This is a genomic window from Stutzerimonas frequens, from assembly GCF_024448335.1.
Classification (GTDB): Bacteria; Pseudomonadota; Gammaproteobacteria; order Pseudomonadales; family Pseudomonadaceae; genus Stutzerimonas; species Stutzerimonas frequens.
This window is the reverse complement of sequence record NZ_JAMOHM010000001.1, coordinates 498,235-553,907: the sequence shown is the minus strand read 5'-3', so window position 1 is coordinate 553,907 and position 55,673 is coordinate 498,235. Positions and strand designations below refer to the sequence as shown.

55 protein-coding genes and 1 tRNA gene (2 of these 56 only partly in view) are annotated in these 55,673 nt (G+C 65.3%); 37 read left to right on the top strand and 19 right to left on the bottom strand.

Annotated features, from left to right (window positions below):
- The 13 genes from fliH to NAO55_RS02665 all read left to right on the top strand — a co-directional run.
- A protein-coding gene (fliH, locus tag NAO55_RS02725) for a flagellar assembly protein FliH (RefSeq protein ID WP_102839257.1) crosses the window boundary here: on the top strand, positions 1-561 show its 3' portion. It extends 138 nt beyond the left edge of the window; only the last 561 of its 699 coding nucleotides appear in the window; its start codon lies off the left edge, out of view; the stop codon is at positions 559-561.
- A 3-nt stretch (positions 562-564) separates the two neighbouring features.
- Complete coding sequence (gene fliI / locus NAO55_RS02720) at positions 565-1,899, top strand: flagellar protein export ATPase FliI (RefSeq protein ID WP_102839258.1); 1,335 nt, start codon at positions 565-567, stop codon at positions 1,897-1,899.
- Positions 1,896-2,318 carry a flagellar FliJ family protein gene (locus NAO55_RS02715; RefSeq protein ID WP_014595426.1) on the top strand — a complete coding sequence of 141 codons (423 nt, stop codon included), beginning with the start codon at positions 1,896-1,898 and terminating at the stop codon, positions 2,316-2,318. Before fliI ends, NAO55_RS02715 begins: the two co-directional genes overlap by 4 nt.
- 146 nt (positions 2,319-2,464) lie before the next feature.
- Positions 2,465-2,740: a flagellar biosynthesis anti-sigma factor FlgM gene (gene flgM / locus NAO55_RS02710; protein WP_102839259.1), complete on the top strand. Its 276-nt coding sequence runs from the start codon at positions 2,465-2,467 to the stop codon at positions 2,738-2,740.
- Complete coding sequence (gene flgN, locus NAO55_RS02705) at positions 2,737-3,177, top strand: flagellar protein FlgN (RefSeq protein ID WP_102839260.1); 441 nt, start codon at positions 2,737-2,739, stop codon at positions 3,175-3,177. The genes flgM and flgN overlap by 4 nt, the downstream gene beginning before the upstream one ends.
- A 316-nt stretch (positions 3,178-3,493) precedes the next feature.
- Positions 3,494-4,762, top strand: coding sequence for a flagellar filament capping protein FliD (gene fliD / locus NAO55_RS02700; protein WP_102839261.1), 1,269 nt, complete (start codon positions 3,494-3,496; stop codon positions 4,760-4,762).
- Positions 4,762-5,157, top strand: coding sequence for a flagellar export chaperone FliS (fliS, locus tag NAO55_RS02695; protein ID WP_102839262.1), 396 nt, complete (start codon positions 4,762-4,764; stop codon positions 5,155-5,157). Before fliD ends, fliS begins: the two co-directional genes overlap by 1 nt.
- A complete protein-coding gene (locus tag NAO55_RS02690) occupies positions 5,141-5,464 on the top strand; it encodes a hypothetical protein (protein ID WP_102839263.1) in 324 nt (107 codons plus the stop codon). Before fliS ends, NAO55_RS02690 begins: the two co-directional genes overlap by 17 nt.
- Entirely contained in the window at positions 5,461-6,618 is a 1,158-nt protein-coding gene (locus NAO55_RS02685) for a flagellar hook-length control protein FliK (RefSeq protein WP_232244574.1), read from the top strand. Before NAO55_RS02690 ends, NAO55_RS02685 begins: the two co-directional genes overlap by 4 nt.
- Before the next feature lie 35 nt (positions 6,619-6,653).
- Positions 6,654-7,103: a flagellar basal body-associated FliL family protein gene (locus NAO55_RS02680; RefSeq protein ID WP_102839264.1), complete on the top strand. Its 450-nt coding sequence runs from the start codon at positions 6,654-6,656 to the stop codon at positions 7,101-7,103.
- A gap of 11 nt (positions 7,104-7,114) precedes the next feature.
- Entirely contained in the window at positions 7,115-7,849 is a 735-nt protein-coding gene (locus tag NAO55_RS02675; RefSeq protein WP_102839265.1) for a FliA/WhiG family RNA polymerase sigma factor, read from the top strand.
- Between the two features lie 21 nt (positions 7,850-7,870).
- The gene (gene motA, locus NAO55_RS02670) at positions 7,871-8,743 is read left to right on the top strand and encodes a flagellar motor stator protein MotA (protein WP_102839266.1); all 873 of its coding nucleotides are present in this window, start codon (positions 7,871-7,873) and stop codon (positions 8,741-8,743) included.
- The gene (locus NAO55_RS02665) at positions 8,740-9,675 is read left to right on the top strand and encodes an OmpA family protein (RefSeq protein ID WP_102839267.1); all 936 of its coding nucleotides are present in this window, start codon (positions 8,740-8,742) and stop codon (positions 9,673-9,675) included. Before motA ends, NAO55_RS02665 begins: the two co-directional genes overlap by 4 nt.
- 25 nt (positions 9,676-9,700) lie before the next feature.
- On the opposite strand, the gene NAO55_RS02660 is transcribed toward NAO55_RS02665, so the two are convergent.
- The 4 genes from NAO55_RS02660 to flgA all read right to left on the bottom strand — a co-directional run bounded on the left by NAO55_RS02660 (position 9,701) and on the right by flgA (position 13,068).
- Positions 9,701-10,180: a hypothetical protein gene (locus NAO55_RS02660; RefSeq protein WP_102839268.1), complete on the bottom strand. Its 480-nt coding sequence runs from the start codon at positions 10,178-10,180 to the stop codon at positions 9,701-9,703.
- On the bottom strand, positions 10,177-11,010 hold the full coding sequence (locus NAO55_RS02655; protein ID WP_102839269.1) for a transcriptional regulator: 834 nt from the start codon (positions 11,008-11,010) through the stop codon (positions 10,177-10,179). The genes NAO55_RS02660 and NAO55_RS02655 overlap by 4 nt, the downstream gene beginning before the upstream one ends.
- Before the next feature lie 369 nt (positions 11,011-11,379).
- Entirely contained in the window at positions 11,380-12,216 is an 837-nt protein-coding gene (gene lafA, locus NAO55_RS02650) for a lateral flagellin LafA (protein WP_102839270.1), read from the bottom strand.
- A gap of 171 nt (positions 12,217-12,387) precedes the next feature.
- On the bottom strand, positions 12,388-13,068 hold the full coding sequence (gene flgA, locus NAO55_RS02645; RefSeq protein ID WP_102839671.1) for a flagellar basal body P-ring formation chaperone FlgA: 681 nt from the start codon (positions 13,066-13,068) through the stop codon (positions 12,388-12,390).
- A gap of 205 nt (positions 13,069-13,273) precedes the next feature.
- Between flgA and flgB the strand changes: the two genes are divergently transcribed.
- From flgB to NAO55_RS02585, 12 genes are read left to right on the top strand one after another with little or no spacing between them, the layout of a single operon-like run.
- Positions 13,274-13,639 carry a flagellar basal body rod protein FlgB gene (gene flgB / locus NAO55_RS02640; RefSeq protein WP_017245908.1) on the top strand — a complete coding sequence of 122 codons (366 nt, stop codon included), beginning with the start codon at positions 13,274-13,276 and terminating at the stop codon, positions 13,637-13,639.
- The gene (gene flgC, locus NAO55_RS02635) at positions 13,639-14,067 is read left to right on the top strand and encodes a flagellar basal body rod protein FlgC (RefSeq protein WP_014595442.1); all 429 of its coding nucleotides are present in this window, start codon (positions 13,639-13,641) and stop codon (positions 14,065-14,067) included. The genes flgB and flgC overlap by 1 nt, the downstream gene beginning before the upstream one ends.
- A complete protein-coding gene (locus NAO55_RS02630) occupies positions 14,067-14,732 on the top strand; it encodes a flagellar hook capping FlgD N-terminal domain-containing protein (protein WP_102839271.1) in 666 nt (221 codons plus the stop codon). The genes flgC and NAO55_RS02630 overlap by 1 nt, the downstream gene beginning before the upstream one ends.
- 37 nt (positions 14,733-14,769) lie before the next feature.
- A complete protein-coding gene (gene flgE, locus NAO55_RS02625) occupies positions 14,770-15,960 on the top strand; it encodes a flagellar hook protein FlgE (protein WP_102839272.1) in 1,191 nt (396 codons plus the stop codon).
- A 9-nt stretch (positions 15,961-15,969) separates the two neighbouring features.
- Positions 15,970-16,698 (top strand): flagellar basal body rod protein FlgF, encoded by a 729-nt coding sequence (locus NAO55_RS02620; protein WP_102839273.1) that lies wholly within the window; start codon positions 15,970-15,972, stop codon positions 16,696-16,698.
- Between the two features lie 14 nt (positions 16,699-16,712).
- The gene (flgG, locus tag NAO55_RS02615) at positions 16,713-17,498 is read left to right on the top strand and encodes a flagellar basal-body rod protein FlgG (RefSeq protein ID WP_102839274.1); all 786 of its coding nucleotides are present in this window, start codon (positions 16,713-16,715) and stop codon (positions 17,496-17,498) included.
- A complete protein-coding gene (gene flgH / locus NAO55_RS02610) occupies positions 17,498-18,166 on the top strand; it encodes a flagellar basal body L-ring protein FlgH (protein ID WP_102839275.1) in 669 nt (222 codons plus the stop codon). Before flgG ends, flgH begins: the two co-directional genes overlap by 1 nt.
- Positions 18,167-18,181: 15 nt before the next feature.
- Complete coding sequence (locus NAO55_RS02605) at positions 18,182-19,279, top strand: flagellar basal body P-ring protein FlgI (protein ID WP_102839276.1); 1,098 nt, start codon at positions 18,182-18,184, stop codon at positions 19,277-19,279.
- Positions 19,280-19,287: 8 nt separating this feature from the next.
- A complete protein-coding gene (locus NAO55_RS02600) occupies positions 19,288-20,400 on the top strand; it encodes a lytic transglycosylase domain-containing protein (RefSeq protein ID WP_102839277.1) in 1,113 nt (370 codons plus the stop codon).
- A complete protein-coding gene (gene flgK, locus NAO55_RS02595; protein WP_102839278.1) occupies positions 20,397-21,776 on the top strand; it encodes a flagellar hook-associated protein FlgK in 1,380 nt (459 codons plus the stop codon). Before NAO55_RS02600 ends, flgK begins: the two co-directional genes overlap by 4 nt.
- 21 nt (positions 21,777-21,797) lie before the next feature.
- Positions 21,798-22,706 (top strand): flagellar hook-associated protein FlgL, encoded by a 909-nt coding sequence (flgL, locus tag NAO55_RS02590; RefSeq protein WP_102839279.1) that lies wholly within the window; start codon positions 21,798-21,800, stop codon positions 22,704-22,706.
- Positions 22,707-22,720: 14 nt separating this feature from the next.
- On the top strand, positions 22,721-23,758 hold the full coding sequence (locus NAO55_RS02585; RefSeq protein WP_102839280.1) for a hypothetical protein: 1,038 nt from the start codon (positions 22,721-22,723) through the stop codon (positions 23,756-23,758).
- A gap of 10 nt (positions 23,759-23,768) precedes the next feature.
- Here NAO55_RS02585 and NAO55_RS02580 read toward each other — a convergent pair whose 3' ends face one another.
- The gene (locus tag NAO55_RS02580) at positions 23,769-24,932 is read right to left on the bottom strand and encodes a lactonase family protein (RefSeq protein WP_102839281.1); all 1,164 of its coding nucleotides are present in this window, start codon (positions 24,930-24,932) and stop codon (positions 23,769-23,771) included.
- 152 nt (positions 24,933-25,084) lie between these two features.
- On the opposite strand from NAO55_RS02580, the gene NAO55_RS02575 reads away from it, so the two are divergent.
- Together NAO55_RS02575 and NAO55_RS02570 are read left to right on the top strand one after the other, a co-directional pair.
- On the top strand, positions 25,085-26,242 hold the full coding sequence (locus tag NAO55_RS02575) for an acyl-CoA dehydrogenase family protein (RefSeq protein WP_102839282.1): 1,158 nt from the start codon (positions 25,085-25,087) through the stop codon (positions 26,240-26,242).
- Positions 26,239-29,028: a response regulator gene (locus NAO55_RS02570; protein WP_102839283.1), complete on the top strand. Its 2,790-nt coding sequence runs from the start codon at positions 26,239-26,241 to the stop codon at positions 29,026-29,028. Before NAO55_RS02575 ends, NAO55_RS02570 begins: the two co-directional genes overlap by 4 nt.
- On the opposite strand, the gene NAO55_RS02565 is transcribed toward NAO55_RS02570, so the two are convergent.
- The 3 genes from NAO55_RS02565 to NAO55_RS02555 are packed head-to-tail and all read right to left on the bottom strand — an operon-like array spanning position 28,991 to position 32,573.
- Entirely contained in the window at positions 28,991-29,206 is a 216-nt protein-coding gene (locus tag NAO55_RS02565; protein WP_073865917.1) for a hypothetical protein, read from the bottom strand. The two genes, NAO55_RS02570 and NAO55_RS02565, sit on opposite strands and share 38 nt — an antisense overlap.
- Positions 29,203-30,333 (bottom strand): PepSY-associated TM helix domain-containing protein, encoded by a 1,131-nt coding sequence (locus tag NAO55_RS02560; protein WP_102839284.1) that lies wholly within the window; start codon positions 30,331-30,333, stop codon positions 29,203-29,205. The genes NAO55_RS02565 and NAO55_RS02560 overlap by 4 nt, the downstream gene beginning before the upstream one ends.
- Positions 30,333-32,573: a TonB-dependent receptor gene (locus NAO55_RS02555; protein ID WP_102839285.1), complete on the bottom strand. Its 2,241-nt coding sequence runs from the start codon at positions 32,571-32,573 to the stop codon at positions 30,333-30,335. Before NAO55_RS02555 ends, NAO55_RS02560 begins: the two co-directional genes overlap by 1 nt.
- Positions 32,574-32,865: 292 nt before the next feature.
- On the opposite strand from NAO55_RS02555, the gene NAO55_RS02550 reads away from it, so the two are divergent.
- From NAO55_RS02550 to NAO55_RS02540, 3 genes are all read left to right on the top strand, one after another.
- Positions 32,866-33,327 carry a YybH family protein gene (locus tag NAO55_RS02550; protein ID WP_011911394.1) on the top strand — a complete coding sequence of 154 codons (462 nt, stop codon included), beginning with the start codon at positions 32,866-32,868 and terminating at the stop codon, positions 33,325-33,327.
- Positions 33,328-33,412: 85 nt separating this feature from the next.
- A complete protein-coding gene (locus tag NAO55_RS02545; protein WP_102839286.1) occupies positions 33,413-33,769 on the top strand; it encodes a YciI family protein in 357 nt (118 codons plus the stop codon).
- A gap of 2 nt (positions 33,770-33,771) precedes the next feature.
- Positions 33,772-35,013, top strand: coding sequence for an RNA polymerase sigma factor (locus tag NAO55_RS02540; RefSeq protein WP_102839287.1), 1,242 nt, complete (start codon positions 33,772-33,774; stop codon positions 35,011-35,013).
- 213 nt (positions 35,014-35,226) lie between these two features.
- Here the strand turns inward: NAO55_RS02540 and NAO55_RS02535 are convergent, their stop codons facing one another.
- A complete protein-coding gene (locus NAO55_RS02535) occupies positions 35,227-36,570 on the bottom strand; it encodes a sigma-54-dependent transcriptional regulator (protein WP_102839288.1) in 1,344 nt (447 codons plus the stop codon).
- Between the two features lie 31 nt (positions 36,571-36,601).
- The gene (locus NAO55_RS02530) at positions 36,602-38,365 is read right to left on the bottom strand and encodes a sensor histidine kinase (protein WP_102839289.1); all 1,764 of its coding nucleotides are present in this window, start codon (positions 38,363-38,365) and stop codon (positions 36,602-36,604) included.
- Between the two features lie 203 nt (positions 38,366-38,568).
- Here NAO55_RS02530 and NAO55_RS02525 point away from each other — a divergent pair, with 203 nt between their 5' ends.
- From NAO55_RS02525 to NAO55_RS02515, 3 genes are all read left to right on the top strand, one after another.
- Positions 38,569-39,792: a cyclic di-GMP phosphodiesterase gene (locus tag NAO55_RS02525; protein WP_102839290.1), complete on the top strand. Its 1,224-nt coding sequence runs from the start codon at positions 38,569-38,571 to the stop codon at positions 39,790-39,792.
- 294 nt (positions 39,793-40,086) lie between these two features.
- Positions 40,087-41,574: a SulP family inorganic anion transporter gene (locus tag NAO55_RS02520; protein ID WP_102839291.1), complete on the top strand. Its 1,488-nt coding sequence runs from the start codon at positions 40,087-40,089 to the stop codon at positions 41,572-41,574.
- A 14-nt stretch (positions 41,575-41,588) separates the two neighbouring features.
- A complete protein-coding gene (locus NAO55_RS02515) occupies positions 41,589-42,440 on the top strand; it encodes a universal stress protein (RefSeq protein ID WP_102839292.1) in 852 nt (283 codons plus the stop codon).
- A gap of 31 nt (positions 42,441-42,471) precedes the next feature.
- Here the strand turns inward: NAO55_RS02515 and cfaB are convergent, their stop codons facing one another.
- Positions 42,472-43,653: a C17 cyclopropane fatty acid synthase CfaB gene (cfaB, locus tag NAO55_RS02510; RefSeq protein WP_011911402.1), complete on the bottom strand. Its 1,182-nt coding sequence runs from the start codon at positions 43,651-43,653 to the stop codon at positions 42,472-42,474.
- Positions 43,654-43,807: 154 nt separating this feature from the next.
- Between cfaB and NAO55_RS02505 the strand changes: the two genes are divergently transcribed.
- A complete protein-coding gene (locus tag NAO55_RS02505) occupies positions 43,808-44,182 on the top strand; it encodes a DsrE family protein (RefSeq protein ID WP_102839293.1) in 375 nt (124 codons plus the stop codon).
- Entirely contained in the window at positions 44,179-44,643 is a 465-nt protein-coding gene (locus NAO55_RS02500) for a glycine cleavage system protein H (protein ID WP_102839294.1), read from the top strand. The genes NAO55_RS02505 and NAO55_RS02500 overlap by 4 nt, the downstream gene beginning before the upstream one ends.
- 87 nt (positions 44,644-44,730) lie before the next feature.
- Here NAO55_RS02500 and NAO55_RS02495 read toward each other — a convergent pair whose 3' ends face one another.
- Together NAO55_RS02495 and NAO55_RS02490 are read right to left on the bottom strand one after the other, a co-directional pair.
- Positions 44,731-45,048, bottom strand: coding sequence for a hypothetical protein (locus NAO55_RS02495; protein WP_102839295.1), 318 nt, complete (start codon positions 45,046-45,048; stop codon positions 44,731-44,733).
- Positions 45,049-45,198: 150 nt separating this feature from the next.
- A tRNA-Sec gene (locus NAO55_RS02490) sits at positions 45,199-45,294 on the bottom strand.
- Positions 45,295-45,505: 211 nt separating this feature from the next.
- Between NAO55_RS02490 and NAO55_RS02485 the strand changes: the two genes are divergently transcribed.
- Together NAO55_RS02485 and NAO55_RS02480 are read left to right on the top strand one after the other, a co-directional pair.
- The gene (locus NAO55_RS02485) at positions 45,506-46,024 is read left to right on the top strand and encodes a hypothetical protein (protein WP_102839296.1); all 519 of its coding nucleotides are present in this window, start codon (positions 45,506-45,508) and stop codon (positions 46,022-46,024) included.
- A gap of 29 nt (positions 46,025-46,053) precedes the next feature.
- Entirely contained in the window at positions 46,054-47,436 is a 1,383-nt protein-coding gene (locus tag NAO55_RS02480) for a hypothetical protein (protein ID WP_146030719.1), read from the top strand.
- Between the two features lie 172 nt (positions 47,437-47,608).
- On the opposite strand, the gene selB is transcribed toward NAO55_RS02480, so the two are convergent.
- The 6 genes from selB to fdnG all read right to left on the bottom strand — a co-directional run.
- A complete protein-coding gene (gene selB / locus NAO55_RS02475; protein WP_102839298.1) occupies positions 47,609-49,525 on the bottom strand; it encodes a selenocysteine-specific translation elongation factor in 1,917 nt (638 codons plus the stop codon).
- Positions 49,522-50,931 (bottom strand): L-seryl-tRNA(Sec) selenium transferase, encoded by a 1,410-nt coding sequence (selA, locus tag NAO55_RS02470; RefSeq protein WP_102839299.1) that lies wholly within the window; start codon positions 50,929-50,931, stop codon positions 49,522-49,524. Before selA ends, selB begins: the two co-directional genes overlap by 4 nt.
- A complete protein-coding gene (fdhE, locus tag NAO55_RS02465) occupies positions 50,928-51,845 on the bottom strand; it encodes a formate dehydrogenase accessory protein FdhE (protein ID WP_102839672.1) in 918 nt (305 codons plus the stop codon). The genes selA and fdhE overlap by 4 nt, the downstream gene beginning before the upstream one ends.
- Before the next feature lie 127 nt (positions 51,846-51,972).
- Entirely contained in the window at positions 51,973-52,596 is a 624-nt protein-coding gene (locus tag NAO55_RS02460; protein WP_102839300.1) for a formate dehydrogenase subunit gamma, read from the bottom strand.
- A gap of 57 nt (positions 52,597-52,653) precedes the next feature.
- The gene (gene fdxH, locus NAO55_RS02455; protein WP_102839301.1) at positions 52,654-53,592 is read right to left on the bottom strand and encodes a formate dehydrogenase subunit beta; all 939 of its coding nucleotides are present in this window, start codon (positions 53,590-53,592) and stop codon (positions 52,654-52,656) included.
- Positions 53,592-55,673: the 3' portion of a formate dehydrogenase-N subunit alpha gene (fdnG, locus tag NAO55_RS02450; protein ID WP_102839302.1), read on the bottom strand. Its footprint extends 993 nt past the window's final position; only the last 2,082 of its 3,075 coding nucleotides appear in the window; its start codon lies off the right edge, out of view; the stop codon is at positions 53,592-53,594. Before fdnG ends, fdxH begins: the two co-directional genes overlap by 1 nt.

The following is a 55,673-nucleotide window of genomic DNA, read 5'->3' as shown; positions in this document are numbered from 1 at the left end:
TTCCAGGAAGGCATCGACAAGGGCTACCGCGAAGGGCTGGAGCAGGGCCGCGAGGCCGGGCACCGCGAAGGCTTCCAGCGTGGCGTCGAGGACGGCAAGGCGCTGGGCCTGGAAGACGGCCGGCTGCAAGGACGGCGGGCGTTCGACGAAGCCGGCCGGCCGCTGGACCGGCTGATCGAGTCGTTCGAACGCTTTCGTAGCGAGTACGAGCAGGCGCGCCGCGAGGAACTGCTGGAGCTGGTGCAGAAGGTCGCGCGCCAGGTGATCCGTTGCGAGCTGACGCTGCATCCCACGCAACTGCTGACCCTCGCCGAGGAAGCGCTGAGCGCCATGCCGGGTGATCAGGAAGACGTACGCATCCATCTCAACCCGGAAGAGTGCGCGCGCATCCGCGAGCTGGCGCCGGAACGCGCCGCCGCCTGGCGCCTGGTGCCGGACGAGAAGCTCGCGCTCGGCGAGTGCCGCGTGCTCACCGCCCAGGCCGAAGCCGACATCGGCTGCCAGCAGCGGCTGGACTCGTGCATGGAAACCCTCGCCGAACACATCACGGCGCAGGGCTGAGTCATGGCCCTGCGCGACAGCTTTCGCCTCGACGAGGCCCTGCGCTCGCTGGACAACGTCCAGCTGGCCAAGGTCAGCGGGCGGCTGGTGCGCGTCTCCGGGATGCTGCTGGAGAGCCTCGGCTGCCAGCGCATGACCGGCCAGCGCTGCTATGTCGAGCAGGGCGACGGCAGCATGCTGGAGGCGCAGGTGGTGGGCTTCAACCGCGATATCACCTACCTGATGCCGTTCAAGAAACCGGTCGGCCTGACCGCCGGCTCGCGGGTGTTCCCGGCGCCGGACGAGGCCAAGCTGCATATCGACGAATCCTGGCTGGGCCGCGTGGTCAACGGCCTCGGCGAGCCGCTGGACGAGCTGGGCAAGCTCGGCGGGCGCGACCCGCTGCCGGCCGAGCTGCCTTCGGTCAATCCGCTCAAGCGCAAGCCGGTCAGCGAAGCGCTGGATGTCGGCGTGCGCGCCATCAATGCCATCCTGACCCTGGGCAAGGGCCAGCGCGTCGGCCTGTTTGCCGGCTCGGGAGTGGGCAAGAGCGTGCTGCTGGGCATGATCACCCGGCAGACCAAGGCCGATGTGGTGGTGGTCGGCCTGATCGGCGAGCGCGGCCGTGAGGTGCAGGAATTCCTCCTGCATTCGCTGGGCGAAGAGGGCCTGAAGAAGGCCGTGGTGGTGGTCGCACCGGCCAACGAATCGCCGCTGATGCGCCTCAAGGCCACTGAGCTCTGTCACAGCATCGCCGCCTATTTCCGCGACCAGGGCCATGACGTGCTGCTGCTGGTGGATTCGCTGACCCGCTATGCCATGGCTCAGCGCGAGATCGCTCTGGCCCTCGGCGAGCCGCCGGCGACCAAGGGCTACCCGCCGTCGGTGTTCGGCATGCTGCCGGAGCTGGTGGAAAGCGCCGGCAATGGCGCCAGCGACAACGGCAGCCTGAGCGCCATCTACACGGTGCTGGCCGAAGGCGATGACCAGCAGGACCCCATCGTCGACTGCGCGCGGGCGATTCTCGACGGCCACATCGTGCTCTCGCGACGCCTGGCCGAAGCCGGGCATTACCCGGCCATCGACGTCTGCGCCTCGGTCAGCCGCTGCATGAGCCAGGTCGGCCAGCCGGCGCACCTGGGCGCGGCACGCCAGCTCAAGGAGTGCTACAGCACCTTCGAGAAGATCAAGGAGCTGATCCCGCTCGGCGGTTACACGCCGGGGGCGGACATCAAGACCGATCGTGCGGTGCAGTTGGCACCGACCATCGAGCGCTTTCTGCGCCAGGACGTCGGCGAAGCCGCCGAGCTGGAAACCAGCGTCGCCACCTTGCAGAACATCCTCGGGAAACCGCGATGAAACAGCAGATCGAGACCCTCGGCCGCCTGGCCAGCCTGCGCAGCCACCGGGTGCGGCAGATGCTCGGCCGCGTGCAGTACCAGCAGAACCTCTGCCAGCGCTACCGCAACAACATCACCGGCCTGAGCCGCCTGTGCGGCTTTTCCGTGCCGATGAGCACACCGCTGCAGCGCGACAACCAGCAGCGCTACAAGGCCACCCTGTACAAGATGGTGGAGCTGCAGCGTCGCGAGCTGGCGGTGGCCGAGCAGGCGCTGGAGCGCATCCAGCGCGAGCTGCTGCAGGCCATGCGCAGCGAGAAGGTGGTCGAGCATGTGATCGAGGGCAAGCTGCAGCAATGGCAGCAGCTGCTCGCCCAGCAGGAGCAGAAGATCCAGGACGGGCTGGCCGCCCAGGCCCACTGGCGTGCCACCCATTGAGTGCCTCCCATCGAGCTGCTGCGACGGCCGTGGAGACTGCTCGCGGCGGTCGGTAGACTAGCCGCGCCCGGGCTGTGAACAGGCATTTAAGTTTCGTGCCCAAGCGGTCGCCTGTTTGGCTGTAACCACCGAGTTGGAAAGAAATCATGGAAATCAGCCGGCACTTCAAGCCCGCCCTGACACCGGCCACCGAGGCCGGCTCCATCCGCCAGACCACCGCGCGCCCGGCGCCGGAAAGTGCCGTGCGCCAGCCGGAAAGCCTGCCGCTGGAGCAGATGCACGACGCCCTGCGCGCCATGCCGGACATCGACCTGGACCGCGTTGCGGCGATCAAGCAGGCGCTGCAGCGCGGCGAGATCTCCACCGATCCCGCCGCGCTGGCCGGCAGCATGCTCGCCTATCACCGCGGAAGCGATGCGTGAACCAGCGTGACAAGCTGCTCGCGGTCGTCGCTGACGACCTGCAGCAGGATGGCGATGACTACCTGGCCCTGCGCGACCTGATGCAGGCGCTCTACGCGTTCCTGCTCGAGCGCGACAGCTCGGAAATCGATCGCCTCAATCTGCAGATCACCACGCGCGTCGAAACCCTCGCCCTGCGCGCCCAGCGCCGGGCCAAGGTGCTCGGCGCCTTCCGCCTGCAGGCCGATGCCGAAGGCATGCAGCGGCTGCTCGGCTGCTATCCCGACGACCAGGCGACGCGCCTGCGCACGCTCTGGCAGAAGCTCGGCGCGCTGGCCAGCCAGTGCCAGCAGATCAACGAGCGCAACGGCAAACTGCTCGCCATGCACCACGAAATCCTCGGCCAGCTGCTGGCCGGCAGCCACGATGCGCGGCTGTACCAGCCGCAGCCGTACTGACTCTGCCATCACGTCCGGCCCTCCCGGCACGACCACGACCGCCCCGTTACTCGATCTCCGCAGCCTGAGCAGCCCGCTCCAGTCCCGGGCTGCGTGTTGTTTCGTCGACCGGCTTAAGTCGCCCCCCCTTCTTCGTCGCCTTTGTTCTGAGAGGTTTCGCTGTCCGGGCGAGGCGGAAGCGGCATTTCCCCGTTTCCTGTCGCGGCCGTCGAGCGGAAGTGCTTCTTCTGCGCCACTCGCGCAAAAGTGCTTTTAAATCAACGATTTGTGTATTGGCACTCAACTTGCTCTAGAGAGCACAGGAAGGGGATCGGCAATGGCGATAGATTCAGATTACGTAAAGCAGATGGCGACGCAGCTGGCGACCTACGAAGTTCAGTCTTCGCTGGACCGGCTCAATCGCAATGAAAGCAACTACAAGACCCAGCGTGACGCGCTGAGCAAGTTGCGCACATCCCTGACCACGTTCAAGTCAGCCATGTCCGGCCTGAAGACCGGCAACGCCACGATGCTGGTCAACAGTGCCTCGTTCAGCCAGGACGGCTATGCCAGTGCGACGGTCGGCACCCAGGCCCAGCCCGGCAGCTACCAGTTCTATGTCGAACAGCTGGCCAGCAAGCAGCAGGTCGCCGTGCAGGGGCTGGTCGACGGCAGCCTGAGCGGGACGCTGACGCTCAAGGACCAGACATTTACGCTGGGCGAATACGCCACCCTTGACGATGCTGCCAAGGCGATCAACGCGACCGCCGACCTTGGCGTGCAGGCCACGCTGGTGCGCAGCAATGGTGAAGTCAGTCTGGTACTCACCAGCAGCGAAAGCGGCGCGGCCAATGCGTTTGCGCATTCGTTGACCGGTACTGCCGCTACCACTACGCCGCTTTCGACCGCGGCCGATGCGCAGATCCGCATGGGCGGCTCGTTCGGCAGCGGTGGCATCGTACTGACCAGCTCGAGCAACAGCTTCGACAACGTCATCGATGGCGTCAGCCTCTCCGTGAACAAGGTACATACCGCCAGCGACTCGGCGCTTACGCTGACTGTCGGCCAGGACCAGAGCGCCACCAAGGGCAAGGCACAGAGTTTCATCGATGCGTTCAACGCGCTGATGACCAGCTTCGATTCGCTGACTGCCAGCGGCAGCGACAGCAGCGCCCGTGGTGCATTGGCTGGTGATTCCAGCATCCGTTCCATCGAGAGTCGCCTCAACGGCTTGCTGCGCACCGACTTCGCGGGCAGCAGCCTGATCGATTTCGGCATCAGCGCCGACCGCAACGGCAAGCTGACCATCGACGCCAGCCGCTTCGAGGCGGCGGTGGCGAAGGATCCGGCCGCCTTCGAGGCGCTGTTCACCGGCAAGGACAACCTGCTCGACAGCATCGACAAGACCGTCGCCAGCTACACCAGCAGCACCAACGGCATGCTGAAGAACCGCATGGACTCGCTGGACATGAACCTGCGGCGCATCGATGAGCAGTTCGAGAACCTGCAGCAGCAGTACGACAACTATTACTCCCGTTACCTCAAGCAGTACACCTCCATGATGCAGACCATGCAGAGCATGGAGCAGACCTTCGGAATGTTCTGATGACCTACCTCCCCAACGACAGTTACGACAGCTATCGCGCGGTGGACCTGGAAGCGCGCGCCGCTTCCGCTTCGCCCTACGAACTGGTGCTGGTGCTGATGGACGGCCTACTCGACGAGTTGGCGCGTGCCCGTGGGCATATCGAGCACAAGCGCTATCAGCAGAAAGGCGCCTCGCTGGAAAAATGCATGAACATCCTCAACGGTCTCAACGGTGCGCTGGACGAGGAGGGCGGCGGTGAGGTCGTGCAAAGCCTGGCCAGGCTGTACGAGTACTGCATCTACCGCCTTTCGGACGTCAGCGTGACGTTGTCGCTCGATGGGTTGGACGAAGTGGTGAAGCTGGTGGGTGTCCTGCGCGAAGGCTGGGAGGGCATCAGTGCCGCACGCAAGTGATGCGCAGCGCCTGCAGGCGCTGCATGCCCAGCTCACCGCTGCCCTGGCTAGCGGTGACTGGCGTGTCGTCGGCGAGGTGGATGGGGCGATTCGGCAGTGCCTCGAGCAGTTGCCGCGCGACCCTGCGGCCGATCCGGCGGTGCAGGCGGCCAGGGCGCAGCTCCGAACGCTGCACGGAAAGGCGCTGGAAGCCTGTGCCGAGGAGTGTGAGCGCTTGCGCCTGCTGCTGGTGAATCACCTGGAGTACGCCGAAGGGCGTGCGGCCTACCAACGTATCGACATGTTCGCCGCAGGAGATGGCCGGTGATTCAGTTGCCTGCACAGCGCATTGCCGGAGACGCCGCAGGCGGCTCCGAGCTGACCGGCGCGCTACCCCGCCCGGCCTCGATGAGCGCTCGGGGCGCGGCGCCTCCCGGGACGGCTGCGCCGATCGCGTCCGGCTTCCGCGAGCGCCTGCTGCGTGCGGCCATCGTCGATCCGGAGCAGACGCTGCAACAGAGCGCGCCGCCGCCTGAGCCGCTGCCATCGCCAGTGGCGCCGCCGGCCGGCTCCGAGGCCGAGCGCGCCGACAGCGAGCCGCTCGAGGAAACCGCTGCCGAGCAGTGGTTGCAGGGCATGCTCGGTCAGCAGCAGGTGGTGGTGCAGGCGCGCGAGGCGGGCACTGCCCAGCCGCTGGCCTGGCCCTTGCCGGCCGAGTCGGTCGCTGCTGCGGCAACCGAGCAGGCCGTTGCGCAGGTCGAGAGCTTCGTCGAACGGCAGCAGTATGGCCAGCCGCTGCCATGGCCGGTTGTGACGGCCGGCGAACGCCAGGGCGCGGCTCCCGCTGAACGCCAGCCGGCGCCGGTACTGCGGCCAGGCTTAGAGACCGCCGCGGCGTGGACAGCGCCGACAGCGAGCGCGTCGTTGCTCGACGCGCAGCTGCCGACCGAACAGCTGGCACCGCTCGAGCCCGCTGCGCCGGGCGAAGTAGGCGAGGCGCCGCTGCTCACCGGCGAGCGACCCGCCAGCCCGGCGCTGCAAGGCGCCGAGCGCCTACTCAGGTTGCAGGCACCGGAGGCCAAGTGGGGCGAGCAGATGCTGCATGCGCTGCGCGAGCACGTCGAGGTGCAGCTGCAGCAGCGTCAGCAGAGCGCCAGCATCCGCCTCGATCCGCCGGAGCTGGGCAGTCTGGAAATCCACCTCAGCCATGAATCCGGACGCCTCACGGTCCAGCTCAGCGCCGCCCACGCCGATGTCGCGCGCCTGCTGCAGCAGACCAGCGACCGGCTGCGGCAGGAACTGGTCGCGCAGCATTTCGTGCAGGTCAACGTGCAGGTTGGTGCCGATAGCGGCCGGGACCGCCAGGGTCAGCCTCGGCAAACCCGTGACGAGGAGCAGGTGCTTGCCGCCGCTGCCACCGCGCTGCCGGAGCGCAGCGGGCGCTCGGCCGGGCTTGCCAACGATGTGCTGGTCACGGTCTGACCGGCTCACTTTCAACTACAGGATCCGAATTGGTTATGTCGACGCCCCGTCTCGTTCTTCTGATGCTGCTGCTCAATGTCGTCACCGTGGCCGGCGGCGTCGGTGCCGCCTATTGGCTGCTCAAGCCGGGCATGGCCGGCGGTGAAGTGGTGGCCGAAACCATCGAGCCGGTGCAGTACGAGTTCTATGCCGTGCCCAAGGTCATCGTCAGCCTGCGGGGGGACGGCCGCGAGCGGTATTTCGTGCTCGACCTGGCGCTGCAGGCCGAAGCTTCGGATGAGCCGAAGAACTTCGAGCAGATCGAACCGCTGGTGCGCAACTCGGTGGTCAGCTACCTGTCCGGGCTGGAATTCGCCGAGCTACGCGCGATGCCCATCGGCGAGCTGCAGGCGCGCCTGGAAGAGGCGTTGTTCGCCGACTTTGCCAGCAAGAAGGCGGTGGTGCCGTTCCACCATGTGCTGGTCAACAAGCTGATCGTTCAATAAAGGCCCGCGCCATGAACGCCACCTGCCCCGTCGACTGCTACACCGCCAGCCCGGCCGGCCACGCGCTGTTCGCGCCGGCCGACGAGCAGCGCTGGATGATGCAGTACCTGCCGCTGGTCAAGCGCATCGTGCGCCAGCTGTCGCTGCAGGCGAACCAGGTGCTCGACCGCGAAGACATGGAGCAGATCGGCATGATCGGGCTGCTCGAAGGCCTGCGTCGCTACGGCGAACCGGACGAGCAGTTCGGTCGCTTCGCCGCGCTGCGCATCCGCGGTGCCATCCTCGACGAGCTGCGCCGTCAGGACTGGCGGCCGCGCCAGGTCCGGCAGCAGGCGCACAAGGTGCGCGACGCGATCCGCGAGCTCACCCGCCAGCTCGGCCACACGCCGAGCGACGAGGAGATCAAGGCGTTCACCGGGCTGGATGAAAAGGACTACCAGGCCTTCCTCTGGGCCGATTCGTCGGAGGCCATCGAGAGCCTCGACGAACTGCTGCAGAGCGGTCACGAGCATTTCCCCGATGCCGCCGAACTGTTCGAGGAACGGCTGCTCAAGGAGCGCCTGCTGGAGCAGGCGCTGGCGCGGCTGGACGAGCGCGAGCGGCTGGTGTTGACGCTGTATTACCAGCACGAGTTGAGCCTCAAGGAAATCGCCCTGGTGCTGGAGGTCAGCGACGCCAGGGTCTGTCAGTTGAGCAAGCAGGCGATCGGCAAGGCCTGTCGCTTTCTGGGGTCGGTGGACCCTTAACCGAGAGAAGTCAGTAACGTCATGCAGAAAGTATTAGGTGCGTTCATCATCATCGGTTGCGTCCTCGGTGGCTACGCCATGGCCAACGGCGACATGCGGGTGCTCTGGCAGCCGGCGGAAGTGGTGATCATCCTTGGCGCCGCGATCGGCAGCCTGGTGGTCGGCAATCCGAAGGAGGTGCTGATCGAGATGCTGCACCAGATCAAGGGCGTCTTCGCCTACCAGCGTCGTGGCGAGGAGTTCCAGCGCCAGTTGCTGATGCTGCTCTATGAGCTGCTGGAAATGGTCGACGTGGGCGGTCTCAAGGTGCTCGATTCGCACATCGAGGAGCCGGAGCAGAGCGACCTGTTCGTGCGCTACCCGCTGATCCTGCAGGAAAAGAACCTGATGGCGTTCATCGCCGACAACTTCCGCCTGATGGCCATGGGCAAGATCAGCGCCCACGAACTCGAGGGCTTCCTCGAGCAGGAGCTGGAGGCGATGGAACATGCGCTGATGCAGCCGTCGCGCTCGCTGTTCAAGATCGGCGAGGCGATGCCGGGCTTCGGCATCCTTGCCGCGATCATGGGCATCATCATCACCATGGGCAGCATCGGCGGCAGCGTCGCCGAGATCGGCACCCACGTCGCTGCGGCGCTGGTCGGTACCTTTCTCGGCATCTTCTTCTGCTACTGCCTGATGGAGCCGCTCTCCAACGCCATGGGCCAGCGGGTCAAGACCGAGCTGTCGGCGCTTGAATGCGTGCGCACCACCCTGGTCGCGCATCTGGCCGGCAAGCCGACGCTGCTGGCGGTCGATGCCGGACGCAAGCTCATCGAACAGGACGTCAAGCCGGCCTTCCGTCAACTCGAGGTCTGGGTCAACCAGTACGAGGAAGAAAGGGACGCGGCATGAAGAGCCGAGACAAGGGCAAGGCCGGCGAACGCGAGATCATCATCAGGCGCCGAAGCAAGAAGGGCCACGGCGACGAGCACGGCGGCGCCTGGAAGGTGGCTTTCGCCGACTTCACCCTGGCCATGATGGCGCTGTTCATGGTGCTGTGGATCATCCAGCCGCAGATGAACCTGACCAACCCGGCCTCGGGCGATCAGGAAAGCAATCCGCTGGTCGATGGCGGTGCCGGCATCTTCGACGGCACCAGCACCTCGCCGTTGGAACTCGATGGTGTGCCACTGCGCCCGGCGCCGGACGAACCGTCGCCTCGGCATGACGAGACGGCAAGCCGGGACGGCGAGACGCCCACCGACGGCACCCGCCGCTATGCCTCGACCGCCGAGTTGCAGGCGCTGGCGGCGTTGATGCAGGAGGTCGCCGGGCAGGTCGACGCGCTGGCCAATCTGGAAGTGGACGTGGTGCCCCAGGGCCTGCGCATCCTGATCAAGGATGACCAGCAGCGCTTCATGTTCCAGCGCGGCAGCGCGGTGCTCAACCCGCACTTCGCCAAGTTGCTTGGCGTGCTGGCTGGGGTGCTGTCCAAAGTCGAGAACAAGCTGATCATCAGCGGTCACACCGACGCCACGCCCTACCGCCTGCAATCGGGCTACGACAACTGGAACCTGTCCGGGGACCGTGCCTTGCGTGCGCGCAATGTGCTGGTGTCGGCCGGCCTGCCGGCGCGCTCGGTGCTGCAGGTGACGGCCCAGGCGGATGTCATGCCGCTGCGCCCCGAGGCACCGGAAGACGGTGCCAACCGGCGGGTGGAGATTCTCTTGCTGACCGATTCGGCGGAGACGCTGTACAAGGAGCTGTTCGGCGACAGCTACGGCAAGGTGCGTTTCTCCGAGAGCGGTGCGCAATACAGCGGGGAGCTCAGCGAGGAAAGCTGAGCGCTGCCGGGCCGCACGCTGGCCCTCAGCGCTGTGCCACGGCCTGTTCGGCGCAGTACACCTGCTGGGTTTCGACGCCGTAGAGGCAGGCGCCGACCTGCTCGAGGGTGATGCGCGCACCCTTGTGCTTGCCATAGAGGAGATTGAAGACCAGCTCGTCGTCGAGCTCGCTGGCGGCTGCCAGGCCGCTGATCTCGCCCTCCTCAACGATCAGCCGTGCGCGGCCAAGAAGATCTGTTTCCACCCGGCCAGATGCTTCGACGATAGTGCTGCTGTTGCGCGTCATCGAGTAGAAGCGGCCGTCGCGGAACACCACGCTCTGGGTGACCGGCGCTAGCTCCCCATTACTGAGCAAGACCTGGCCAGTGGAGGCATACCGGCCAACCAGGCTGGCGCTGTAGCTGGTGGTGCCCATGGCGACCAGCGCCCAGAGTGCCATGGTCGTCGGTACCATTACTCGCAGCAGACGCTTGCTCGCGGCGCCGCTTTCGGAATGCGCCGTCATCGCAGACAACCTTGCAGTGTTTGGTTCGAAATGCTGTTCACCTGGCTGCGATGGACTTTCAGCCAGTTCACCTGGCCATCCTTGCGCAGACAGCGCAGCTCGTAGAAGCCGGGGGATTTATTGACGATCAACCGACTCGGGTGGCTATTCAGGCCGGCAATACTGGCAACCAGCAGCCGGGTTTCCTGCATCATGCGCTCAAGCTTCTGCTGGCTTTTCTCCACATAGAGCACTTCGAGCTGGCCGATGGAATGGTTGTGGGTCAGCGAGCCCTTGGGCGCATGCATGAAGCGATAGCCCAGGGCGACCACCGCGAGCAGCAGCGCCATGGCTGTGCCAAGCACGGTCGGTGCCAGCCAGGGCGACGCCTGCAGCGCAGCCGCCGCCGCATGTGGCTCCGTAATTTCCAGTGTTTGCGCGGCGCCAATGCTCGGCGGAGCCGGCTCTGCCTCGCTGGCTTCGAGCAGGTGGTTCGGATTGAACAGATACCCCCGCCGTGGCAGGGTCTGGATGATCTGGCTGGAGCTGTCGGATAGCACCTGGCGCAGGGTATAGATCTGCTGGTTCAGGCTGCCCTGGCCGACTACGCGATCCTCCCAGGCGTGGCGGAGCAGCTCCTCGCGCGAAACCACTTCTCCCGGAGTTTGCAGCAGGCGTTCCAATACGCGGCTGCCGGAGAAACCGAGATCGACCTTTTTCGCGTCGTCACCGGTGATCAGCATTAGCTGGTAGAGCGAACGGTCGAAGCGCGCCACGCGGCCGTCCTGCCCGCACTTCAGGAGCGGGCATGCAGTGCCATCGGTGGCCTGTCTGGGCGGAGATAAAGTCATAGGGCTCAGAAAAAGGTGCAGTGACTGTGATCTAGGACATGGGAGTACCGTGAACCGGTCGGCAATATATTGGCGCCGTTTTTTTGAACTTACAAGGGAACTAATCAGGGTTATAGCTGTCATGCATGATGGCTATGTGACATCACTGCGCAGATTGTGTGACTTGCCGGTCGGGAAGGGGGCGTTACAGGGCGCGTCATTGCTGGCTTCGGAGCAAGATGAGCGGGCGTGGACGATGCTCTGCGCGACATCTGACCATTGGTCGGATAGACGGTTGGCGGTGGTTCCGCAGAAAAAAAACGCCCCGACCGAGTCGGGGCGTTTTTGGTTGTAGCGAGCGGTCGGCCAGGGCTGGCCGACCGAGGATCATCAGCCCAGCAGGCCCATGACCATGCTTGGCATCTGGCCGGCTTGCTTGAGCATGGAGATGCCGGACTGCATCAGCATGCTGTTCTTGGTCATGTTGGCGCTTTCCGAGGCAAAGTCGGCATCCATGATGCGACCCTTGGCCATCTCGGTGTTGTCCTTCATGTTGGCCAGGTTGTTGGCGGTGTGGTTCAGGCGGTTGATATTGGCGCCGAACGCCGCACGCATTGTCCCAACAGCTGCGAGCGTCGTCTCGAGATTGTCCATGGCGGTACGCGAGTTAGCTGCGTCATCCAACGTGTCAGCAGCGTTGTCCGCGAGGGCATCGGTAACAGCGGTCAACTCACCGGTCAGATCGAGCTCCAACGTCTCAGCGCTGCTCGAGCCGATCTGGAACGACATTGCAGCGGCAAAACCTGTGGTATCGAAAAGTGCAGTTCCTGCGTACTTGGTGTTACTTACGATATTAGTCAGTTCGGCGTTCAGTTCCGTGAACTCGGCCTGAAGCGCGGTACGATCATCAGCGCTGTTGGTGTCGTTGGCAGACTGGGTTGCCAGGTCCTTCATGCGCTGTAGGATATCGGTCATTTCATTGAATGCACCCTCGGCGGTCTGCAGCAGCGAAACGGCGTCGCTGGTGTTACGCATCGCCACGCCCATACCACGGCTCTGAGCATTCAGGCGGGTGGCGATCTGCAGCCCGGCGGCGTCGTCGGCGGCGCTGTTGATGCGCAGGCCGGTGCCCAGGCGCTGCTGGTTGGTGCCCAGGGCGTTGTTGGTCTTGCTCAGGTTGGTCTGAGTGATCAGCGAGGAATAGTTGGTATGAATGGACAGGGCCATGTGAAAATCCTTCGTGCTAAGTGGGCTGTAGGAGCTGGCTTGACTGCCTGCTGAAAGGGTAAGGCGACAGCCCAACAAGAAGGATTAAATCCTGGCGCCAAAATTTTTTGGATTGCTCCCAATTGGCCTTTCAGCGCCCTTGGGCAGATCATATCCATGCACGTTCGCCTGTTAGAACGTACTGGTCACCACCCCTTCTTCCACCACCTTCGCATCGATCACCTTGCCGCTGCGTACGTTGCGTACGCGAATCACCTCGCCCGGCTGCCCGTCGCCCAGTGCTTCGCCGTTGGTGGAGGCTTCGATGCCGTCGTGGCTGGCGACGATCTTCACCGGCTGCCCGCGCCTGACTGCCAAGGGCTGCGCCAGCAGCGACGGGGTAAGGGTCTGCCCGGCGCGGATGCGTCGTTTCGCGGCCATGCCCTGCACCTCCTCCAGGCGATGAAAATAGCCGCGCTGGGCCTTGCCGATATTGATCGGCTCGAGCCTGAGGTCGTCGCGTCCGAGCGTCTGCCCGCGTTCGATGATGCCCTGGGCATGCACGGCCGGTAGCCACACGCTGGGCTGGCTGGTGACCTCCAGCGTCCAGCCGTCACTCTGCGGGCAGCTGATCGTCAACCGTTGCCGCTCCAGCAGCGACGGGGCGCCCCCTGTATCGCGAACCTGCAGCGGCTGATCACAGCGGGGCAGCCGCGCGGCACTGGCTGGCAGGCTGGTGTCGTGTCTCAGGCGCGCGCCCTGCCAACCCTGGCGCCTGGCTTCGCGTTGCAGCGCCGCGTTCAGGTGATGCTCCACGGCCTGGTGTATCTGGCGGTCGGTGCCGTCCTGCGCCACGGCCGGTCCCGCCAGCATCAGCAACAGTGCGATCGACCAAGCGGAAGCGGGTTTTCCGCTTCCGCCTTCACGGCGTCCCGGATGCGGAAGCAGAGCGCGGAAACGGTGTCGTTCTGTTTCGATTTTTTCTAACGAAATCAATGCATTGCCTTTGTTTTGGCGGGCCGGCATGAATGCTGCAAAAGCGAGCGACGGTTGACTCATGCTTCAAGGGTATCGGCGAATGAGTATACGGATTGAAGACGCAATCGGCGTTCACGAACGCGCGCTGGGTTTGCGCATGCAGCGCAGCGAGATCCTCGCGGCGAATCTGGCCAACGAAGACACCCCGGGCTTCCAGGCCCGCGACATCGACTTCGGCGCCGAGATGCAGCGCCTGGACGATGGTGCCTCGTCGCGCCTGAGCATCGCCGGCAGCGATCCGCGCATGCTCTATCGCGTACCGACCCAGGCTTCGCAGGACGGCAACACCGTCGAGCTGTCGGTCGAGCAGGCCCAGTTCTCGCGCAACTCCATGGATTTCCAGACCAGCCTGACCTTCCTGACCATGAAATTCCGTGGCCTGAAGCAGGCCATCGAGGGCCGCTGATGTCATTCGATTCCATCTACCGCATCGCCGGTTCGTCGATGAACGCGCAAACCGTGCGGCTGAACACCGTGGCCAGCAACCTGGCCAACACCGACTCGGCGGCCGCCAACCCGGCGGACGTCTACCAGGCGCGCAAACCGATGTTCGCCGCGGTGTACGAGAACAACTCGCTGACCCGCGGCGTCGGCCTGGGCGGCGCCCATGTGCAGGTGCTCGACGTGGTCACCTCCGGCGCCGAGCCCAAGCGCCGCTATGAGCCGGGCAATCCGCTGGCCGACGGCGAGGGCTACGTCTACTACCCCGACATCAACGAGATCGAGGAGATGACCGACATGATGTCGGCCACCCGCAGCTTCGAGACCGGTGTCGAGGTGCTCAACCGCGTCAAGAGCATGCAGCAGAGCCTGCTGCGCCTGGGAGAAGTCTGATGAGTAGCGTCAATTCCGCACTGGACGCCAGCCTGGCCGGCAACGGCATCGATCAGGTCAAGCGCGCGGTGAACGTCAGCGACGCCACCACGATGGAGAACAACTTCATCAGCCTGATGGTCGCGCAGATCAAGTATCAGGACCCGACCAAGCCGGTCGACAGCACCGAGTTTCTCAACCAGTTCTCGGCGATGTCCCAGGTCAAGAGCATGGAGAACATGACCAGCCTGGCGCAGAACAACCTGGTGCTGATGGACAACCTGCAGACCCTGACCGCCGCCGGCCTGGTCGGCCAGCAGGTGCGGGTGGCGACCGAAACCCTGCAGCTCGACGGCCAGCCGCTGCAGGGGCAGTTCACCCTGGCGCACGCCTCCAACCGCACGGCGCTGGTGCTGACCGATTCCAACGGCCAGAAGACCACCATCGAGCTCGGCGCCCGTGCGCCCGGCCAGGTGCCGTTCGACATCGACCCGCAGCGCCTCGGCCTGCCGGCCGGGCAGTACAGCGTGGTGATCGAGTCGGATAACGGCGAGTACCCGCAGGTGGAAGTCGCCGGTCTGGTCGGCAACGTGCGCGTCAGCCCCGGAGGCCCGGTGCTGCAGATCGACGGCGTCGGCTCGGTGCCGTTCTACAACATTCTCGAGTTCGGCGCCGGCAACGCCTGACGCCCGAACCTCCATCCAGCAGAGTCGAGACGCAATCATGAGCTTCAACATCGCCCTGACCGGCCTGTCCGCCGTCAACGAACAACTGAACACCATCGGCAACAACATCGCCAACTCCGGCACCGTCGGCTTCAAGTCCTCGCGCACCGATTTCGGCAGCCTCTACGCCGAGACCCAGGCCATGGGCGTGGAGGTGATCGGCACCACCCAGAGCATCAGCCAGGGCGGCGCGCTGACCACCACCAATCGAACCCTGGACCTGGCGATCTCCGGCGGCGGCTTCTTCGTCACCCGCGCCAGCAATGGCGACGTCGGCTACACCCGCGCCGGCATCTTCGGCACCGACAAGGACAGCTACATCACCAACAGCCTCGGTCAGCGCCTGCAGGGCTATCCGGCCGATGCCACCGGTAATCTGCAGACCGGCATCGTCGGTGACCTGCAGCTGCGCTCCGGCGGTATCCCTGCTCGCGCCAGCGACGCGCTGAGCTTCGTTGCCAACCTGGATGCCGACCAGCAGGTACCAGCCGTGGCCTTCGATCCGCTGGCGGCGGACAGCTACAACTCCACCTACACCACCAAGCTGTTCGACTCCCAGGGCAAGGAACACACCCTGACCCAGTACTTCGTCAAGACGGCGGACAACAGCTGGGATGCCCATTACTACGTCGACGGTACTGCGCTGGCCGGTGGCCCGCAGGCGCTGACCTTCGACAGTGCCGGCGTGCTCGCAGCGCCGATCGGCACGGTCCCCCTGGCGGCGCCGCTGACCGGCGGTGTGGCCCCGTTGGCCATCGATCTGGACTACAGCGGCACCAGCCAGTACGGCTCGGAATTCAGCGTCACCACCAATCGCGCCACCGGTTATGCGGCTGGCGAGCAGACCGGCATGAGCGTGGAGAAGGACGGCAAGGTCTACGCCAGCTACTCCAACGGCGAACGCATGCTGCAGGGCCAGGTGGTACTTGCCAGCTTCGTCAACGCCGAAGGCCTGAAGAACATCAGCGGCACTGCCTGGACCGAAACCGCTGCCTCCGGCGCGGCGATGCTTGGCGCCCCGGGCGTCGGCCAGTACGGCACCCTGGCTTCCGGCGCGCTGGAGAGCTCCAACGTCGACCTCACGCAGCAGCTGGTAGGCCTGATGGAAGGCCAGCGTAACTACCAGGCCAACACCCAGGTCATTTCCACCAACAAGGAACTGACCCAGGTCCTGTTCAACGCAATCTGAGGCTGACCCATGGATCGCTTGGGATACACCGCGATGACGGCCGCCAGCCGCACGATGATGTCGCTGCAGGTGCGCTCGAACAACCTGGCCAACGTCAACACCCCCGGCTTTCGCGCCGACCTCGAACGCGCCCAGGCCGTGGCGGTGGAAGGCTACGGCTACGACAGCCGGCACATGGCGCTGATCGAGAACAACGGCGTCAGCCTGGCTGCCGGACCGATGGTGGCCACCGGTCGCGAGCTGGACTTCGCAGTCAAGGGCAACGGCCTGATCGTGCTGCAGGATGGCGAGGGCGAGGCCTACACCCGCCAGGGCAGCATGCAGGTGGACGCCGAAGGGCGCCTGACACTCAACGGCCGTGCGGTGCTCGGCGAGGGCGGCCCCATCGTCCTGCCCGAGTACGACCGCATGGAGATCGGCAATGACGGCACCGTGTCGATCATGGCCCCCGGCGACTGGATGATGGCCGAGGTCGATCGCATCCGTCTGGTGGACGTGCCGGCGGCCAATCTGATGAAGAACCAGGCCGGCCTGCTGGTGACCCGCGACGGCGAGCCGGCGCAGCCCAGCGAGGACGTGCGGCTGGCCAGCGGCTTTCTCGAGTCGAGCAACGTCTCGGCGATCGACGAGCTGGCCTCGACCATGAGCCTGAACCGCCTGTTCGAAACCCAGGTGAAGATGATGAAAGCCGCCGAGGACCTTTCCGACGCCGGCAACCGAATGATCCGCGGCAGCTGATCGGGAGATAACGCATGAATTCTGCACTTTGGGTCAGCAAGACCGGCCTGGCCGCCCAGGACAAGGCCATGTCCACCGTTGCCAACAACCTGGCCAACGTCAACACCAATGGCTTCAAGAGCGACCGCGCGGTCTTCGAGGACCTGTTCTACGTCATCGAGAAACAGCCGGGCGCGCAGGCCGACGAGATCAACACCGTGCCGTCCGGCATCCAGCTGGGCAGCGGCGTGCGCGTCGCCGGCACGCAGAAGGTGTTCACCGAGGGCAGCATCCAGACCACCGGCCAGCCGATGGACCTGGCCATCGTCGGCCGCGGCTTTTTTCAGGTCGAGGCGCCCAACGGCGACATCTTCTACACCGAAAACGGCCAGTTCCAGCTCAACGCCGAAGGCATGATGGTCAACGCCCAGGGCCTGCCGCTGAACCCGGCGATCGAAGTGCCTGAAGGCAGCACCGGCTTCACTGTCGGCAGTGACGGCATCGTCACCGCCGTGCTGGCCGGCGACACCCTGCCATCGGAGCTCGGGCAGATCACCCTGGTCAACTTCACCAACCCCGGCGGGCTGGAAGCGCTGGGTGGCAACCTCTATCGCGAAACCGTCGCCAGCGGCGAGCCGGTGGAAGGCGTGCCGGGCGAGGAAGGCCTCGGCCAGCTCAAGCAGGGCGTGCTGGAAGGCTCCAACGTGCAGGTCGTAGAGGCCATGGTGGCGATGATCGCCATCCAGCGCGCCTACGAGGCCAACGCCAAGGTTCTCGATGCCGCCAGCGGCATGCAGCAGTTCCTCAACCAGACCGTGTGATGCCGATGAAGCCGATCGCCCTTCTGCTCGCCGCGCTACTGCTCGGCGGCTGCGCCAGTTTCGACGAGATGCTGCCGGACGAGGATTCCAGCGAGTACGAGCCGCTGGAACTCGACTACAGCCTGCCACCGACCACTGGCGGCGGTCTGTTCCGCTCCGGCTACGGTGGCTCGCTGGTGAGCGACAAGCGCGCGGTGCGGATCGGCGACATCCTCACCATCGTGCTGGACGAATCGACCCAGTCGAGCAAGAGCGCCGGCACCAGCTTTGGCAAGCAGTCCAGCGTCGGCGTCGGCGTGCCCACCGTACTCGGCAAGACCTACCCGGACGTCGAGACCTCGGCCTCGGCCGAGCGCGACTTCAGCGGCTCGGCCAAGAGTTCGCAGCAGAACACCCTGCGCGGCTCGATCGCCGTCACCGTGCACCGCGTGCTGCCCAACGGCACGCTGCTGGTCAAGGGCGAGAAGGCGCTGCGGCTGAACCAGGGCGACGAGTACATCCGCCTCGCCGGCCTGGTGCGCATGGACGACATCAACCGCTTCAACCAGGTGTCCTCGCAGAACGTCGCCAACGCGCGCATCTCCTACGCCGGCCGTGGCGTGCTCAACGACAGCAACTCGGCCGGCTGGCTGACGCGCTTCTTCGCCCACCCGCTGTTCCCCCTCTAAGTGGAAGTTTTTCCGATGCGTGTGAAGCTGTTTCTCGCCGCCGTCGCGCTGTGCTGGCAGTTGCCGGCGCAGGCCGTGCCGCTGATGGATCTGGTGGATATCGAAGGCATCCGTGGCAACCAGCTGATCGGCTACGGTCTGGTGGTCGGCCTGGATGGCACCGGTGACAAGAACCAGGTGAAGTTCACCAGCCAGTCGGTGGCCAACATGATCAAGCAGTTCGGCGTGAACCTGCCGCCGAACGTCGACCCGAAGCTGAAGAACGTCGCTGCGGTGACCGTTACCGCCACGCTGCCGCCGTCCTACAGCCCGGGGCAGAGCATCGATGTCACCGTGTCCTCGCTGGGTGATGCCAAGAGCCTGCGCGGCGGCCAGCTACTGATGACCCCGCTGCAGGGCGTCGACGGTGAAATCTACGCCGTGGCCCAGGGCGCGCTGGTGGTCGGCGGGGTGAATGCCGAGGGCGCCAGCGGCTCCAAGGTGGCGATCAACACCTCCAACAGCGGCCTGATCCCCAACGGCGCGACGGTGGAACGGATGATTCCCACCGACTTCACCGAGCGCCCGGACGTGATGCTCAATGTGCGCCAGCCGAGCTTCCAGACCGTCACTCGGGTGGTCGATGCGGTGGATGCCTATTTCGGCAAGGGCACCGCCACCGCGCTCAATGCCACCAAGATTTCGATTCGCGCGCCGGTCACCAGCACCCAGCGCATGAGCTTCATGGCCATGCTCGAGCGTCTGGACGTCGAAGAAGGTCGTGTGCGGCCGAAGGTGGTGTTCAACAGCCGCACCGGCACCGTGGTGGTCGGCGAAGGCGTGCGGGTGAAGGCCGCGGCGGTTGCCCATGGTTCGCTCACGGTGACCATCAGCGAGCGGCCGCAAGTCAGCCAGCCGAACGCCTTCGCCGGTGGCGACACCGTGGTTACACCGCAGTCCGACGTGGCCGTCGAGCAGGACCGCAAGGCCATGTTCAAGTGGCCGGAAGGCGCCAGCCTGGAAAGCATCATCAGCACCATCAACAGCCTGGGCGCGACCCCGGATGATGTGATGAGCATCCTCCAGTCGCTGGAACGCGCCGGCGCACTGAACGCCGAACTGATCGTGATGTAAGGCCGCCCATGAGCATCGTTTCCCTACCGCACCACCTCAATGCCATGCGCGCGCGCCACGATGGTCCGAGCGCCGCGCGCCGTGAGCAGCTGGAGATGGTTTCCGAGCAGTTCGAGGCCATGTTCCTGCAGCAGATCCTCAAGCAGATGCGCAAGGCCGGCGACGTGCTCTCGGCCGGCAACCCGATGCGCAGCCGCGAGCTGGACACCATGCGCGACTTCTACGACGAAGTGCTGGCCGAAACCCTGGCCGGCAAGCGCCAGACCGGCATCGCCGACATGCTGGTGCAGCAGCTCTCCGGCGGCCGCGACGGCACCGCGCCGGCACCGGCGGCACTCGGCCTGGCCAGTGTCGGGCAGGGCGGCCAGCATGCCCTGCGCGGCACCTGGCAGCGCGGCGTCGAAGCGCTGGACAGCGCCTGGTCGGCGGGCAAGGCCGGCTTTCGTGCGCTGGTCGACAGCGTCATCAAGCACGAGTCCAGCGGCAACGTCGCCGCCGTCTCGCCCAAGGGCGCCCGCGGGCTGATGCAGCTGATGCCCGGCACCGCCCGCGACATGGCCACCGAACTCGGCCTGCCATTCGACGAGGCGCGCCTGACCCGCGATGCCGAGTACAACAAGCGCCTCGGCAGCGCCTACCTGAACAAGATGCTCGAGCGCTACGACGGCCATGAGGCGCTGGCGCTGGCCGCCTACAACGCCGGCCCCGGCAAGGTCGACGAGTGGTTGAAGCAACATGGCGATCCGCGCCGCGGCGAGATCGATGCGGCGAACTGGATCCAGAAGATTCCCTACCAGGAAACCCGCGACTACACGCGCAACATCCTCAAGGACTTGCAGGCCGCCAACAGCCAGCCGCGCGAGCCGCAGGCCGCGCTACAGTCGGCCGGCCGGTCGCCAGCGGCGCAGGCCAGCCTGGGCACCGCCGAGCGACTGTCCCGCGGGCAAATGCTGGCCACGCTGGAGGGCGAGCGCATCGGCACGCAACAGCCGGCATCCGTTGCGCTTAATGAGCCGCCCGCGGCAGTCGCCTTGAATAGACAACCACCGGTCGTCGTGCGCCATCTCTCCGTGGCGTTCGCCCAACCGATCCGCATCGATTCGAAGGAAGTGCTGTCGTGAGTGTCTTGAGTCAGATTGGCTACAGCGGCGTCCGCGCTTCGCAGATCGCCCTAACCGCGACCGGGCAGAATATTGCCAACGTCAACACGCCCGGCTTCAGCCGCCTCGGCCCGGAACTGCATTCGGTCGGCGGGCAGACCGCCACCAGCATCGGCGGTGGCGTGCAGGTCAGCAGCATTCGCCGGCTGTCCAACGATTTCCAGAACCAGCAGCTCTGGCGCGCCAGCACCGACAAGAACTACTACGGCACCAGCCAGCAGTACCTTTCGGCGCTGGAAGGCCTGATCCACAGCGAAGGCTCCAGCGTCAGCGTCGGCTTGGACAATTTCTTCGCCGCGCTCAGCGAGGCCAGCTCCACGCCGGAATCCATTCCCCTGCGTCAGCAGATCATCGGCGAGGCCAAGCAGCTGGCGCAGCGCTTCAACGGCCTGAACAGCAACATCGGCACCCAGCTCAACGCCCTGCAGGGTCAGCGCGTGGCAATGGTCGCGGAGATCAACGGGCTGTCCGACAACATCGCCGAGCTGAACGTGGAAATCCTCAAGATGGAGTCGGCCGGGCGCGATACCGCCACGCTGCGCGACTACCGCGAGAACCTGATCAAGGACCTCAGCCAGTACGCCGGCATTCGTGTGCAGGAGGTCGCCGACGGCACGCTGACCGTGTCCCTGGCCAACGGCCAGCCGCTGGTCGCCGGTGGCAGCGCGGGGCAACTGACGGTCGAGCAGAACCTGGCCGGCGAACAGGAGCTGGCCCTGGTGTTCGCCAAGACCACCTTCCCGCTGGTGCAGGATGGCCTCGGCGGCTCGCTCGGCGCGCTCTACGACATGGAGTACGGCGCGCTGCGGCCGGCCCAGGACGACCTGCACGACATGGCTGCGGCCCTGGCGCAGAGCGTCAACGACACCCTGGCTGGCGGCTTCGACCTGAATGGCGATCCCGGCCAGCCGCTGTTCGTCTACACCCCCGGCAGCACCAGCGGCATGCTTGCGGTGACGGCGCTGGCTCCGGAACAGCTGGCCTTCTCCTCCGCCGGGCAGAGCGGCACGGGCGAGGTCGGCAACAACGAGAACCTGCTGGCGCTGCTGGAGCTCAAGTCGGCCAAGGTCAACGTGGCCGGCAGCGATGTCCCCCTCAACGACGCCTACGCCGGTCTGGTCGGCCGCGTCGGCAGTGCCAGCCGGCAAAACCAGGCCGACCTCGCCGCTGCCACCGTCGTCGCCGAGCAGGCCCAGGCCCAGCGCGACAGCGTCAGCGCGGTGAACCTGGACGAGGAAGCGGTCAACCTGATGGCCTACGAGCAGGCCTATCAGGCCAACATGAAGGTCATCAGCACCTCCAACGACCTGTTCAACGCCGTACTGGCAATGTTCTGAGCCGACTGACGAGAAGACACCATGCGCATTTCCAACGCCCAGATCACCGCCACCATGCACGGTTCGCTGAACAACAGCTCCGAGAAACTCGGCAAGCTGATGCAACAGATGGCCAGCGGCGAGCGCATGCTGGTGCCATCCGACGACCCGATCTCGGCGGTCCGCGTGCTGCGCATCCAGCGCGAGGAAGCCAGCCTGACGCAGTACCGCACCAACATCGCCAACGTCGCCGGCAACCTGTCCAAGCAGGAAGCCAATCTCAAGGCGGCTTCCGACAGCATGCTGAGCATCCGTGACCTGCTGCTGTGGGCGGCCAACGGCAGCAACACCGACGAGGACCTGTCGGCCATCGCCAACGAGCTGGAAACCCTCGAAGGCACCGTGCTCAGCTTCGCCAACGTGCGCGACGAGGAGGGCCGCTACCTGTTCTCCGGCACCCGCTCCAACCAGCCGGCGATCGCCCTGGTTGGCGGTGTCTACGTCATGCAGGGTAACGACCAGCATCGCCAGGCCGCGGTGGCCAATGGCGTGCTGGTGGAAGAGAACGTCACCGCGGCGCAGGTCTTCGGTGCCGGCGTGGGCATGCTCAACGAGCTGCGCAGCCTGGTGCAGACGCTCAAGGACCCGGCGCTGGATTCGAGCGACCCGGCCGTCCGCGCGCAGATCGCCGCGAGCATGGACAGCCTCGACGCCACCCACGGCAGGCTGCTCGGCGCGGTCACCGATCTCGGCGGGCGGCAGAACACCCTGACTCTGCTCGGCAGCAGCAACGAGGACGTCTCGCTGGTGAACCAGAAGATCGATGGCGAACTGTCGCGACTGGATTACGCCGGCGCCAGCATCGACCTGAACAACTACCAGCTGTCGTTGCAGGCCACCCAGAAAACCTACATGAAGATCAACGGCCTGACCCTGTTCGGCATGCTCTGAGGCGAGGAAGCCTGATGAAGATTGGCAAGCCGCTACCGGCTGTTTCCGCGATCAACCCCCAGGAGCGTCGCCAGACGCTGCTGCCGGAAACCCCGGCGGCGACGCAACGGACATCGGTGCTGGCCGATGCCGCGCATGCGGAGGTGGCGAGCAAGAAGAGCACCAGCTTCAGCCTGCAGCTCAACCAGCAGCTGTCCTCGATGCAGTCGGCGGAAAGCTACCTGAACGACCTTCATGGCCGCCTTTCCCAGCTCAAGCTCAGCCTCAGCCGCGAGATCAGCTCGCCGACCTCCGGTTCGGGGGCGGATAGCATCCGCCATGCCCTGCAGGACGTGGAGCAGCTGCTGCGTGAACGCAGCAAGCGTTCGGCCAACTCGCTGGATGCCACACTCAAGCTGCGTCTGAGCGAGCCGGTGCGCAGCCGCTTCAGCCTGCAGGGGCTCGATTCCCTCGAAGCGATCCGCCAGTCCGGCCGCGAAACGCTGTTGTTCAGCGGCGGCCGCCAGCTGGCCGAACCGGTGGCGGTGGTGCTCGACGATGACATGAGCGACGAGCAGATCCTGCGCCGCTTCAACGGCAGCCTGGGCCAGTCCGGCATTCGTGCCGAGCTCGACGACAGCGGCCGGTTGCGCTTTTCCGCCCGCGAGAGTGACTGGCAGCAGCTCAAGGATCAGCTGGCGGTGCAGGGCGAGGACAAGCTGTTCGCCAAAGGTCGTTACCAGCGCGTGCAGAGCGAGGAAGATCAGCTGCTGAAATTTCCCGAAGAGCCATCGCTGGACTCGCTGCGCGAACTGCGGCGCATGCTCGATACCGTGGTGGCGGGGCTGGAAAAGGTCACTGCGCTGCGCGAGCAGCTGGGTCAGCGCCAGCGTGAGATCCGCGAGTTTCTCGCGCGCCAGGCCGATGCCGACGAGCAGCAGTGGGCCAGTGATTTTTCCCACTCGGTGTTCAACCTGATGCAGCGCAGCCCGTCCAGCTATGCCGCCGTCATACAGACAGTGGTGGCGCAGGCCAACATCAGCCGCTTCGCGGTGGTCAGCCTGCTGTCCTGAGCGGCGCGCTTCAGTTCGGCGCGAGCAGCTTGATATCCGACGGCCGTCCGAGCGTCAGGGTCTGCAGCGTTTCGCCCAGCAGACCACTGTCCGGGTCGCGGCGCAGCAGCACCAGGCTGTCGCTCAGCTGATTGGCGATCAACATGAAACGCCCGTCCGGCGTGATGGCGAATTCCCGTGGTTCGCGACCTTCGCTCGGGCGGCGCTGGATTTCGCGCAGCGTGCCGTCGGCTTCGATGGCGAAGGCGATGATGTGGTTGTAGTCGCCGCGGTCGCTGACATAGAGAAAGCGGCCATCGGCCGATGTGTGGATCGCGCCGGGTGAATGACGCACTTCGCTATCGGCCTCTTTGAGGTCCAGCAGTTGCCGGCGGGTCAGGGTGCCGTCGGTGTAGTCGAAGCCCGCCACCTGGGCGCTCAGCTCCAGGGCGAGATAGGCGTGTTTGCCATTGGGGTGGAACACCAGATGGCGCGGGCCGCTGCCCGCGGGCAGCTCGATGCTGGCCGGCTCATCCGGCCGCAGCGGGCGCTCGGCATGCCTCGGGTCGTAGCGGTAGACGAACACCCGGTCGGCGCCCAGGTCGCTGACCAGAAGGCGCGTGCCGTCCGGACTGGGCACCGCCGAATGCACATGGGCCGAGCGCTGGCGTTCGGGATGCACACCGCTGGCCTGGTGCGCGGTGATCTGCGTGACCGGCAAGGGCCGGCCATCCTCGGCCAGCGGCACGACCGCCAGGCTGCCGCCGGGGTTGGGGCGCGAACCGTAGTTGCTGACGAACAGGTAGCGACCGTCGTGACTGAGGCTGGCATGGGTGGGTTCGTCGCCGAGGGTGATGGCCTGGCCGATGGGCTGGTAGTCGCCCTTGGCGTCGCGCTGCCAGGCGCCGACGCGGCCGACCGGGTCGGCATCGGCCGGGCCGTTCTCATGGGTGGCGTAAAGCCGGTCGCGCTTGTCATCCAGCACCAGCCAGGAGGGATTGTCGCTGGTGAGGCTTTGCACCGGCTTCGGGTCGATCTGCCCGGTCTTGGGATCGAAGCGCAGGCGCAGGATGCCTGGGCTGTCGCTGTCGTGCGTGTAGCTGCCGATCAGAATATGCATGTCGTCGTTCCCGGCCTGGGCGCCCTGGGTCAGTAGTGCGCCGGCCAGCAGAGCCAGTGCGAGTCGGAGGCGCATGGGCCGTTTGCCTTTTGTCGATGAAGTCATGCGACTATGACCGCCGTCGTGGCGTGATGCTCCCGCCGTGCGGTGGCGCGAACAATACCTGACCACCAGGGTCTGATATGCACCCGGGTGGATGCCGGCCTTTCCAGAATCCAGGACGTCTCATGGACCATTTGCTCCCCGTTCAGCTAGTCGAATTGCAGAGCATCGCCACCGATCTGGCCGAGAATCGCATCGCCCCGCTGGCGGCCGAGGTCGACGCCGAATGCCGCTGGCCCGCCGACTCCATGCAGGCGCTCGCCGAAGCCGGCCTGCTCGGCCTGCAGGTGCCGGTCGAGCTGGGCGGCCGCGGGCAGGGGCTGCTGGGGCTTTGCGTGCTCACCGAAAGCATCGCGCGGGCCTGCCCATCGTCGGCGCTGTGCTACGGCATGCATTGCGTGGCCACTGCGGTGATCGCCGCCAAAGCCACCGAGCATCAGCGCGAGCACTATCTGCGGGAGATCGCCGCGGGGCGACACATCACCACCCTGGCACTGTCCGAGCAGGGCACCGGCGCGCATTTCTACCTGCCGGAAACCCGCCTGGATGCCGACGGCGACGAGTTCGTCATCGACGGCACCAAGCAGTTCGTCACCAACGGCGGGCATGCCGATTCCTACGTGGTTTCCACCGTGGCGGCGGACGCCGAAGCCGGCGATTTCAGCTGCCTGATCGTCGACAAGGACGGCGCCGGCATGCACTGGCTCGACGCCTGGGACGGCTTCGGCATGCGCGGCAACTCGTCCCGGCCGCTGCGCCTGGAACAGGTGCGGGTGCCGGCGCGCAACCTGCTCGGCGAGCCGGGCGATCAGGTCTGGTACGTGTTCGAAGTGGTGGCGCCGTTCTTCCTCATGGCCATGGCCGGCACCTACCTGGGCATCGCCCAGGCTGCGCTGGACGAGGCGGGCCTGCACCTGCACTCGCGTCGCTACAGTCATTCCGGCGAGTCCCTGCGCGACGTGGAGACGCTGCAGGTGCGCTATGGCGAACTCTGGACCGATCTGGTGAAAACCCGCGCGCTGGTGCGTGAGGCCGCACGCCGTGGCGATGCCGCGCACCCCGAGGCGCTGCCGTACATTCTGGCGTGCAAGACCGAAGCGGCGGAGACGGCGGTACGCCTGGCCAACGAGGCGATGAGCATTTGCGGCGGGGCGGCCTACCGTGACAACAGCCGCGTCTCCCGGCTGCTGCGCGACGCCCGCGCCGGCCACGTGATGACGCCCACCACCGGTCTGCTGAAACTGTGGACCGGGCGCAGCCTGCTGGGGCTGCCGTTGCTATGAGCGAGCTGCTGCTCGATCAGGTCATGCTGCTCGATGCCGGCGATGGTCGCTTGCGCGAGCGGATCGGCAGCTGGGCAGCGGAGCAGGATCTGCAGCTGCGCTGTCTCGACGGCAGCGCCCCGTCGCTCGGGGAGGATCAGCCGGCGCTGGTGCTGCTGGCGCCCGGCTTGCCGCGCGTGATCGCCCTCGCCCGGCAGCTGCGCAGCCGCTGGCGGGCCGCGCAGCTGCTGTTTCTCAGCGAGGACGCCCACGTCGAGCGGCTGCACCGCGAACTCGGTCCGGCGCCTCTGTTGGGGCCGTACTGGTCGATCGTCGCGCTCGACAGCGACACGTTGTGTCAGCGGCTCGATCAGGCGTTGGCGAGCGTGCGCCGCCGGGCGCGCCTGCGGACCACCCTGGCGCGGGCCAATGCCACGGTCAGCAGCAGCCAGTCGAGCAGGCGTCCGCAGCCGACGGCAGAACTCTATCTGCATCACTTCATCGATGCCGCGCGCGATGCCATCGTCGGGCTCGACCGGGCCGGCGCGGTGCTCTACTGGAGCGCCGGCGCGGCCGAGCTGTTCGACCTGAAGCAGACCGATGTGCTCGGACAGGCGGTGAGCGGGCTGCCGTTCTGGAACGCCGACCTGGCGCAGGCTCTGACGCAGGCGCTGGATTGCGACTCGACCCAGACCTTGCAGTTCGAGGAATCGACCCAGGGGCGCGTGCTGGAGGTCGTCGTGGCCGCGGTCTGTGCGACCGATGGCGCAGTGGTGGGGGCGGCCCTGACGTTGCGTGACGTCTCGGCGCTGGTTGCCGAGCGGCGTGCCAGCGAGCTGTACGGGCGCCGACTCGTCGAGGAGCGCGCGCACCTGCAGCGGCTGTTCGACCAGGCGCCGGGCTTCATTGCCATCACCGAAGGGCCGCAGCACGAACTGAAGATCGCCAATCGCGCCTTCCATGAGCTGGTCGGCGCCCGTGAGCTGCTCGGCCTGCCTGCCTACAAGGCCTTTCCGCAACTGGAGAGCCGTGCGCTGTCCGACCTGCTGCAGCAGGTCTATGTCACCGGGCGGCCCTACCTCGGCCGCCACCTCGCCGTGCGCGTGCGTCCGCAGGCCGGCGGCAAGGCCGAGCGGCGCTACGTGAACTTCATCTTCCAGCCGGTATTCAGCGAGGACGAGCAGATCAGCGGCATCTTCTGCCAGGGCCATGACGTCACCGCCCAGGTGCTGGCGCAGCAGGAGCTGCAGCGCACCAGCGAGCGCCTGCAGGAGCTGGTCGAGGAACGCACCCGCGAGCTGGAGCTGAGCCGGCAGGCGCTGTACCAGTCGCAGAAGCTCGAGGCCATCGGCAAGCTCACCGGCGGCGTGGCCCACGATTTCAACAATGTGCTGCAGGTCATCGCCGGCAATCTGCAGTTGCTGCAACCGCTGGCCGAGGACAACCGTGCCGCGGCCAAGCGCGTCGATGCCGCCAGTTCGGCCGTCGAGCGCGGCGCCAAGCTGGCGCGGCAGCTGTTGGCCTTCGCCCGCCGCCAGCCGTTGCGACCGCAACCGACCAACCTCGGCCGGCTGCTGCGCGACCTCGACGAATTGCTGCGCCAGGCCATCGGCGAACACATCGAGATCGAAACCGTGGTCGCTGGCGGCCTGTGGACCACCATGGTCGATCCGCACCAGCTCGAGCAGGTGGTGCTCAACCTCGCGATCAACGCCCGCGACGCCATGCCCGAGGGCGGCAGGCTGACCCTTGAGCTGGGCAACGCCATGCTCGACGAGCATTACGCCGCAACACAGGCCGACGTGGCACCGGGACAGTACGTGCTGCTGGCGGTGTCCGACACCGGTGTCGGCATGCCGGCAGAGATCATCGAGCAGGCCTTCGAGCCCTTCTTCACCACCAAGCCCGAAGGCCACGGCACCGGCCTGGGGCTGAGCATGGCCTACGGCTTCGCCAAGCAGAGCAGCGGGCATATCCGCCTCTACAGCGAGCAGGGTAGCGGCACCACGGTCAAGCTCTACCTGCCGCGCACCGAGCAGCCCGAGGTGCAGGCGTTGCCGGACATCGTCGGCCCGGTGGTGGGCGGCAGCGAAACCATCCTGGTGGTGGAGGACGACCTGCCGGTGCAGGCCACCGTGATCGAGCTGCTCAGCGGGCTCGGCTATTCGGTGCTGCGCGCCAATGATGCGCAGAGCGCGCTGAGCATCCTGCAGAGCGGCATCGGCATCGATCTGCTGTTCACCGACGTGGTCATGCCCGGCCCGCTGCGCAGCACCGAGCTGGCGCGGCAGGCGCGTGTCCTGCAGCCGGACATCGCGGTGTTGTTCACCTCCGGCTACACGCGCAATGCCGTCGTGCATGGCGGGCGCCTGGACCCCGGCGTGGAGCTGCTGAGCAAGCCGTATCGGCAGGAAGACCTGGCACGCAAGGTGCGTCAGCTGCTGAGTGCGCAGCGCGGCGACGGCCAGGCCCCCGCACAACGCTGGGTGATGGTGGTCGAGGACCAGCCACAGCTGCTGGCGCTGGCCTGCGAGATGGTCGAGGAGCTGGGTTACCGCGCCCGGGGTTACCCGAATGCCGAGCAGGCGGCGCAGGCATTGCACGAGCAGCGCTTCGACCAGCTGTTGCTGGACGTCAACCTGCCCGGGCGCTCAGGCCCCGACTTCGCGGCCGAGGCCCTGGAAACCCAGCCGTGGCTGAAGCTGGTGTTCGTCTCCGGCGAGGGCCGCATCGACAGCGCCCTGCCGTCCCGCTCTTTGCCCAAACCGTTCAGCTTCGACCAGCTTGCCGAGGTTCTGCAGATGTGAGCGGCCGCGACCGGGATCGGCCACGGTAGCGACACAGACCGTGCACGCCGATCACCACCGGTGCGGTGAGGGCCAGCCAGCTCAGCCAGTCGCCAGCGCCTTCGGAGACCAGGCCGGCGACCAGTCCGATGATGGACGCCACGGCGACTACCAGCGGCCAAAGCCAGATGCGCATCATGCCCGCACCTCCGCCGTCGCACCGCGCTTGAGCCACAGGTACAGCCCGCTGCCCAGTACGACGATGGTGAGGATATCCAGCAGCGCCCAGAGCACCTTCAGCGGCAGACCGCCGTAATCACCGAAATGCAGCGGTTCGGACAGTTGCAGCGCGGTGACGTACCAGGGCCGCGCACCGGCTTCCAGTACCTCGCCATTGGCCGGATCGACCAGCAGCGCCTGGGTCAGGCGCGAGGTCAGTGGCGTGTCGCCGCGCAGGATCACCGCGACATGCTCCGGCGTGGCGCGCAGCGTGCCGGGGTAGGCAATCATCGACACCGCCATGCCGGGTGCGGCGGCCAGCACGCGGTCGACGGCGGTCTGCAGCGAGCCGTCGGCAGCGGGCGCCTCGCTGGCGTCCGCCGCGAGCAGCACGCGGGTCTCACCGGCTTGCAGTGCGGCGACCTGTTCGGCCTGCCAGGCCTGGAAGATCAGGTCCGCCCAGGTATTGATCACTCCGGTGAAGCCCACCGCCAGGGCCCACACCAGGGTGACGATGCCGAGCAGGTTGTGCAGGTCCAGCCAGCGGGTGCGCGCGGTGCGCTCCTGGCGCACCTCGCCGAAGCGCAGCTTGCGCATGAAGGGCGCGTAGAGCACCACGCCGGAGACGATCGCCACCATCAACAGCAGGCCCATGAAACCGAGAAACAGCTTGCCGGCGAGCCCCGCGTAGAGGTCCACGTGCAGTCGGTACATGACGCTCATGAAGCCTTCGTCGAAGTTCGGCGCGCCGAGCACCTCGGCCGTGCGGGCGTCGGAGAGGATCAGCGTCGACTCGCTCTCGTCGGTGTCGACGCGGGTATCGAGCTTGACGTACCAAACGTCCGGCGCGTCTTCCTCGGCGAAGAAGTACAGCGGCACCAGACCGGGGTAGGCCTTCACAGCTTCGGCCGCAACCCGGTCGACCGCAGCGCGCGGCGTGCCCTCGGGCATCGCCGGCGCCTCGATCTCGTTGCCGGTGAGGTGATCGATCTCGTGGGAGAAGATCAGCGGCAGGCCGGTCAGGCACAGCAGCAGGATGAACAGCGTAGAGACGAGGCTGGACCACTTGTGGACCCAGCCCCACCGTCGCAGGGTGACTGCCTGCATCAGAAGTCGACCGTGGCGCTGACCGAGAGCGTGCGCGGGGCGCCGAGGACGAGGTAGTTCGAGCCCGGATAGCCACCTGTGGAGGCCCAGTAGTCGCGGCCAGTGGCATTGTCGAGACGGGCGCGGAGGGTCACGTCGCGGCCCTGCACTTTCATCCCGTAGCGCGCACCGAGGTCCAGACGAGTCCAGGACGGGATTTCCCGGTCATTGTCGATATCGGTGTACTGGCTGCTGGTGTAGACGACGCGACTGGTCAGCGTGAGACCGGCAAGCCCGGGCACATCCCACTCTCCGCCAATGTTGGCTTGGGTCTTAGGCACGCCGATAGCGTGGTTACCGTCATAATCGCCATTGTTGGTGTCGCTCAGCTCGGTATCGAGGAGGGTCACGCCGCCCAGCAGACGGATCCCGGAGGCCGGTTCGCCGAACAGCGACAGTTCGATCCCGCGATTGATCTGATCGCCTCCTTCACGGAAGACGGCGTCGGTCACTACGCCGATAGGGCGTTCGGTGCGGAACACCGCCAGGCTGCCGCCCAGGTTGATGCCGTCGTACTTCAAGCCGATCTCGGTTTGCTTGGCGATGTGTGGCGCCAGCGTTTGCCCGGCGTTGCTAACCCCCTCGGTCGTTCCATCGGGGCGCCTGGTGTTCCATGGGGCGGTGTCACCTTTGGCAAGTCCTTCGATGTAGTTGGCATAGACCGATACCTCATCGGTCAGCTTGTAGAGCACACCACCAACTGGAGTGGTCTCGTAGCGGTTGATCCGTGACGCGCGATCCCCAGTCGCTGCAGCGTAGTTCCTGGTCTCGATCCCTTGTCGACGTGCGCCCAGGGTCACAAGAAGCTGATCATCCATGAACCCAAGCGTGTCGGCGATGGCCAGGCTCTGAGTTGAGGTACGACCGATCACGTTAGGATCGGAAAACGAACCGTTGATGTTTTTCGGCAGCAAGTCGGGGATAGGGGCGTCATACGGAGTATCGAGGCTGCCGGCAAAGGGGTTGTCATAAGCTGATCCACCGAACGCGTTGCGTTCCTCGGCCTGGAAGGTCGCCGCGGACATTACCCATTGGTGGGAGACCTGTCCGGTCAATGCAAGGCCGCGCAGGCCTATTTCACCCGTAGCGATCTCTTCCTTGCGGCGGTTATCGAAGCGGTAAGCGGTCGTGGTATCGGCGCCGACGTAAGTCGGGTTGGCCAAGCGGTTTTCTTCCTCGCCGCGGCGCGCGCCTACGGCTAGCCAGCCCGTGACCGAGTCAGAAAAGTCATATTCGCCCCGGACGGTGCCAAACGTCTGCTTTTCCTTGGAGAACGTCCATGGCTGAGCAAAGTTATCTTTAGCGTCTGGTGCGCTTGGTAGCGGTATACCGGTGGCGATGCTCACGCTGGGGCGAGGCGCATCTATGAAGTGGTATTGATGGCCGATATCAGCAGATAGGCGGAAGTTGTCGCCCTGATAGTCGAGGCCGAGGGCGAACATATCCAGAGTACGGTCTTCGTTGTCGACAGACGTCTCGCCGGCATGCTTGGCAGCGTTAAGCCGTAAGCCGAAGCGCTCCTCTTCACCGAAGCGGCGGCCCAGATCGACGGCTGCCGAACCTTGACCGCCATTTTCGGCACCCACTGTCAGTCTGGTCAGCGGCTCATTCGGAGCACGCTTGGGTACGAGGTTGATCATGCCGCCAACACCTGAGCCTCCCGGTGCCGCACCATTAAGAAAGGCGCTGGCGCCACGGAAGACTTCGGCGCGCTCGATGAATTCGGCCGCTACGTACTGACGCGGCAGCAAGCCATAAAGCCCGTTGTATGAAATGTCGTCGGAAAACAGCGTGAAGCCGCGCACGACGTACAGCTCCTGCATATTGCCGTATCCCCGTGCCACGCGCACCGAAGGATCGTTCTGCACGATGTCCGACACGCTGCGCGCCTGCTGATCCTGGATCAGCTGCGAGGTGTAGGACGTCGAGGTGAACGGCGTTTCCATGTAGTCGCGGTTGCCGAGAATACCCACGCGCCCACCGCGGGCGACCTGTTCGCCAGCGTAGGGTTGGGTCAGGCCATCGGCCGAGGCGTCGGCGCTGGCGGTGATCTCCACCGATTGCAGTTCGACCGGCTCGGTGGCAGTGGCCTGAGCCTGCTCTTCGAGTGGTTCCTGGGCCATGAGCGGTGAGCCAGCGAAGCTGGCGGCAAGGCAAACGGGCAGCAGTGCGGTTTTACGCGGGAAGCGAAGCGTGGGCATGGCGGACCTGACCGGACGTTGAACTGTGAGGGGTGAAGGGGGACGGCTCGGCGGACAATGAGAGCCTGTGCCATCTGAGAGCCACTATCGTAAATAAAAGATAACAATTCGCAACTGTATTCCGCCTAGCGGTGTCGCGGCGCGGTGGCGTGGTGGCGGTACCAAGCGCTCTGGCACGCGGTCCGTCGCGCTCCCTTCTTCTGCAAAAAAATTTCGCCCTGCCTGTCGATTCATGAGCACGCCGGACGACTACTGGCTGAACCCCCGCTCAACCAGAAGACAGGAGACGGACATGAACAACACAACCCGCCAGGACGAAACCGCCATTCGCCAGCTGCACGACGCCTTCGAGCAGGCCATCGGTGCCAAGGATCTCGACCGGATCATGGCGCAGTACGCGCCGGACGTGGTCGCCTTCGATGCAGTGGGCGCGCTGCAGTTCAAGGGCGTGGCCGAGTACCGCGCGCACTGGCAGCGCTGCTTCGAGTTCTGCCAGGGCGAAGGCTTCTTCGAGACTCACGAGCTGCACGTGGACGTCGGCGGCGAGCTGGCCTGTAGCCGCATGCTCACCCACTGCGGCGGGCCGAACGCCGAAGGCGAGATGCAGACGGCGTGGATGCGCGGCACGCGGGTCTGGGCGCGGCGCGACGGCGAGTGGAAAGTGATTCACGAGCACTTCTCGATGCCCTTCGACATGGAAACCGGCCAGGTATGCATGTCGTCGACCCCTTCGGCGACGCAGCAGGTCGGTTGAGCGCTGCGCGGCTTCGTCGTTCGTTCAGGCAGGCTTCGCTCCCGGCTGCTAGCTTTTCTGCGTCCCTGGCAGCCGGAGCTTGTGCATGAAATACCTGTGCCTGATCTATTACGACGAGCAGCGTGTGGATGCGCTGACCGATGAACAGTGGCAGGCGCTGGTCGCGCGCTGCCTGAGCTGCGGCGAGGAGCTGCGCGCCAGCGGCCATATGCTCGCCGGTGAACCGCTGCAGTCGGTGCGTACCGCACGCACGGTGCGCGTGCGTGATGGCATCACCTCGGTGGTCGATGGCCCCTTCGCCGAAACCCGCGAGCAGCTCGCCGGCTTCTACCTGATCGAGGCGGCGGACCAGCAGGAGGCCGAGGCCATCGCGGCGAAGATTCCGCCGGCCAGCCTCGGTTGTGTCGAGGTTCGGCCTTTGCGCCAGTTGCCGCAGCGCTGAGCATGCCGCTCACCGGAGCCTTCGCGGCGGCGCAGGTCGAGGCGGTCTATCGCCGCGAATCGCGTCGGGTCCTGGCCACGTTGATTCGTCTGCTGGGCGATTTCGATCGTGCCGAGGAAGCCCTGCAAGACGCCTTCGCCGCCGCCCTGCAGCAGTGGCCGCACGACGGCGTTCCGGATAACCCGCGCGCCTGGCTGGTATCCACCGGTCGTTTCAAGGCCATCGATGCCCTGCGCCGGCGGGCGCGCTTCGATGCCTCGCTGCGGCTGCTGGCCGAGCAGCTGGAAGACGCAGCCGAGGCGGCGGAGGTGGACGAGATGGAAGACGACCGTCTGCGGCTGATCTTCACCTGCTGCCATCCGGCCTTACCGGCGGATGGTCGCGTGGCGCTGACCCTGCGTGAGGTCTGCGATCTGACCACCGAGGAGATCGCCCGGGCCTTTCTGGCGCCGCCGGCCACCATCGCCCAGCGCATCGTGCGGGCCAAGGCGAAGATCCGCGATGCCCAGTTGCCCTATCGGGTGCCGGAGCGCACGGAACTGCCGGCGCGCCTGGAGAGCGTGCTGCGGGTGATCTACCTGGTGTTCAACGAAGGGTATTCGGCATCGGCCGGGGCATCGCTGACCCGCGCCGACCTCTGCGCCGAGGCCATTCGCCTGGGTCGCCTGCTCTACGAGCTGCTGCCCGACGTGGAGGTCGCCGGGCTGGTGGCGCTGATGCTGCTGCATGATGCCCGGCGCGCCGCACGCACGGATGCCTGCGGCGAGCTGGTGCGGCTGGACGAGCAGGATCGCAGCCTGTGGGATCGGCAGCAGATCGCCGAAGGTGCGCTGCTGGTGCAGCGTGCCCTGAGCACGCGCGCCTTCGGCCCCTACGCATTGCAGGCGGCCATCGTTGCCGTGCATGCCGAGGCGCCGAGCGCCGCGCAGACCGACTGGGCGCAGATCGTGCGGCTCTATGACGTGTTGCTGCAGCTCAGCCCGTCACCTGTGGTGAGGCTGAACCGAGCGGTGGCCGTGGCCATGCGCGACGGTGCCGAGGCGGGCTTATTGCTGGTGGACGAGCTGCTGGCGCAGGGGGAACTGCAGGACTATCACCTCAGCCATGCCGCCCGCGCCGATCTGCTGCGCCAGCTGGCGCGCCCCGACGAGGCCCGCGAAGCGTACCGCAGCGCCTTGCGACTGGTGCAGCTGGAGCCGGAGCGGCGTTTTCTGCAGAGGCAGCTGGATGGGCTGGACAGTTGACTCGACGGGTTCGACGCTTGCGGATGCAAGCGCTCAACGCCCTGCGGGGCTGCCATCCGCAGCTGACATTCTGGCGGAGGGTGGGCTTCAGCCCACCGCTTGCGGCAGCGCGATGCTTACCGTGTCGCGCCATGCCACGTCGTAGCGCGATGGTGGGCTAAAGCCCACCCTACGGAGCGGCGTCGCGCTGCGGCGACGAGAGCGGCGGCATGATCAGTTGTCGCAACTACCAGCCGGCAGATAGTCGCTGCGGCTCAGCCCGTGGCGCTGCATCTTCTCGTTGAGGGTGCGTCGTGGCAGCTGCAGCTGGGTCATGACCTCGGCGATGTTGCCTTTGCATTGCTGCAGGGCGTTGTGCAGGCACTGCGCCTCGAAGGCTTCCATCTGTTCGGCCAGTGACTGCCCGCCACTGCTCGCCGGGGCCGGGGCGCTGAGGCCGAGGGCGTGGCGTTCGGCGGCGTTGATCAGCTCGCGCACGTTGCCTGGCCAGTCATGGGCGAGCAGCTGCGCCAGTTCGCCGGGCGTCACCGGTGGCGCGGCACGGCCGTGGCGCTGGGCGGCCTGGCTGGCGAAGTGTTCGAACAGCAGCGGAATGTCCTCACGGCGCTCGCGCAGTGGTGGGATGTGCAGCTCGGCGACGTTCAGCCGGTACAGCAGGTCCTCGCGGAAGCGTCCGCCGCGCACCTCTTCCAGCAGGTCCGGCTTGGCCGCGCTGATCACCCGCAGGTCGACCTCGATGCTGCGGTTCGAGCCGAGCCGTTCCAGGGTCTTTTCCTGCAGCACGCGCAGCAGCTTGACCTGCTGTGCCAGCGGCATGCTTTCGATCTCGTCGAGGAACAGCGTGCCGCCGGCGGCGTGTTCGATGCGGCCGATGCGCTTGCCCTGGGCGCCGGTGAAGGCGCCGCTCTCGTGGCCGAACAGCTCGCTTTCGAAGATGGTTTCCGGGATCGCCGCGCAGTTCAGCGCCACGAACGGCCCGCCGGCGCGCGGGCTGAAGTCATGCAGGCAGCGCGCGACCTGTTCCTTGCCGCTGCCGGTCTCGCCACGGATCAGCACGTTGACGTCGGTCCCGGCCAGCTCCAGCACCTGGCGTCGCAGGTTATCCATGGCGCGGGACACGCCCAGCAGCTGCGATTCGATACGCCCCTTGCGGGCGAACTGCTCGCGCAGCTCGCGGTTCTCGCAGACCAGCCGGCGCTTGTCCATCGCGCGGCGCACGCTGTCCAGCAGGCGCTCGGGGGTAAAGGGCTTCTCGATGAAGTCGTAGGCGCCCTGACGCAGCGCCTGCACGGCCATGGGCACGTCACCGTGGCCGGTGACCATGATCACCGGCAGGTCGGCATCCAGTTCGATCAGCCGTTCGAGCAGGCCGAGGCCGTCGAGGTCTGGCATGCGCACGTCGCTGATCAGTACACCGGGAAAGTCGCGATCCAGTACCGACAGCGCTTCCCGCGCGCGGGAAAAGGTGCGCACCTGGAAGCCGGAGAGCTCCAGCCATTGCTGCACGGCCTGACGGATCGCCGCCTCGTCATCGATGAAGATTACCTGCCCGCTCATTGCCAGCTCCTCGCGCTCGCGTCGCCGCAGTTTACTCGGCGGCGTGCACTTCGGCAGCCGGCAGCGTCAGGGTGAACACCGCGCCCTGTTCGTCGTTGCTCACCTCCAGGGTGCCGCCCATGTCGCGCACGATGCCATAGGACACCGCCAGGCCCAGGCCCAGGCCCTGACCCACCGGCTTGGTGGTGAAGAAGGGCTCGAACACCTGATCCAGATGCTCGCTGGCAATGCCGCCGCCATTGTCGGCAACGCTGAGCTGCCAGGCGTCGCCGACGCGCCGACAGAGGATGCGCAGGCGCCGTTGCGGTCGCTCGGCCACGGCGTCCAGCGCGTTGTGTAGCAGATTGATCAGCACCTGCTCCAGGCGGATCGCATCGCCATTCACCCTGGCCTCGGCCGGCACCTGGCGGAACACCTCCACCTGCTCGCTGCGGATGCGCGGCGAGAGCAGTTGCAGCGCCTGCTCCAGCACATCGGCCAGCGCCAGGTGCTGCTGCAGCCCGGCCGGGCTTTTGCGGGCGAAGGTCTTCAGGTGGCTGGTCAGCGCGGCCATGCGCTCCAGCAGGCCTTCGACATGCCCGAGCCCCTCGCGCACCTCTCCCTCGCGGCCGCTGTCGAGCAGCAGGCGCAGGCTGGCCAGCTGCATGCGCAGCGCGGTCAGCGGCTGGTTGATCTCGTGGGCCAGCGCTGCGGACATCTGCCCCAGCGCGGCCATGCGCGCGGCATGCACCAGCTCGTCCTGGGCAGTGTGCAGCTCGCGGGTGCGCTCCTGTACCAGGCGCTCCAGTTCGCTGCGGCTGCGCAGCTCGACACGATGGGTCTTGCGCCGCTGTGCCAGGTAGAGCAGCAGGAACGCCAGGGTCATCCACACGCCGGCCGCAGCCAGGCGGTAGCTGCGCACGCTGGCGCTGACCGACTGCGGGTCATGCAGCAGGTTCAGGGTCCAGTCTTCCTCGGGCAATGCCAGACGCTGCCAGAGGTACTCGCGGCGGCCATCCGGGCCGTCCACCAGGCGTCGCTCGCTGCCTTCGCCGAGCTGCTGCACCTGGCTGCTCGGTAAGGGTTGCAGGGTCTGCTCGGCATAGCGGCGCACATCCACCAGCCGGCTGCGCACCTCGTCGCTCAGCGGGCTCAGGTAGCGAAAGCGCCAGGCCGGGCGGTTGGTGAGGATGACGATGTCCAGCGAGTCGGCGATCAACAGAATGCCCGGCTGGCCGACCCAGTCGCGCTGCATATCCTCCAGTTCGAGCTTGACCACTAGCACACCGAGCAACTTGCCGGCGGCGTTCTTCACCGAACTGGAGAGAAAGTAGCCGGGAATGCCGGTGGTGACGCCGACCGCGAAGTAGCGCCCGCTGCCATTGGCCACGGCATCGCGGAAGTAAGGGCGAAAGGCGTAGTTGTTGCCAACGAAGCTGCTCCAGTCGCGCCAGTTGCTGGCGGCGATGGTCTCGCCGCTGCGGTCCAGCAGGTAGAGCACTGAAGAGCCGGCGGCATGATTCTGCTGCTCCAGGCGCTGGTTGAGCTGCCTGCGCAACTGGCGATTGCCCGGGTCGGCGAGCAGCGCCTGGATGTCGCTGTCCAGCGCCAGCAGCGCGGGCACTGAGCGGAAGCGCTCGACCTGGGTATGGATCGCCTGGGCATACAGTTCCAGCTGCCCCTGCGATTCCTGCCCGCGCTCGGCCCAGGCGCGCTGCTCGGCCAACCGCCCGGCCCAATACATGCTGAGCAGCAGGCCGACGAGAATCAGCGCCACGATCAGGCTGACACGGAAGCGGTTGGGAAGGGCAGGCATGGCTTGGCTCGCGAAGGGACGCGTCGATGGTAAGCGAAAGCCGTGGTCGGTGTAGATCCGACCGGCGAGGCAATCGCCACCAAAGTCTTGATCCAAGCCGGTAGAGGCAAAGTGCCGTCATTCATATACTTGGCGAGTCCGCTGGGTCGCGAGCGGGAGACGATTGTGCGGCCATCAGCGTCGCTCAATCGGTCGAGGTCGCCTTGCTCAGGAAAATTCTGGTCAGCCAGCTGCGTTTCGGAATGTACGTGCATGCGCTGGAAGGCAGCTGGTTCGATCACCCGTTCTGGCGCAGCAAATTCCTGCTGAGCGACCCGGCCGATCTGCAAGCATTGCGCAGCAGCGGCATCCAGGCGGTATGGATCGACCTGAACAAGGGCGTCGATGTCGAAGCGGCGACTCCACCCGCCGCCGAGGCGCAACCTCTGGCGGCACCGCCGGATCCTGCCCTGCTGCAGCCGGACGTGGAAAGCGTCGCGCCGACACAGCCGTGCAGCGTGCAGGACGAACTGCAGCGGGCGAGTCGACTGCTCAAGCGCTCCAAGGAACAGGTGACCTCGCTGTTCACCGAGGCGCGACTGGGTAAGGCCGTCGACCCGCAGCAATGCCTGCCGCTGGTGGAGCAGATCTCCGCGTCCCTGGCGCGCAACGGCTCTGCGTTGCTCGGCCTGGCGCGGCTGAAGACCAAGGACGAATACACTTACATGCACTCGGTGGCGGTGTGCGCACTGATGGTCGCGCTCGCCCGCCAGCTCGGCCTGCCCGAGGACCAGGTGCAGGAAGCCGGCATGGCCGGGCTGCTGCACGACATCGGCAAGATGGCCATGCCGCTGGATGTGCTCAACAAGCCGGGCAAGCTGAGCGAAGACGAGTACGCCATCATGCGCAGCCACCCCGAGCGCGGCCACGCCATGCTGCTCGCCGCGCTGACCTCGGTATCCGACGCGGTGCTGGACGTCTGCCTGCATCACCATGAAAAGGTCGACGGCACCGGCTATCCGCACCGGCTGGCGGGCGAAAAGATCAGCCTGTTGGCGCGCATGGGCGCGATCTGCGACGTGTACGACGCAATCACCTCGAATCGCCCGTACAAAGCGGCCTGGGACGCCTCGGGTTCGTTGGCGCGCATGGCCCAGTGGCAGGGACATTTCGATACGCGCCTGCTGCATGCCTTCGTACGTGCCGTAGGCATCTACCCGCTGGGCTCGCTGGTACGGTTGCAGTCGGGGCGGCTCGGCGTGGTCATCGAGCATCATCCGCAGCAGCTGACGGCGCCCCGGCTGAGGCTGTTCTACTCCACGCGCACCCGGGCAGCGATTCCGCTCGAGGAACTGGAGCTGTCAAACCCGCAGTGCAGCGACCGCATCGTCGGTCGGGAAGACCCTGCCGACTGGGGCTTCAGCGACCTGGACGAGCTCTGGCGCTAGATTGGCGGTCGTCAAGGCGGGCGCTTGTCGCTAGACTAGCGCCCCCGAACGCGACTCGCCCGGCGAGTCGCTCAGCAACAGAGCCCGTATTGCCCATGACCTGGCTGCCTGGTCCGCCATAGCGCTGTGCCCCCCTCGCGTCATCCTGCGACTGCCTGTCATGGGGTAGTCGTACGCTGCTGTCCGCGCGTATTGCCCAGCGACAGCTGAACCATTCAAACCAAAAAATCTCGCCTTGTATCGCTGCCGACCGCCCATGGTCTGCATGGTGGTGCTTTTGCTCTGGATAGTCCGATGTTGCAAACGATCAAACAAAACTGGTTCTCCAATCTCCGTGGCGATCTGCTGTCCGGTCTCGTCGTCGCCCTGGCGCTGATTCCCGAAGCCATCGCTTTCTCCATCATCGCCGGGGTCGATCCGCGGGTCGGCCTGTATGCCTCGTTCTGTATCGCGGTGGTGATCGCCTTCGTCGGTGGGCGCCCCGGGATGATCTCCGCCGCCACCGGCGCCATGGCGCTGCTGATGGTGACCCTGGTGCGCGAGCACGGCCTGCAGTACCTGCTGGCAGCGACGCTGCTCTGCGGCCTGTTGCAGATCGGCGCCGGCTACCTGCGTCTCGGCTCGCTGATGCGCTTCGTCTCGCGCTCGGTGGTCACCGGCTTCGTCAATGCGCTGGCCATCCTGATCTTCATGGCCCAGCTGCCCGAGCTGACAGGCGTCACCTGGCACGTCTACGCCATGACCGCCGCGGGTCTGGGCATCATCTACCTGTTCCCCTATGTGCCGAAGCTCGGCAAGGTCATCCCGTCGCCGCTGGTATGCATCCTCAGCATGACCGCCGTGGCAGTTTATTTCGGCCTGGATATCCGCACCGTCGGCGACATGGGCGAGCTGCCCGATACCCTGCCGGTCTTCCTCTGGCCGGAAGTGCCGCTCAACCTCGAAACCCTGGCGATCATCTTCCCGTACTCGGCAGCGCTGGCCGTGGTCGGCCTGCTGGAGTCGCTGATGACCGCAACCATCGTCGACGAGCTGACCGATACCAGTAGCGACAAGAACCGGGAGTGCAAAGGGCAGGGCGTGGCCAACATCGTTTCCGGTCTGTTCGGCGGCATGGCCGGCTGCGCGATGATCGGCCAGTCGGTGATCAACGTGAAATCAGGCGGCCGCACCCGGCTGTCGACGCTCGTCGCCGGCGTGGTGCTGTTGCTGATGGTGGTGTTCCTGAGCGACTGGGTCGGCCAGATTCCCATGGCCGCGCTGGTGGCGGTGATGATCATGGTTTCGATCGGCACCTTCAGCTGGGATTCCGTGCGCAACCTCAAGCACTACCCGCTCTCGACCAACATCGTCATGGTGGTCACCGTGGTGGTGGTGGTCTTCACCCACAACCTGGCCTACGGTGTACTGGCTGGCGTATTGCTCGCGGCGATGTTCTTCGCCAACAAGGTGGGACACTACCTGAGCATCGACTCGGAGCTGGATGCCGACGCCAGCGGCCGTCGCTATCAGGTGGTCGGCCAGGTGTTCTTCAGCTCGGCCGACAAGTTCACGGCTGCCTTCGACTTCAAGGAAGCGCTGAGCCGGGTGACCATCGACCTGTCGCGGGCGCATTTCTGGGACATCACCGCGGTCTCGGCACTGGACAAGGTGGTACTCAAGTTCCGCCGCGAGGGCACCGAGGTCGAGGTGCTGGGTCTCAATGAAGCCAGCGCGACCATCGTCGACCGCTTCGGCGTGCACGACAAACCCGACGCCATCGACAAGCTGATGAGCCACTGACCAGGAGAACGACAATGACCCACGTAATGGCCTGTATCGACGGCTCCCCGCAAGCAGCCGCGGTCTGCGATTGTGCCGCCTGGGCCAGTCAACGGCTGGGCGCGCCGCTGACATTGCTGCACGTGCTGGATCGCCGGCAGTTCCCGGTGTCGGGCGACCTGAGCGGCATCATCGGCCTCGGCAGCCGTGAATTCCTTCTGCAAGAACTGGCCACCCTGGACGAGAAACGCGCCAAGCTGGCGCTGGAGGAGGGCCGCATGATGCTCGATGCGGCGCGCCAGCGGGCGATTTCCGCGGGTGTCGCCCAGCCCGAGTGCCGTCAGCGTCACGGCGATCTGGTCGAGACCCTGCGTGACCTGCAGAACGACACTCGGCTACTGGTGATCGGCCGCCAGGGTGAAGACAGCGGCGACGACATCCAGCACATCGGCAGCCAGCTGGAGAGCGTGATCCGCACCATGCATCGGCCGATGCTGGTCACCGTCGGTCAGTTCACGCCGCCGCGCAGCCTGATGCTCGCCTTCGACGGCAGCGCCACGACACTCAAGGGGGTCGAGATGCTGGCTGCCAGCCCGCTGTTCAAGGGGCTACCGATCCATCTGGTGATGGTCGGCAGCGAAGACGACGCGGTGCTGACGCAGCTGAACGCAGCGCGCGATGCGTTGGCCGCTGGTGGTCTCGAGGTACACACCGCCATCCGCGCCGGCGAAGTCGAGCCGACCTTGCATGCCTATCAGGCCGAGCACGGTATCGACCTGCTGGTGATGGGCGCCTACGGCCACTCGCGCATTCGCCAGTTCTTCGTTGGCAGCACCACCACCAGCATGATCCGCACGACCCGCACGCCGCTGCTGTTGCTGCGCTGATCAAGCGCCTCGCGCCCCCGAACAGCGGCGCTCAGCGGTAAAGGTCGGCACGGGTCCAGGGCAGTTCGTGGCCGCCATCGGGCAACGGTTTGGTGGCGAGAATCTGATGCAGGTCGATCCAGTCGCGGCGAAAGCCATAGGAACAACCTGCCAGGTACAGTCGCCAGATCCGCAGCGCCCGCTCCGGCACCAGCGCCTGGGCCTCCGCCAGCCGCGCTTCCAGCCGTTCGCTCCACAGCTGCAGCGTGCGCGCGTAATGCAGGCGCAGGCTTTCGACATCCACGATTTCCAGCCCCGCCTCGCTGATGCAGCTGCTGATGCCCACCAGGTGCGGCAGCTCGCCGTGGGGAAACACGTAGCGATCGATGAACTCGCCGGCGCCATGGGCCACCGGGCGGCCGTCCAGGTGGCGCGAGGTGATGCCATGGTTGAGCACGAGACCGCCAGGCCGGACCGCGCCGAACAGCCGCTGGCAGTACAGCGGCAGATTGGCATGGCCGACGTGCTCGAACATGCCGACGCTCACCACCTTGTCGAAACGGCCGTCCTGCGGCAGGTCACGGTAGTCCATCAGCTCCAGCTGCACGCGGTCCTGCAGCCCCTCGGCTGCCACCCGCTCGCGGGCCAGCGCCAGTTGCTCGCGGCTGAGGGTGATCCCGAAAACCTCGGCGCCGAACTCGCGCGCGGCGAAGCGCGCCAGCCCGCCCCAGCCGCAGCCCACGTCGAGCAGGCGATCGCCCGGCTTGAGCCGCAGCTTGCGGCAGATCAGCCGCAGCTTGGCCTGCTGCGCCTGATCGATATCCTCCTCACCAGTCTCGAAGTACGCGCAGGAATAGACCATGTCGCGGTCCAGCCAGAGCCGGTAGAAGTCGTTCGACAGGTCGTAGTGATAGGAAATGGCTTCGGCATCGGTGGCCTTGTCATGCGCCTCGCGCGTGGGCGTTGCGAAGTCATCCACGGACAACGCGCGACTGATGACGTCGCCGATGTAGATGACCTCTTCCACCGGTCCGAGCAGGTCGATATGCCCCTCGACATAGGCTGCGCCGAGCACATCCAGGCTGGGGCGCGCCAGTTGTGTGACGAGGTTGGGGTCTTTTATGACCAGCGTGACAGAGGGGGCGGGGCCGATATCCATCTCTTTGCCATCCCACAACTGCAGCTTCAGCGGCAGGCCGAGGTCTTTCAGGGCCGGTAGCAATGTCGCCAGCATGCGTAGATCTCCTATCTGTGCATTGTTCAAAAATGCTAGACCATGAGTTCCAAACTGTAGGCTATGGTCATGATAGTTTCCTGCTATAGCCGGATATGAGCGCAAATGCGCCGCTTCGCGCGCAGTTGCGAGCGCGTCCGCAAGGAGATGCTTGATGAGCGAACCGAGTCCCCGGCGCGTACTGATTCTGGTCGCCAGCGGCCCCAGCACTCCGGCGCGCTGCGCCGCACCGTTTCACATCGCCACGCTGCTCGCCTGCATGGATGCCGAGGTGACGCTCTACCTAACGGGCGAGGGCGTGCAGCTGGCGCGCCGTGAAGTGGCCGAAACGCTGCGCGCAGTGGATGGCGGCGAGCCCTTGCTGCATTTCATCCGCAACGCCAAGCAGGCCGGCGCGCGGCTGCTGATGTGTCGCCAGCCCGGTGTCCAGCTCGACCCCGCCACGCTGATCGCCGAGCTGGATGAAATCTCCAGTGGCGGCGAGCTGGCGCAGATGATCCTCGAATACGAACGGGTGCTGACCCTATGAATCTGCACGGCCTGGAGTTTCCCGACTCGCTGCGCTACGCGCCGGAGCACAGCCTGTGGCTGCGCGAAGAGGCCGACGGCAGCGTCACCCTTGGCCTGACCGCTTACGGTTGCGCGCTCTATGGCGAGATATTCGCCTTCACCCCCAAGCGCGTCGGCGCCCGCATCGAGCGTGAGCGCAGCTTCGGCGTGGTCGAGTTCGCCAAGGCCGCGTCCTCGGCGCGTAGCCCGGTCAGCGGCGAGCTGCTGGCAGTGAACGAAGCGCTACTCGAGCGACCGGCGCTGATCAATCAGGACTGCTACGGCGATGGCTGGATGGTCCGCCTGAAGCCGGAGGGCTGGGCCACCGTGCGCGAGGAGTTCCCGCTGGGCAAGGCAGCCGAAGCCGCCATCGACGAACGCATGCGCCTGGACAATTTCGACCCGGCCAACGCCCATGTGCAGGCGCTGCAGTGGAAATAAAGGTGCTGCAGGCTAGGTAACCTGGCTTCGGCCCAACATCCCAACAAAAATGTCGAGGTGCAATCCCGATTGCGCCGCGATAGGCGCTCAGGATTTGTCCGGCGTGGAGCTGTCCAGCACCTTGTCACAGCTTTGCTTGATCGCATGGTCCAGCTGTCGAATGCAGATATCGATCGCCAGATCGCGGGTGCGCTTGTTCGCCCACTCCAGCTCGGCCAGCGTCTCGATCAGATCCTGATGGCCGTTCTCGTTGAGCAGCATGCCGTGCTGAACGATGAGCGTTCTGCCCTGAAAATTCAGCTGCACCGGATCGCGCCCCACAAGGGATGCGCCAGCAGCCAGCAGACAATCGATATGGTCCCGTAGCGCATGCAATGCACGACGCTCATCGATCCGGTCACTCAAAACGTCTCTCCTGTCCCTGGAAAGAAAAGCTGCGATTCTGACGCGCTTCGCACGATATGGCGATAGCGTTTTGATATCGCCTGGCAGGTCAGACTGCCGCACGCACAAGGAAAACTGACGGCTTGGGAGAGCTGTGGAAGAGGGGGGATATGGCGGAAGGCAGTGAGAGTCGAACTCACCCGGGAACGGCTGCCGTCCCCAACCGGGGTTGAAGCCCGGCCGCACCACCGGGTGCGATTGCCTTCCATCACGATTGCCAGGCAACGTGGTAATTCCCCATAGGCACTGGCGCCACCGTTACGCAGGCAGGACGAAAGCTAACACGTCTGCACCGATTAGTGGCAGCATCGGCCAACTGCGAGGTCGGTCACACACAGGCCAACCGATCGCCAAGGAAGTGACTAGGCGCTGGTACGCCCGAGTACATGGAACAAGGTACGGTTAGAGGACAGATCACATGGATAGGCGTGATATTGACGAGCAGCTGAGCAATCTCAGCTTCGACATGGATGAGGAAATCGACGATCGCAACGAGCGTCGCGGCTGGAGTCGATCCAGCGTTCAACACGCCCACCGTCCAATGGATACCAGCCAAGCCATTATCCTAGCGGCGATCATCATTGTCGGCGGCATATGGGGCGGGAAGCTGCTCTACGACTATGTCCAGGAACAGCGGATGCGAGCTGCCGTCCATGAAGCTGCTCTCTATATGCAGCACGCCCTCAAACAAGCCGAGCAGAGCACCCGCCAGTCGCAAATTGAGATGCGGCAACGAGCGGCCGCAGAAGCCAACGCGCGAGCCCAGCAGCAAGCTCAGCAGCAAGCCAGTCGCCAAGCCGAGCTAACGAGAATCCAGCAGGAAAAACGCTACCGATCCGCTGAGTGCCAGTTCTGGTGGCAACAACATAAGCAAAATCCTACAGAGCGAAACATAAAGAAGAAAACCGAAGCATGCGGGGTCGGTTCTGGCTTCTAAGCCACATGGTTACCAGGGGAGGGCGTTAAGTGTCGGATTTCGAGCAGAACCAAAAGAACATTGACGGCTTATCAAAGCTTGGCGTTCCCGTTGTATCAGCACCTCCACAAGTAAATTTGGAATATATGCGCATCGGTGGCAAGCAATCTTCACTGGTAAACGCGCAACGGGGAATCAATACAGCGCTTCAGAACGGCAAGATATCGATAAAATTTTCTGAGCCTATCTGGATATATGATCTTACGGTATGGATAAAAGAAGAAGATAAATCCAAAGCCCGACAACTCACAAATCACGTGTCGGTGCGGCTGGTCTATGCGCGCGGGGGTGAAAGGGAAATCCCACTAAACGTTTTTGAAAGATATTTGGATTGCTATCCAAAAGATTTTCTCATCGAAATAGAGATAAAGTTCTTTGATATAAAGCGCACAATTTTTTCTAAGCCTCCCGCATGCGAAAAAATACAAATTACTGGATTAAACGCTGACGATTTTTCAGAATTCTGCACAAATACAGCAAGCACATTAGAGATTGCTAATACATTTAGCAATACCAAAATAAAGCTGCTTGGTGAGCTAAAAGAATTAAATAACCAGATAAGCGAAAGTGACACTGCGGCCTTGGAAAAGAATAAAGAATTGGCCGAGGTTATATCCGATTTAGAACGGAATCGCGAGAAGTTGTCTCATAGCGAAATAGAGCTTTCTCGATCGGAAGCAAAAGTAGGTGTGCTAAACAAGCAGTCTGCAGACCTAGAACAGAGACTCCGGGAGAACGAGAGATTAAATCAGCATCTTATCGAAAACATTCAAGATAATCGAGAAGAGCTTCAGGCATTGCTCGCGAATAAAAACGTGTTTATGGAAGAATTTAGTGCGTACGTAGAGCAGGGTAAAGGCAATATAAATTCATACTTTTGGGTGGGTGGCGCGCTATTGCTTGTAGTGGCTTTCTGTCTGTGGCGACTTGTAGCGTCAGCTGTGGCTCTTTCAAACGATCCTGCGATACTTGAAACTGTTAGCGCCTTTGATCTGTTTGTCTCTAGGTTGCCCTTAGCATTCTTGCTGGGGTCAGTGATGATTATATGCTTGAGAATACTTTTTGTATTGCTGTCAAAAGTATTTGAAATACATCAGGAAAGGCTTTTGCTGGCTAAGCTTTCGATTCTTGCCAAAGATAATAGTTTCTTCTCAGCTAATGGGCTTGATATTGCAGGCGAGCTAATTTACAACAAGCGGGTTTCGCTAAAGATGGAGCTTCTAAAAGAGTTCCTTGCAGGAAATTATCGCGGCGCAGTCGAGAAGGAAAGCGAAATAAAAAACTCATTTCAGAAGTTTAAAGATGATTTTATAAAGGCAAAGGCAGCTGAGGCAAAAGTAGATGAAGCCTCTGACGAGCTGAATACAAAATAAACTAAGCTAAAGCACGCGAATTCGGCGAAGGCGAAGTGTCGAAAACACAGGCTGACAATCGCCATAGTCCACTGATGGATAAGCAGAAACAGGATTTGAAGCCCGGCCGCACCACCGGGTGCGATTGCCTTCCTTATCTGGTCTTGATGTGGGAAAGGAAGCGGCGACCAGCCTACCCCAGGCCTGACTGGATCGCCAAGGCGCTGTTCTGGCGGACTTTGCGCTCGTTGCCGAAGCGGCGGGTGAGGCCGATGCGGTCGAAGTGTTCGAGCAGCTGGATGCTGCGTTTGCGGCCGAGCTGGATGCGGTCGCGGAAGGCGGCGGCGCGGATCACGCCGCTTTGCGCTTCCAGTTGCAGTACATGCCCCGCGAGTTGGCGAATGGTGAACTCGGGGTAGAACAAATCTTTCACCACCTGTTGCAGCAGGCCGAGACGGGCGAGCTTGCGTAGCAGGTTGCGCATCTGCGTTTCGTCGACGCCGAGGTCGCGGGCCAGGTCGCGGACCCAGGGTGGGTCGAAATGGCCGGCTTCGAGCAGTGGCCACAGGCGCGCTTTCAAATCTTCTTCCGCATCGCTCAGGCGCACCCGGTGATCGGGGCGGTGCAGCCACGGGCCGCTGGTTTCGATGCGGCCGGCGACCAGTGCCTGCTCCAGCAGGGCGATGAACACCGGCCGCTCCAGCTGCGGCAGGGCGTAGCGACGCAGGCGATCGCGGTCGGGGCCGAGTTCGTCGGGTTGTTCTTCGTGAAAACGCTGGAGAGAGTCGAGCAACGCGGTTTCGAGTTCGCGCCAGCGGGCCTGGTCGAACAGCCGTGGGCCGAGTCGGGTGCCGACTTCCAATACGCCGTGGGGGAGCTGCCAGCCTTCGCGCGGGCGGTTGAACTGGCGTTCCAGGCCTTGCGGGTCGATGCCATTGGTGGCGCTGGCGAGCAGTGGCGGCAATGCCTGCTCCAGGCTCGGCTGGTCGAGGGCGCGAAGTTGCTCCAGCCGCGCGGCACGACGGCGATTGCGTGGCGGTGCAAAGGGGTCGAGCACACGGCCACCGCCAAGGGTGCGCTGGGCGCACTGGTCGCGCAGGACGATGCGGTCGCCATGTACCGCGTGGCTCGGTGCGTTGAGCAGTAGCTGGGCGAAAGCGCGTTCGCCCGGCGCCAGGCTCGTGCCTTCGAGCAGGGCGACGCGCGCGGTGACGTCCTGGGCGCCGAGGTGTACGTGCACGGGCGTCCAGTGCTTGAGTTCGTGGGCTTCGCCGGGCAGCAGCTGGAAGTCGACGTCGATGCGTTGAGTCGGCGCGTGCAGCAGGGGGTGCAGCAGCCAGTCGCCGCGGTGGATCTGCTCCACTGCCAGCCGCTCACCGGCAAGATTCAGCGCGACGCGCTGGCCGGCATGGGCTTCGTCCGCTTCGCGGTTCTGCGCGTGCAGGCCGCGGACGCGCACGCGTTTGCCGGCGGGGCCGAGAAGCAGTTCGTCGCCGACTCGCACGCGCCCGGCAAAGGCGGTGCCGGTGACCACCACGCCAGCGCCGGTGACGCTGAAGGCGCGGTCGATGGCCAGGCGGAAGTGGCCGCTGTCGCTGCGGGCGGCGGTGCGCGCGGCTTCGTCGATCAGCGCCGCGCGCAGGGCGTCGATGCCATCGCCGCGGATGCTGGAAACCGGAAAGATCGGCGCTCCGGCCAGTGCTCCGGCGGCCAGCAGGTTTTCGATCTGTTGCTCGACTTCGGTGATGCGCCCCGGCTCGACGCGATCGATCTTGGTCAGCGCCACCAGTGCCCGGCGGATGCCGAGCAACTCGACGATGGCCAGGTGTTCACGGGTCTGCGGCATCACGCCGTCGTCAGCGGCCACCACCAGCAGCACGCAGTCGATGCCGCTGGCGCCGGCCAGCATGTTGTGCACGAAGCGCTCGTGGCCCGGCACGTCGATAAAACCGGTGAGGCTGCCTTCGCCGAGGTCGGCGTAGAGGTAGCCGAGGTCGATGGTGATGCCACGCTCGCGCTCCTCGCGACGGCGGTCGCCCTGTTGTCCGGTGAGGGCGTGGAGCAGTGCGGTCTTGCCATGATCGATATGGCCGGCGGTCCCGACGATCAACGGGCCAGCTCCTCTTGCAGGTGCGCCAGTTGCTGGAGAAAGGCCGGTTCGTCGTCCAGTTGGCGCAGGTCGAGCCAGAGGGCGTCGTCGTCGATGCGCCCGAGGACCGGAATCGGCAGGCAGCGCAGCGCTTCTTCAAGCTGACGCAGGCTGCGGCCGCGCAGGCGCTTGGGCTGCTGCGGACGGATGCACAGGGCGGCGCTGGGCAGACGGGCCACCGGCTGCGCGCCGCTGCCGATCATGCCCAGGGCATCGGTTACTGCGACTTGCCAGCTCTCGCCGAGCACGGCGGCCAGCGCCGGAGCAATGCGTTCAGCCTGGGTGCGGATCTCCGCCTGCGGGCGGCTGAGCAGGCGCAGGCTGGTGAGGCGTTCGGCGAGGCGGTCGGGGTCGCGATAGAGGTTGAGCACCGCTTCCAGCGCGGCAAGGGTCAGCTTGTCGACGCGCAGGGCGCGCTTGAGCGGGTTCTTCTTGATCTTCTGGATCAGCGCCTTGCTGCCGACGATCAGCCCGGCCTGCGGGCCGCCGAGCAGCTTGTCGCCGCTGAAGGTGACGATGTCGGCGCCGTCGCGCAGCGCTTCCTGCACCGTCGGCTCCTTGGGCAGGCCCCAGCGCGAGAGGTCGAGCAGGCTGCCGCTGCCCAGATCTTCCAGCAACGGCAGATCGTGGGTATGGGCGATGCGCGCCAGCTCGGCGGTGGCGACGCTGGCAGTGAAACCCTGCACGCTGTAGTTGCTGGTATGCACGCGCATCAGCAGCCCCGAGCGCGGGTTGATGGCCGCTTCGTAATCCTTGGCGTGGGTGCGGTTGGTGGTGCCGACTTCATGCAGCTTCACGCCGGCGCGGGCCATGATGTCGGGGATGCGAAAGGCGCCGCCGATCTCGATCAGCTCGCCACGGGAAATGATGCCTTCCTTGCGTGCACCTAGGCTGTTCAAGGCCAGCAGTACGGCGGCGGCGTTGTTGTTCACCACGGTGACCGCCTCGGCGCCGGTCAGCTCGCGGATCAGCCCTTCGATGAGGTCGTCGCGGTCGCCGCGCTTGCCGGTGGCGAGATCGAATTCCAGGTTGAGCGGGTAGCGCGCGGCAAGGGTGATCGCCTCGATGGCTTCATCCGGCAGCAGGGCGCGCCCGAGGTTGGTGTGCAGCACCGTGCCGGTGAGGTTGAACACTCGGCGCACGCGGCTCTTGTGCTGGCTGGCCAGGCGTTCGCCGGCGCGCCCGGCGAGCACCGCTTCGGACAGTTCCAGCGCGGCCAGCTGGCCACGGCGAGCCGGTTCGCGCAGTTCGTCGAGCAGGTCGCGCAGCGTCGCCAGCAGCGCCTGACGACCATAGCGCTGCTGCAGTGGCTGGCAGGCCGGATCGCGCAGCAGCTTGTCCACCGAGGGCAGATGGCTGCTGCTCATTCCTCGTTCCCCGGTGCCAGCAGCAGGTTGGGTGCCTGGCGGTTGTAGCCCTGATCGGCCAGCAGGAGGTCGAGGTCCAGCGTCGCCAGGTCGGCGGACAGGCTTTCGCCGTCCGGTGCCAATTCGAGATAGAGCTGCTTGAGGTAGCCGTTGCATTCGGGGCAGGCCTCGGCCTTGATGCCGTTGGGCGAGCCTTCGAAGTGCAGGTAGTCGAGCTTCTTGGTGCTGCGGCAGTGGCTGCATTTCAGGCGCACGTAGTGCCATTCGCAGGCGCACAGGGAGCAGACCAGGTAGCGCAGGCCGTTGAGCTGCCCGCGGTGGCGAATCACCCCGGCCATGGGCGGCGCGCCGCAGCAGGGGCAGAGGGTCTGGTCTTCGCGCTCGCGCAGGTCGGAGAGGTCGAGCTGGAGCAGCCAGTGGGTCCAGGCCAGCTGCAGCGCGGCGCCGAGAAAGGGCACCAGCGCCGGCGGCAGGCTGTCGTACTGGCCACTGATCAGCGCCACGGCCCAGGCCTTGCGCTGGCCGCTGTCGGCGCGGCGCAGCTGGTCGACGGCAGCGATCACCGACAGGTTGTCCGGCACCGTGAAGGCATCCAGCCAGGCATCGAGCAGCGGCAGCCACGCCCCTTCGCGCACCAGGGTGTCGGCGGCCAGCGGCGGCATGGCGTGCTTGAAGCATTCGCGGGTGCGTGCAGGGTCGAGCGGTGCGCTGGCAGGCGGGTTGTCCAGCACCTGCTGCTGGGCCTGGCATACGCCGGCGAGCAGGCGCAGGTAGTCGGCCAGCGGATGATCTTCGGCGAGCTTGGTCAGACGCTCGCTGCGCAGGGCGAACAAATCGCGTGGCGGCAGGTTGGTGAAGGGCGGTTTGCTGGCAGCGGCTTCGATCTGCCCGGGTTCGAGAATGGTGCCTGACACGCAGGACTCCTTTTCTTGTGGTATGCCGAACAGCATAGTCCGTCAGCGGTTATCGCTCGGCTTTCGATGGCATGCACGGACGAAGATTCCCGCGGTTGCGGGAACCTTCGTCGCGCTGTGGCGAGGTTTACTTGCGCTGGCTGATCTCCCGGTACCAGGCCGGATGGTGCTTGCGCGCCCAGGCCCGGCTGACGGTGCCGTAGAGCATCGCGCCCATGGAGCCCTTGATCCAGATGGCGGCGTAGATGTGCACGATGATGCTGACGATCAGCACGAAGGCGGCGGCCGCATGCAGCAGGCTGGCCCAGCGCAGCGAGACGATGCCGAAGAAGCTGCTGAAGTACTCGCGCCAGATGACGATGCCGCTGAGCAGCAGCACCAGCATGCTGAGGATCAGCACCCAGAACAGCACCTTCTGCCCGGCGTTGTAGCGGCCGACTTCCGGCAGCTTTTCCTCGCGGTTGTGCACCACGTCGTTGATCTGCCTGAGCCACTGGCGGTCGCGTGCTTCGATGCGGTTGTGCCCGGCGAAGCGGATCGCCAGCCAGAGGAAGAAGACGAACATCGCGACCCCGATGAAGGGGTGCAGGATGCGCGTCCAGGTGCCGCCGCCGAACAGCCCGGAGAGGCCGAACAGCGCCGGATGAAACAGTGCCAGGCCGGACAGCGCGGCGAGCACGAAGAGAATCGCGACGATCCAGTGGTTGGTCCGTTGCGAGGGGTTGTAGCGTTCGATCTCGTTGTTGTTCATCGTTGACTCCTTGAGCGAGCGGACACCGAAGGCGGCCCCGCGAACGGGGCCACGCGGTCAGGGTCGCGGCTCCTTGGGATCGACCACATGCACCGAAGGATCGACCTGGTGCACCACGGGCTCGCTGAGCTCGGCCTTGTCGTCCTCCTCCTCGACGCGGATCGGGCCGACCCGCGTGTAGTGGAAGAAGCCGGCCAGCACCGCCGCGCCCATGCCCAGCAGCGCGAGGGGCTTGGTCACGCCCTTCCACAGGCTGACCAGCGGGCTGATGGTGGGCTCGTCCGGCAGGTCGTTGTACAGCGAGGGCTGATCGGCATGGTGCAGCACGTACATCACGTGCGTACCGCCGACACCATCGGGGTCGTACAGGCCGGCCTGGTCGAAACCGCGTTCCCTGAGGTCGGCGATGCGCCCGGCGGCATGCTCCTTCATGTCCTCCTTGCTGCCGAAGACGATGGCGCCGGTGGGGCAGGTCTTCACGCAGGCCGGCTCCAGTCCGACCGACACCCGGTCGGAACAGAGCGTGCACTTGTAGGCCTTCTTGTCCTTCTCGGAGATGCGCGGGATGTCGAACGGGCAACCGGTGATGCAGTAGCCGCAGCCGATGCAGTGGTCCTGGTTGAAGTCGACGATGCCGTTGGCGTACTTCACGATCGCCCCCGGTGCCGGGCAGGCCTTGAGGCAGCCCGGGTCGGCGCAGTGCATGCAGCCGTCCTTGCGGATCAGCCATTCGAGGTTGCCGCTGCCGGGGTTCTCGTACTCGGCGAACTTCATCACCGTCCAGGATTCGGCGGTGAGGTCGATCGGGTTGTCGTAGGTCCCGTGGCTGGTGCCGACCTCGTCGCGCAGGTCGTTCCATTCCGAACACGCCACCTGGCAGGCCTTGCAGCCGATGCACTTGGAGGTATCGATCAGTTTCGCCACTTCGCCGACCTCGCGGATCGACGGCCGCTCGGTGGTCGTGGCGGAGCGGGCAATCACGTCTTGAGTAGCCATCATGCCTTCTCCACGTTGACCAGGAACGACTTGAACTCCGGCGTCTGGGTGTTGGCGTCACCGACGAACGGCGTCAGCGTGTTGGTCAGGTAACCGTTGCGCGCCACGCCAGCGAAGCCCCAGTGCAGCGGGATGCCGATCTGGTGCACGGTCTTGCCATCCACCGTCAGCGGCTTGATGCGCTTGGTCACCACCGCCACCGCCTTGATGTAGCCGCGGTTGGACGACACCTTGACCCGCTCGCCGGCCTTGATGCCGAGCTCGTTGGCCAGCACCTCGCCGATCTCGACGAACTGCTCGGGCTGGGTGATCGCGTTGAGCCGGCAGTGCTTGGTCCAGAAGTGGAAGTGCTCGGTGAGCCGGTAGGTGGTCGCCGCATAGGGGAATTCCTCCGCCGTGCCGAATAACTCCATGTCGTTCTTGAACACCCGCGCGGCGGGGTTGCTGGTCGCCTGGCGGTTGTCCGGATGCAGCGGGTTGCGCCCGATCGGCGTCTCGAACGGCTCGTAGTGCTCGGGGAACGGCCCCTCGTTCATCTTGTCCACGGCGAACAGCCGCGCCACCCCTTCGGGGTTCATGATGAAGGGGTTCATGCCGGCTTCGGGCGGCGAGTCGACCTTGAAGTCCGGCACGTCGGTGCCGCCCCATTTGCTGCCATCCCACCAGACCAGGCGCTTCTTCTGCGGGTCCCACGGGTTGCCCGCAGGATCGGCCGAGGCACGGTTGTAGAGAATTCGCCGGTTGGCCGGCCAGGACCAGGCCCAGCCAAGGGTCTGGCCCATGCCGTAGGGATCGGCGTTGTCACGCCGGGCCATCTGGTTGCCGGCCTGGGTCCAGGCGCCGCTGAAGATCCAGCAGCCACACGATGTGCTGCCATCGGCGCGCAGCAGGCCGAAGCCGGGCAACTGTTCGCCGGCCTTGGCCAGCAGCGCGCCGCTCTGCGGATCGAGCACATCGCCCAGCGCCTTGCCGTTGTACTCCTTTGCGATCTCCTCGGCGGAGGGCTCCTCGGGCTGGCGGTAGGACCAGTCGATGTTCAGCAGTGGCTCGGCGTAGGCGCCGCCTTCCTTGCGATACAGCTCACGCAGCCGGTGGAACAGTCCGCCCATGATCACCACGTCGGTCTTCGCCTGGCCTGGCGGCTCGGCTGCCTTCCAGTGCCACTGCAGCCAGCGCCCGCTGTTCACCAGCGAACCATCCTCCTCGGCGAAGCAGGTGGTCGGCAGGCGGAACACGGTGGTCTGGATGCTGGCGGTGTCGACGTCGTTGTATTCGCCGGCGTTGCGCCAGAACTCCGAGGTCTCGGTGGCCAGCGGGTCCATGACCACCAGGTACTTGAGCTTGGCCAGCGCCGCGCTGACCTTGGCCTTGTTGGGGAACGAGGCGATGGGGTTGAAGCCCTGGCAGAAATAGCCGTTGACCTGCCCCTGGTACATCATGTCGAAAACCTTGAGCACGTCGTAGCCGGGGATATCCAGCTTCGGCAGCCAGTCGTAGCCCCAGTTGTTCTCCGCCGTGGCGTTCTTGCCATACCAGGCTTTCATCAGGCTGACGTGGAACTTCTCGTAGTGCTGCCAGTAGGACAGCTGCCCTGGGCGCAGCGGCTTGGCGGTGCGCTTGGCGATATAGGCGTTGTAGTCCTGCTCGGCCTCCAGCGGCAGGGTCAGGTAGCCAGGCAACAGGTTGGACAGCAGGCCCAGGTCGGTCAGGCCCTGGATGTTGGAGTGCCCGCGCAGGGCGTTCATGCCGCCACCAGGCATGCCGATGTTGCCGAGCAGCAGTTGCACCATGGCGCCCGTACGGATCATCTGCGAGCCGACCGAGTGCTGGGTCCAGCCCAGGGCGTACATGATCGTCATGGCCTTGCCCGGTGCCGAGGTCTCGGCGATGGTTTCCCAGACCTGGAGCATCCTGTCCTGCGGCGTACCACAGATGTTGCTGACCACCTCCGGGGTGTAGCGGCTGTAGTGTTGCTTGAGCAGGTTGTAGACGCAGCGTGGGTGAGTGAGGCTCTTGTCAACGCGGGCGAAGCCGTCCTCATCCAGCTCGTAGCTCCAGGTGGATTTGTCCGGGTAGCTGCG

Coding starts and splice junctions, on each gene's coding strand:
- NAO55_RS02575 (WP_102839282.1), top strand. CDS start 25,085: ATGGACCATTTGCTCCCCGTTCAGCTAGTCGAATTGCAGAGCATCGCC.
- NAO55_RS02535 (WP_102839288.1), bottom strand. CDS start 36,570: ATGAGCGGGCAGGTAATCTTCATCGATGACGAGGCGGCGATCCGTCAG.
- NAO55_RS02460 (WP_102839300.1), bottom strand. CDS start 52,596: ATGAACAACAACGAGATCGAACGCTACAACCCCTCGCAACGGACCAAC.
- NAO55_RS02675 (WP_102839265.1), top strand. CDS start 7,115: ATGAACGCCACCTGCCCCGTCGACTGCTACACCGCCAGCCCGGCCGGC.
- selA (WP_102839299.1), bottom strand. CDS start 50,931: ATGAGCAGCAGCCATCTGCCCTCGGTGGACAAGCTGCTGCGCGATCCG.
- fliD (WP_102839261.1), top strand. CDS start 3,494: ATGGCGATAGATTCAGATTACGTAAAGCAGATGGCGACGCAGCTGGCG.
- NAO55_RS02605 (WP_102839276.1), top strand. CDS start 18,182: ATGCGTGTGAAGCTGTTTCTCGCCGCCGTCGCGCTGTGCTGGCAGTTG.
- NAO55_RS02620 (WP_102839273.1), top strand. CDS start 15,970: ATGGATCGCTTGGGATACACCGCGATGACGGCCGCCAGCCGCACGATG.
- NAO55_RS02600 (WP_102839277.1), top strand. CDS start 19,288: ATGAGCATCGTTTCCCTACCGCACCACCTCAATGCCATGCGCGCGCGC.
- fliS (WP_102839262.1), top strand. CDS start 4,762: ATGACCTACCTCCCCAACGACAGTTACGACAGCTATCGCGCGGTGGAC.
- NAO55_RS02555 (WP_102839285.1), bottom strand. CDS start 32,573: ATGCCCACGCTTCGCTTCCCGCGTAAAACCGCACTGCTGCCCGTTTGC.
- lafA (WP_102839270.1), bottom strand. CDS start 12,216: ATGGCCCTGTCCATTCATACCAACTATTCCTCGCTGATCACTCAGACC.
- flgM (WP_102839259.1), top strand. CDS start 2,465: ATGGAAATCAGCCGGCACTTCAAGCCCGCCCTGACACCGGCCACCGAG.
- cfaB (WP_011911402.1), bottom strand. CDS start 43,653: ATGCTGGCGACATTGCTACCGGCCCTGAAAGACCTCGGCCTGCCGCTG.
- NAO55_RS02545 (WP_102839286.1), top strand. CDS start 33,413: ATGAAATACCTGTGCCTGATCTATTACGACGAGCAGCGTGTGGATGCG.
- NAO55_RS02565 (WP_073865917.1), bottom strand. CDS start 29,206: ATGATGCGCATCTGGCTTTGGCCGCTGGTAGTCGCCGTGGCGTCCATC.
- NAO55_RS02660 (WP_102839268.1), bottom strand. CDS start 10,180: ATGACGGCGCATTCCGAAAGCGGCGCCGCGAGCAAGCGTCTGCTGCGA.
- NAO55_RS02680 (WP_102839264.1), top strand. CDS start 6,654: ATGTCGACGCCCCGTCTCGTTCTTCTGATGCTGCTGCTCAATGTCGTC.
- NAO55_RS02500 (WP_102839294.1), top strand. CDS start 44,179: ATGAATCTGCACGGCCTGGAGTTTCCCGACTCGCTGCGCTACGCGCCG.
- NAO55_RS02520 (WP_102839291.1), top strand. CDS start 40,087: ATGTTGCAAACGATCAAACAAAACTGGTTCTCCAATCTCCGTGGCGAT.
- flgB (WP_017245908.1), top strand. CDS start 13,274: ATGAGTATACGGATTGAAGACGCAATCGGCGTTCACGAACGCGCGCTG.
- flgH (WP_102839275.1), top strand. CDS start 17,498: ATGCCGATGAAGCCGATCGCCCTTCTGCTCGCCGCGCTACTGCTCGGC.
- motA (WP_102839266.1), top strand. CDS start 7,871: ATGCAGAAAGTATTAGGTGCGTTCATCATCATCGGTTGCGTCCTCGGT.
- NAO55_RS02655 (WP_102839269.1), bottom strand. CDS start 11,010: ATGACTTTATCTCCGCCCAGACAGGCCACCGATGGCACTGCATGCCCG.
- NAO55_RS02505 (WP_102839293.1), top strand. CDS start 43,808: ATGAGCGAACCGAGTCCCCGGCGCGTACTGATTCTGGTCGCCAGCGGC.
- NAO55_RS02560 (WP_102839284.1), bottom strand. CDS start 30,333: ATGCAGGCAGTCACCCTGCGACGGTGGGGCTGGGTCCACAAGTGGTCC.
- fdxH (WP_102839301.1), bottom strand. CDS start 53,592: ATGGCTACTCAAGACGTGATTGCCCGCTCCGCCACGACCACCGAGCGG.
- NAO55_RS02515 (WP_102839292.1), top strand. CDS start 41,589: ATGACCCACGTAATGGCCTGTATCGACGGCTCCCCGCAAGCAGCCGCG.
- fliI (WP_102839258.1), top strand. CDS start 565: ATGGCCCTGCGCGACAGCTTTCGCCTCGACGAGGCCCTGCGCTCGCTG.
- NAO55_RS02540 (WP_102839287.1), top strand. CDS start 33,772: ATGCCGCTCACCGGAGCCTTCGCGGCGGCGCAGGTCGAGGCGGTCTAT.
- NAO55_RS02485 (WP_102839296.1), top strand. CDS start 45,506: ATGGATAGGCGTGATATTGACGAGCAGCTGAGCAATCTCAGCTTCGAC.
- NAO55_RS02570 (WP_102839283.1), top strand. CDS start 26,239: ATGAGCGAGCTGCTGCTCGATCAGGTCATGCTGCTCGATGCCGGCGAT.
- NAO55_RS02550 (WP_011911394.1), top strand. CDS start 32,866: ATGAACAACACAACCCGCCAGGACGAAACCGCCATTCGCCAGCTGCAC.
- flgG (WP_102839274.1), top strand. CDS start 16,713: ATGAATTCTGCACTTTGGGTCAGCAAGACCGGCCTGGCCGCCCAGGAC.
- NAO55_RS02630 (WP_102839271.1), top strand. CDS start 14,067: ATGAGTAGCGTCAATTCCGCACTGGACGCCAGCCTGGCCGGCAACGGC.
- flgL (WP_102839279.1), top strand. CDS start 21,798: ATGCGCATTTCCAACGCCCAGATCACCGCCACCATGCACGGTTCGCTG.
- flgC (WP_014595442.1), top strand. CDS start 13,639: ATGTCATTCGATTCCATCTACCGCATCGCCGGTTCGTCGATGAACGCG.
- NAO55_RS02665 (WP_102839267.1), top strand. CDS start 8,740: ATGAAGAGCCGAGACAAGGGCAAGGCCGGCGAACGCGAGATCATCATC.
- NAO55_RS02580 (WP_102839281.1), bottom strand. CDS start 24,932: ATGCGCCTCCGACTCGCACTGGCTCTGCTGGCCGGCGCACTACTGACC.
- NAO55_RS02715 (WP_014595426.1), top strand. CDS start 1,896: ATGAAACAGCAGATCGAGACCCTCGGCCGCCTGGCCAGCCTGCGCAGC.
- NAO55_RS02530 (WP_102839289.1), bottom strand. CDS start 38,365: ATGCCTGCCCTTCCCAACCGCTTCCGTGTCAGCCTGATCGTGGCGCTG.
- flgA (WP_102839671.1), bottom strand. CDS start 13,068: ATGCTGGCGGGACCGGCCGTGGCGCAGGACGGCACCGACCGCCAGATA.
- flgE (WP_102839272.1), top strand. CDS start 14,770: ATGAGCTTCAACATCGCCCTGACCGGCCTGTCCGCCGTCAACGAACAA.
- NAO55_RS02585 (WP_102839280.1), top strand. CDS start 22,721: ATGAAGATTGGCAAGCCGCTACCGGCTGTTTCCGCGATCAACCCCCAG.